The following is a 57,671-nucleotide window of genomic DNA, read 5'->3' on the forward strand; positions in this document are numbered from 1 at the left end:
CAAATGCCGCAAATGGGTCAAATGCCGCAAATGGGTCAAATGCCGCAAATGGGCCAGATGCCGCAAATGGGTCAGATGCCAAGCCAAGGTTTCATGGACTATATGAATAGGTTGGAACAAGCAACATTACAACCGATCCAACAACAGCCCGCACAGCAAATGCCTGCTGCGGATGTCCAAGAGCCAAGTATGCCGCAATTACCACAAACAGCTCCAGCAGCACAGCCAGTAATGGGTATCCAAGATAATTGTTTCCCTGTTTCTCCAGTAATGCCTGGGCCTGGAATGGGATTTGGACCAATGGGTGCACCGTTTGCGCCAAGTCCATATGGTCAAATGGGGTATTTCCCGCAAGCGGAAAGTGGTATGGAGTCCTCTGATATGTTGCCAATGCAAGGCGGAATGCCAATGCAAGGTGGAATGCCAATGCAAGGCGGAATGCCAATGCAAGGTGGAATGCCAATGCAAGGTGGAATGCCAATGCAGGGTGGAATGCCAATGCAAGGCGGAATGCCAATGCAGGGTGGAATGCCAATGCAAGGTGGAATGCCAATGCAGGGTGGAATGCCAATGCAAGGCAGAATACCGATGCAAGGTGGAATGCCAATGCAGGGTGGATACCCGATGCAAGGTGGAATGCCAATGCAGGGTGGATACCCGATGCAAGGCGGAATGCCAATGCAAGGAGGATACCCGATGCAAGGCGGAATGCCAATGCAGGGTGGAATGCCAATGCAAGGTAATCAGGATGATTGTGGATGTGGAGGACCTGAAATGCCAAATCTACAAGGTCAACAGGTTCAACAAGGCCCTGGGCAACAGCTTCCACAAAGTCAACAAAATTTCATCCCACCAACACCGCCGATCTATGCTCCACCATTCGGTCAAATGAATATGCCACAGCCTCCTTTCCTAAATCAATATGGCATGCCTGCTCAAGGTGGAAACACCTATCAAATGCCACGATATGATGACGAAAGCAGTGATTACGGCGTTTAAAAATGGAGGAGACGATAAGTATTACTTTCGTCTCCTCTCTTACTTAAAAAAACACTTTTTAGAAAGAATTATTAGATTAACACCTTTAAGAGGTGCTGTATATTACCTAGAAACACCTTCCCGTCCCATGATCTTAAAAGGATATTCTTCATATGCGAAGTTATCTCTGCAGGAAAATTTCACGGAAACATTAAAGAAAGAAGGATTTGATCATACCTATTCGTTCTTACGAGATGTTTCAGACGAACCACTTTATTTTGAGGGACTATTTTTCGGATGCATAGAATATTTTCAAGCAGATAAACGCCCCTTCCAGTTCGATTCACAAACCAACAGAAAAGCTGGGCTTAAAATCCTAAACAAATTTCACACCATCACCGCAAGCTTTGTACACAGTTATAAAGAGCTTATTCCTGTTTATAATATTGAACAAAAATGGAAAGACAGAACTTCACAATTTATTAAAAATATCCCTATGATTCAATATTTCCTTGGAAGAGAACAAATTGACGAAATCGTAAATTGGGCGGATTGGTCTCTGGAGGGGATGGAAAAGTGCAATATAGATTTTGCCGAGGAGCCTTATACGATTTTGCACGGAGATTTGGCACATCACAATTTTTTTAGAACATATGAAGGTGAATTAAAGCTGATTGACTTTGATCTGATCAGCATTGGTCCAAAAATTATTGATCATTTGCAATATGCTAATCGGATAATGCCATTTCTAAGTTGGAAAATCAATTCTCTTTTTAAATATAAGTACATGAAGGACTATGTAAACTCACATGGGTTTTTATATGCGATAGGCTATCCAACAGATTTATTGAGGGAATGGAACAGGCTGATAAGAGAAAAGAGCTATGATGACGAGCGGAAGATGAAATATACTTTAGAACTCACAGTACAGCAATTTTACTTAAGGAAGCAATTCATAAAGGATCTAAAGCGTCAAATACGTTCCTTATAAATGTTGATGGGTTGGTCTTAAATTCCTGCATGATTACCCCCATTTACCGGCAACCTAAGATTGAGCACGTTTTAGTGCTTAAACATGCAGTAAAGGGGGTAATCAGCTTGAATTATAAAAAGTATTTTGTGCCAGCATCTGCAATTTTGACACTTTGTCTTGCGGGATGTGGAGATAAAAATTCAGCCCAGGATCGATACTCTGATACGGCCCAACCGATGGGGTACTATTCCAATGAGGATCATCAAAAAAGTGGCGGAAATGCCAGAATGCTTGATGATAACGATGGTGCGATTACTGAGATGCTCGATCACTCCGCTGGAGATGAAAGTAACAATGTTCGGAACCGTGAACTAAAAGCCATGCAAAATAGAGATGAAAATGGAAATCCGATAAATCCTACAAAACCATATGCTAAGAGGGATAGGAATTTCTTTGCACACGATAATCGATATCAGGATAGTGATCTTAATTATCATGGCCATTTAAATACAGCAGGACATGCTCCAGAAACAAATCAGTATAATGCTGATCTTTCGGAACGAATAGAGAGATCTGTAGATCGTGTAGAGAATGTTGAGGATGTTCGAGCAGTTGTATATGGTGATGATGTTCTTGTTGCAGCAAAGCTTATGAATAACAACAATGAAAAAGAAACGATTCGAGCAATAAAAAAAGAAACAAGTGCGTTGGTGTCAGGTAGAAATATAAAGGTTGCAACAGATGAAAAAACATACATCCGGATCGCAACAATGGATAAGGATCTTAAAGTGAAAAATATAAAAACAACAACGAATGATCGACTGAGAAGATTGTTTCAGGAACCAGGGGATAACTGGACAGATTAAGAATGGAAGCAAAGCGGTGACCGCTTTGCTTTTTCTAATTAATAATCGCTCCTTATTCGATTTGTGAAATTTCTAAGGATTTATAAAGTAATTGTTTATGCCCTTTTCTTTTTTTATAGGATAATTTTCTATTAATCGTTAACAATATGAATGGAAAGTATTCCAATATCCAATTGTTAAAGAGGTGATCATGTATGAGAGTCCTCCCAACGAAAATGTTTTGGGCTATCCTGTTTTTGACTGTCATACTCTCTACGTTTCCAAATCACAGTCTTTTAGAGTTAAAGGTAGCTGCGGCAAAATACGATGAAACAAATAGGCAGCAACAGCCATCTGAAGCATTTCAAATAGAACTTGTCTTAGAGAGAATCTATCTTGACGGGGAAATAAGTCAAGAAACTGTTGTAGAAACGGTATACTCTATGGATGAATTCTGGGCAAAATACGATCAGTGGCAGATTATGGATATGGGAAAAGCGAAGTTTGTAATGAGAAAGTATGAAGATGATATATCTCCGTTATTGAAAACGAATGGATACTTTGGAATCACAAATGATGGAACACTATCTATTTTCAATGGGAAACCGCACGAATACAATATCATTCAATCTTTCTTCCAGATAGACATAAAAAAATTAGAAAGCAAGAAGCAATCCGAAATTTTACAGGGGATACCGATCAAAACGAAAGATAAGTATGAAGAAGTACTTGAGACTTTCAAAGTATATTCAACCTATGAATAGATGCAAAAAAGACCAGTCAATTGACTGGTCTTTTTTACTAAATTATTTTGTAGCGCCTGTTACAACATACTTACCGTCTTTTAATTCAACAGTGTATGTAAAACCGCCAGATTGTTTGATTGTTGCTTTGTTAGCATCGCCTTCAACAGTTACATCTGCTAACTTTGTTTCAAGAAGAGATGGTGTGAAGTATGGATCAGCTTTCACAATTACTTGGCCTTCAGCAGTCTTTTCGCCTGTAGCATAGTAAGTGTAGATTTGTTTTGCAACTTCTTCACTGTAGTAGTTAGATAAGAACTTAACAGCAGCAGCTTCGTCAGCAAAACTTGCAGCAAGGATTGGAGTTGTTTCGTCAGCAGCAACATCATGTGCGAAAACATCGTTTACTTTGCCTTCAGCGATACGCGCAGCGTTGTAAACTTTAGATTTCACTTGATCCGTTAATGCAGCTGTGTCTTCTTTCTTTTCTTCTTTCGGCTTGTCAGCTTTTTCTTCTTTTTCAGCTGAGCAACCAACTACTGAGAACATAAGTGTGAAAATTGCTAATAATGCTAATAATTTTTTCATTTCTCTCTACCCCCGTCAGAATATTTCAACCTTTCTTATTATAAATAAATTCTGTCTATAATTGCAACTATTTTCTTATTAATGGACAAAATTATATGATAGAATGAGGTACAGCAAAATTGAGGAGAGAACGCCTTGTTTGAATTTATTAAAGGAACGGTCGAGTTTATCGGACCAGAATATATTGTGATCGAAAATAACGACATAGGATATCAAATTGCAACTCCAAATCCTTTTGTCTTTTCAGGAAAAATTGGTTCCCGCGTTCATATTTTTACTTATCATTATGTAAGGGAAGACATCATTGCCTTATATGGTTTTGAAACAAGAGAGGAAAAGACCCTTTTTACCAAGCTATTGAATGTGTCTGGAATTGGCCCTAAAGGTGCATTGGCAATCCTTGCTTCAGGAGAACCAGAGCAGGTTGTCCAGGCAATTGAAAATGAAGACGAAGCTTTTCTTGTCAAGTTTCCGGGAGTTGGTAAAAAGACGGCCAGACAAATGATTCTTGATTTGAAAGGGAAGTTGCAAAATATTGTCCCTGACTTCTTTCCAAATCTATTCAATAACGACACTATTGAGAAAAAATCTGTTCAGGAAAATGATTTTGAAGAAGCATTGCTAGCGTTAAAAGCGCTCGGATATTCTGAAAAAGAAATCAAGAAAATCGCTCCTGACTTAAGAAAAGAAAAAATGTCGACCGATCAGTATATTAAAAAGGCCTTGCAGAGGCTTTTGAAATAAGGTGAGTATATATGGATGACCGTATTGTTTCAAAAGAAGCTGATATGAATGAAATTAGCTTTGAACAAAGCCTGCGTCCGCAAAACTTAAAACAATATATTGGACAGGATAAAGTTAAAGAGAATCTTACTATCTTTATTGAAGCGGCAAAGATGCGTCAAGAAACGCTTGATCACGTATTGCTTTATGGACCGCCTGGACTTGGAAAGACAACACTTGCAACCATTATCGCCAATGAGATGAGCGTAAACATCCGTACTACTTCAGGTCCTGCTATTGAGAGACCAGGAGACTTAGCGGCGATCTTAACAGCTCTAGAGCCCGGAGATGTGCTTTTTATTGATGAAATTCATCGTCTGCCAAGGTCAATAGAAGAAGTTCTATATCCTGCCATGGAAGATTTCTGCTTGGATATTGTAATAGGCAAGGGACCCACGGCAAGATCTGTCCGCCTTGATTTGCCTCCATTTACTTTGGTGGGAGCTACAACAAGAGCGGGTTCTTTATCTGCGCCACTCCGGGATCGATTTGGAGTTTTAAGCAGGCTCGAGTATTATAAGGAAGACCAGTTAAAAAGTATCATTGTAAGAACCGCAGAGCTTTTAGACACTGAAATTGATCTACAGGCAGCTGCCGAAATTGCTAGAAGGTCGCGAGGAACTCCGCGTATCGCCAATCGACTCTTAAGAAGGGTACGAGATTTTGCTCAAGTAAAAGGCAATGGCATCGTAGATATCGGACTTGCTCAAGAAGCATTAGAGAGGCTTCAAGTAGATAAATTAGGACTAGATCATATCGATCAAAAACTTTTATTAGGCATAATTGAAAGATTCCGAGGGGGGCCAGTGGGACTTGAAACCATTGCCGCTACCATTGGGGAAGAAGCAGAAACTATTGAAGATGTATATGAACCATATTTACTTCAAATTGGTTTTCTTCAGCGAACTCCGAGGGGAAGAATTGTCACTCCTGACGTTTATCGTCATTTTAAGATGGAAGTGCCATTTGAATCATAGTCAACTCAACTACTGCTAAATAACATAAAAGATAGGGTGTAAGTATGAAGGTAGATTTATTTGATTTTCATTTGCCTGAAGAGCTGATTGCCCAGGTTCCATTGGAGAACCGGACAGACAGCCGTCTTATGGTAATTAATAAGGAAACAGGTGAACTTGAACACGAAAACTTTAATAGTATTAAAAAGCACTTGAGAAAAGGTGATTGCCTCGTATTGAACGATACGAGAGTTTTGCCTGCAAGATTGTTTGGAATGAAAGAAGACACTGGTGCAAAAATTGAAGTCCTCTTGCTAAAGCAGCAAGAAGGAGACCAATGGGAAACTCTCATAAAACCTGCCAAGAGAGTAAAAGTCGGAACCAAGGTAATTTTTGGAGATGGTCTATTAACGGCCGTTTGTACGGATGTTTCCGATCAAGGTGGTCGAGTATTGGAATTTCAATACAATGGCATTTTCTATGAGGTTCTGGAAAAATTAGGAGAAATGCCTTTACCTCCATACATAAAGGAACAATTGGATGATAAAGATCGTTATCAAACCGTATTTGCTAGGGAAAGAGGATCTGCAGCAGCACCGACAGCCGGTCTGCATTTTACAGAGGAACTACTGGAAGAGCTAAAGGAAATGGGTGTTCATATTGCGTTCATTACACTTCATGTCGGATTGGGTACTTTCCGTCCAGTGAGTGTTGACAACGTTCTTGAGCATGATATGCATTCGGAATTCTATATGGTTTCAGAAGGTACGGCAAGATTATTGAATGAAGTACGTGGAGATGGTGGCAGAATCATCACAGTAGGTACAACGTCAACCCGCACTCTTGAAACGATTGCCACAGCTAATGACGGTACATTTGTTGCTGGAAGCGGCTGGACAAATATTTTCATCTATCCTGGATATGAATTTAAGGCTATTGATGGGATGATTACGAATTTTCATCTGCCAAGATCGACTTTGATTATGCTGGTTAGTGCATTGGCAGGAAGAGAAAACATACTGCATGCATACACGACAGCAGTAGAAGAACGTTATCGCTTTTTCAGCTTTGGAGATGCAATGCTCATAATTTAAGGCTGTTTTCGCACTGATTGTTGCTTTTCGGATGCTACTTTCATCCCGCATTCTTTATGGCTTCGGGGCTCTTTTCGAGTAGTTGCTGACCCAAGAATTCATTAAAAATAGTAAAAATCCAGAAGCCGATTTTTACTTTTGCTTGTGAAAACAACAAAGTTTACGAAAAGAGCCTAATTTAATTAATAGGACAACCATGTAAGTACGGAAGGAGAAATATGCTTTGACAGCTATTCGCTATGAATTAATTAAAACTTGTAAACAAACCGGTGCACGTTTGGGAAGGGTACACACTCCCCACGGATCATTTGAAACACCAGTATTTATGCCGGTTGGTACACTTGCTACTGTTAAGACCATGTCCCCTGAGGATCTAGTAAACATGGGTGCAGGCATCATTCTAAGTAACACTTATCATTTATGGCTTAGACCTGGACATGAAATTATCGGTGAAGCTGGCGGCTTACACAAATTCATGAATTGGGATCGCGCAATCTTAACAGATTCTGGCGGTTTCCAAGTATTTAGCTTAAGTGAGTTCCGAAGAATCGAAGAAGAGGGAGTACATTTCCGTAACCATCTGAATGGGGATAAGCTTTTCCTTTCTCCAGAGAAAGCGATGGAAATTCAAAATGCTTTGGGCTCAGACATTATGATGGCATTTGATGAGTGTCCACCTTTCCCTGCAACACATGAATATATGTTGAAGTCGGTAGAACGTACATCCAGATGGGCTGAGAGGTGTCTGGAAGGCCACAAACGTCCAAACGATCAAGGGCTATTTGGTATTGTACAAGGTGGAGAATACGAAGATTTACGTAAATTGAGTGCAAAGGATTTAGTATCAATGGATTTCCCTGGTTACGCAATCGGCGGACTTTCGGTTGGAGAACCAAAGGACATCATGAATCGAGTCCTAGAATTCACGACACCATTACTTCCATCAAATAAACCAAGATATTTGATGGGGGTTGGGTCTCCTGATTCACTAATCGATGGAGCAATCAGAGGCGTAGACATGTTTGACTGCGTATTGCCAAGCCGAATCGCACGTAACGGTACATTAATGACTAGCAATGGTCGCCTTGTAGTTAAAAATGCTAAGTATGCACGTGATTTTGGTCCGATTGATGAAAATTGTGATTGCTACACTTGCAAAAATTACAGCAGAGCATATATCCGTCACTTAATCCGTTGTGAAGAAACATTCGGTATTAGATTAACAACTTACCATAATCTTTATTTTCTGTTAAACTTAATGGAGCAAGTCCGTCAAGCGATCAGAGAAGACAGACTTGGTGATTTCAGAGAAGAATTTTTTGAGCAATATGGCTTTAACAAGCCAAATGCGAAAAATTTCTAATAGATACTTTTGAAAGGAGGGAAACAACATGGAAGGAATGTTAGGTACAGTAGGACCATTAATTTTGATGTTTGTTTTATTTTACTTCTTATTAATCCGTCCTCAACAAAAACGCCAAAAGTCTGTTCAACAAATGCAATCTGACCTAAAAAAAGGAGATAAGATTGTAACAATTGGAGGACTCCATGGATTCGTTGATGCAATTGATGAAGACAAAGTTGTCATCAAATGTGGAGATGGAAGCCGACTTACATACGACCGCGGTGCTATTCGTGAGGTAGTGGAAAGCGCGGGAGACAAGCTTGCTAAAGCTTAATCATTGCAAAAAAAAGGAAGCCGACTCGGCTTCCTTTTTTTTTATATTGATCTTAAATGGAATTTCTTGTATTAGAATTCATATTGACGCCTAGAATTCCACCCATCATACAGATTAGAATGTAGCAGACGTGATAAATGACCTGTTCAGTTGAGAAGAGCTCATCATATCCCAAATATTGAAACAGCAAAATAATAAACGAATAAGCTGTACCAGTTACTCCGCCTATCAGCCAGCCTTTATGTTTGCCTTTGCCTCCAGAGATGAATCCTCCGCCGAAAATTCCAACGAAAGATATTGCAGTTACAATGTAATGCAATGATCCTTCTTGCACTGAGGTAAACCTTAGAATTAAAGAGAATATGATACTGCTCACCATCGCAAAGAAGAAGATAGTTATTAATCCATAAAGAAGTGCTTTTCCAAATGTTTTTGATTCGATTGTTGATCTCCCCTCTCTTCTAGAGCGCTCAGGACTTTACAGAAATTTTCCCTTACGCAAAAACTTATCTTTGTACAAGCATATTCACTGTTGATAAAAATAGAATTATTTTTCGAATTATTTTATCGGCCGAAATTATCTGATGGGAAAATTTCCCTGAATGGTTCGTGTCATAAAAGCGGACATTATTACTGAATGCTAAAAAGCAGGGAGCGGGGGACTGTGGAAGAATATTTAATTATTACGATGCGTACATTATTTTTTTATGTACTGATCATTGCTATTTTCCGTCTCATGGGAAAGAGGGAAATTGGAGAGTTAAGTGTTCTAGATCTTGTCGTCTTTATCATGATTGCTGAGTTGGCGGTAGTAGGAATCGAAAATGGTGCGGAAACAAAAATTCTACATACCCTTCTTCCTATGGGAATCTTAATGCTCGTGCAAATCGTTTTGGCTCAAATATCACTGAAAAGTAAGAGATTCCGTGATTTAGTAGATGGTCAGCCGATTGTCATCATCAATCGGGGGAAGATTGATGAACATGCCATGAGGCAACAGCGATACAATTTTGATGATCTTCTTTTGCAACTAAGGGAAAAAGATATCAGAAATATTGCAGATGTGGAATTCGCGATTCTAGAGGCATCAGGAAAGCTATCCGTTTTTGAAAAAAAACATCGTGACATAGAACCCAGGGGTGATATGACGATCCCTCTTATTATCGATGGTGAAATCCAAGAGGGAAATCTTGAAAGGGTTCACAAAACGAATCTTGGACTTCGACAGGATCTCAGGGAACGAGGTTACCGGGACATCAAACAAATTTCTTTCTGCAGCTTTGAACATGGAAAGTACTTTATTGATTTGAAAGATGAAAAATAAGACACGCCAGCGCGTGTCTTTAGTTATTACCTACCTTATCGCAAGTTTTGATAATGGGCCGCCAATCCATGGAATTCTTTTGACTTCGTCCTTTTTTAACAAGCCGAATACGAATAGGAGGATTACATATGTAATCGTCATTCCAGCAATAGCTGCTAGAGCCTGGATTGCAAGATTTCCTTGTGCAGAAACGGTTTGAAAGATCCAATATCCAACATAGCCAGCTAATCCCATTACGAGAAAGCCTTTGATATATTCCATAAAATAAATTGTAAAGGTCACTTTTCGAAGGACGGTTGCAAAATGCAAAATCGTTACAAGAACGAACCCGGCGATAATGCCAAGTGCTGCACCGTGAATTCCAAATTGAGGCTGAGTCGCAAACATGAAGATGATTGCTATTTTAACAGCTGCTCCAATCAAACTGTTAATCATTGCTGCATTTGCTAGGTTGAGGGCCTGTAGTGCAGCCTGTAATGGACCTTGATAATAGTAAAAAATAAAGCATGGTGCCATGATTTTAATAAAATCGGAACCATTGGTTGAACCATACATTAAAAGCATTAATGGTTCAGCTAATACATAAAGGACGATGACGGCTAATCCACCGGTTAGAAATGAAAATCTTAGAGCTTGCTGTAAGCGGTGTTCGATAAGTCTTGAGTTGTTCATCGAGTTTGCTTCACTTATTGCCGGGACTAGGGAAGTAGCTAATGAGTAAGTGACGAATGAAGGGAGCATGAGCAAAGGTAAGGCATAACCAGTTAAAGCACCATATTGTTTTGTAGCAGCAGCAGCGGCTACTCCTGCTATGGCAAGACTATGAGAGACGACAATCGGTTCTAAGAACCAAGCGATAGAACCAATTGCTCGGCTTCCTGTCGTTGGCATCGCAACACTCATCAGTTCTTTAAAAGTTTCTTTACCAGAACTCACAAACTGAAAGAAACGGCTCCTTAGCTTGAATCGCTTTTTAATCTTAAAAGCAGTCATCAAATAAATAAGTGAGACTAATTCTCCGATTACAGATGAAAACATAGCTGCGGCAGCTGCATATTCAATACCGTATGGAAGAAACGCTTTCGTCATAACTGCGATAAGGGCAATGCGCACGACCTGCTCTAAAACCTGTGAATAAGCGGCAGGCTTCATGTTCTGACGTCCTTGAAAGTATCCTCGTAAGACGGAAGATACTGCAATGATTGGAACAACTGGAGCGATTGCCATTAATGGATAATATGTTCTTGGGTCTGTAAATAGTGTCTGCGCAAGATAAGGAGCTAAAAGTATCAGTGCTGGAGTGAATATGATGGATAATCCTATAGTCGTGGCTAATGAAACGACAAGGATTTTCTTGATTTTTCCGTAGTCCCCGGCAGCTTCAGCTTCAGCTACATTTTTAGAAATCGCAACAGGCAGACCGAGTTGAGTGATGGTGATGACTAGAATAAGGGTCGGAAATGCCATCATGAATAACCCGACGCCTTCTTCGCCAATAAACCTCGCAACAACGATTCGATTAATGAAACCTAACACTCTCGTGATCAAGCCCGCAATTAGTAATGTGACAGTTCCTTTTAAAAATTTAGACATACAACTTCCCACCTTCTCAAAATCGGCGTTATCATATACAATTAACTATATGCTTCAAGGTGGACAAAGCATGACAAGTACCGTTTCATTTTGATTCCCAATATGATTGATTCTTGGCGAGGGGGCGGCTGAATATGGAAATCGGCCATGAGTATGATGTTTTTTTTAGAGAAGTGAGACCTGCTTTATTGAGCAAGTTGGAAGAATTTCGCCTTCTTGGGTATGAAACTGTCACAGAGGTAGAACTTTGGGCATTCATGACGAAGAAGAAATGGAAAAAGAAGAATGAAGAAAAAAGTCTTCACTCAATCGTCCAAGATATTTTAGGTGTCAAAGTCAGCGACTACATAAGTTATGCAACCATCAAAGCTTTTAAAGAGACTGAATTTTCAATGGATGATAAAGAAGAATGGAAAGAACTAATGAAATAATTTGAAAAATCAGGAAGAAGTTAAATTGACAGTTTTTATATCTTCTTTCATAATGTGAATATTGTAGCAAGCATCTTAATAGAGCCTTTGAGTGGTTCTATTGGACAGGCTTAAGCCTAAGGAGGATTCATACATAATGGTTAAACGTAGCAGAATCATAGCTTTCTTCCTCATCGTCTTACTTTTAGGCGGTTTAATGGGAGGAACAACGAAGAACATCTTGAATAACTTAAAGTTGGGGCTAGATCTCCAAGGTGGTTTTGAAATCTTGTATGAGGTTAAACCAGCTAAAAAAGGTCAAGTAATCGATCAAAAAACACTAGCTAGCACAGCTAAGGCTCTCGATAGGAGGATTAACGTCCTTGGTGTCAGCGAGCCGAATATTCAAATTGAAGGAAAGAATCGTATTCGTGTTCAACTTGCTGGTGTTAAAGATCAGAACAAAGCCCGTGAGATTCTTTCAACTGAAGCTAATCTGACTTTCCGTGATGCTAATGACAAAGTTAAGATGGACGGTACCGACCTTGTCGGAGGCGGGGCAAAGCAAACCTTCGATGAAAATGGTAAACCGAGTGTTAGCATTAAGCTGAAGGATGCGGATAAATTCCGTCAAGTGTCTGAAGATATTGTGAAGATGGCACCGAACAACGTTCTTGTCATCTGGTTAGATTTTGAAGAAGGTAAAGATTCATTCAAAAAAGAATCTGGAAGTCCGGATCCTAGATTTATTTCGGCTCCAACTGTAAGAGAAATCTTTAATCAAGACACTGTCTCGATTGTAGGGAACTTTACGGTTGAAGAAGCTACAACGTTATCGTCATTACTGAATGCAGGAGCACTTCCTGTAAAACTTAAAGAAGTTTATTCAACATCCGTTGGAGCAAAATTTGGGGAACAAGCGATGCATGATACGGTAATCGCCGGTTTAATTGGTGTTGCCATCATTTTCTTGTTCATGATCTTGTACTATCGCTTCCCGGGATTCGTTGCAGTTGTTACACTTTCAATCTACATTTACCTCATCTTGCTCATTTTTGACTGGATGAATGGGGTGCTTACGCTTCCTGGAATTGCCGCTATCATCCTCGGGGTTGGTATGGCTGTAGATGCAAATATTATTACGTATGAGCGGATTCGTGAAGAAATTAAAGTTGGCCGATCTATTAAATCTGCGTTTGAAGCAGGTAATAAAAACTCGTTCATGACGATTTTCGATGCGAATATCACAACGATTTTAACTGCTGCTGTACTTTTCTTCTATGGGACAAGTTCTGTAAAAGGATTCGCAACGATGCTGATTGTCAGCATTTTAGGAAGCTTTATCACAGCTGTGTACGGATCTAGACTATTATTAGGATTATGGGTAAACAGTCAATGGCTGAACAACAAGCCTACATGGTTCGGTGTGAAGAAAGCAGATGTTAAAGACATAGCTGAAAACTACGATACTCTAGATTTACCTACGAAATTCGACCGAATCGATTTTGCGAAAAGCAGAAATAAGTTCTTTGTTCTTTCTGCCATCTTGCTTGGAGCTGGTGCGATTATCTTGCTGATTTTCCGCCTAAACCTTGCGATTGATTTTACAAGCGGAACACGTGTTGAGGTCTTGTCTGAAAAACCATTAACTTCTGAAATAGTGAAAGCCGAAATAGAAAAGACTGGTCATAAAACAGAAGATATCGTCATTTCAGGAGATAATAACGATATCGCGGCGATGAGATTAAAAGGTGTTCTTAAGAAAGATGAAATTTCTGAGCTTAAGAAGGATTTTAGAGAGGCATTTGGCAATGAGCCAAACGTAAGCACCGTGTCTCCAACCATTGGTAAAGAACTTGCTAAAAATGCCTTTATTGCCGTGGTAATAGCATCTATCGGCATCATTATTTATGTAACATTGCGCTTTGAAATGTACATGGCCATTGCTGCCATTGCTTCATTGCTCCATGATGCTATATTTATGATTGTATTCTTCAGTATTACGAGACTTGAAGTCGACTTGAATTTCATCGCGGCTGTATTAACGATAGTTGGTTATTCGATTAATGATACGATCGTTACTTTTGACAGAATGCGTGAAAACATGCAGAAGAAAAAGAAAATCAAGTCTGTTGAAGACATTGAAGACATCGTTAATGTGAGTATTCGTCAAACGATTACTCGCTCAATCAACACTGTTCTTACCGTAGTAATTACAGTTGTTGCGATGCTTATTTTCGGAAGCGAAGCCATCCGTAATTTCTCCCTTGCATTATTAGTCGGACTTATTACAGGGGTGTATTCTTCTATCTTCATTGCCGCACAATTATGGCTTGTATTCAAAAAGAAAGAACTTAAGAAAAAAGGTGTTATTAACACTGTTAAAGAAAAACGTGTCTATAGCGACGAACCACAAGTCTAACCGCAGATTTTTCTGCGGTTTTTCTTTTTGGTAGGTTTCCGCTCCAATAAACTTCATTGATTATTGTTTGCTTTCACAAAGCTTATTTAATAAGGCTGTTTTCGTAAACTTTGTTGCTATTTAATAAATTGAAGTAGTGGTTGATTTCCGCTCCAGGATGCTAGCTTTCCGTGGACGAATTATGAAAAAGCCCTAATGCCGGCTTTTTCATGGGCAAATTCTTCTCGGGGCGGGCGGTGCGCGTTCGCGCCTGCGGGGTCTCACCTGTCCCGCTTGCTCTCACAGGACATGAAATGGCTCCCTTGAATGGACCCACGCACCAAGGAATTGCGATAGCACAAGGAATTCTTCCCTGAATTTACATCGCACGATATTATGCGATAGCATAATGGAGGATTTTCGAGGAGTCTAGCACCTTTTCGCTTCAATCAATTACTAGGTTTACTTTCACAAAAATTAATTCAAAAACAACAATCTTTTAGAAAAGAGCCATTAAAAATTTCTTCCATTGAATCGCCTTTTTGACTACTGTATAATAGGGAAGTCTAAGGGGTGAAACGTATGTTAAAGTCGAAAACAAGGTGGATTGTTCGCGAATCCATCGAAGATAAAGCTGAAACGCTTATGAATGAACTGAAAATCACACCTTTTGTTGCATCCATGCTTGTAAACCGCGGATTGGATACTGTTGATACTGCAAGGTATTTTTTATTTGGACAAGACTCTTTTCATGACCCTTATTTGTTAAAAGGAATGGATGCTGCAGTCGCAAGAATTCGTAAAGCGATTGAGCTTCAAGAGCCGATCCTCGTCTTTGGTGATTATGATGCTGATGGTGTAAGCTCTACAGTAGTTTTGATGACAGCACTTCGAGATTTAGGGGCCAATGCCCAATACTATATACCGAATCGATTTACAGAAGGATATGGACCGAATGAACCTGCTTTCAGGGCAGCTGCTGATAATGGTGTTCGCCTGATTATTACTGTTGATACAGGGATTTCTGCTTTACACGAGGCAGCGATTGCAAAGGAAATTGGTGTTGACCTTATTATTACCGACCACCATGAACCAGGTCCTCAGTTACCTGAGGCATTGGCAATCATCCATCCAAAATTGGAGGATAGCATCTACCCTTTTAAAGAACTTGCAGGAGTTGGGGTGGCATTCAAATTGGCACATGCCCTTTATGGTGAACTTCCTGAGCATTTGCTGGAAATTGCCGTAATAGGGACGATTGCAGATTTGGTTTCACTTAAGGATGAAAATAGAACAATTGCTAAAAGAGGAATCGAAAAGTTAAAAGGTACACAAAATATTGGCTTAAAGGCCATCCTTAAGCGAGCTGGAGTTGATATGACAAATATCAGCGAGGAGACAATTGGATTTACGATAGGTCCAAGAATCAATGCTGTTGGCAGGCTTGAAAACGCTGATATGGCTGTCGAACTCCTTTTGACTAATGATCGCGATGAAGCTGAAGCTCTTGCAGAAGAGATGGAAAACCTCAACAAAGAAAGACAAAACATCGTTAATACGATTACTGCCGAAGCCATCGAAATGGTAGAAAGAGACTTTCCAGTAGATCAAAACAAAGTCTTGGTAATCGGTAAGGCTGGATGGAACGCAGGCGTAATTGGAATTGTGGCATCTAGATTAGTTGATCGTTTCTATCGACCTACCATTGTCTTGAGCTTTGATGAAGAAAAGGGACTGGCGAAAGGTTCCGCACGTAGTATCGAAGGCTTTGACTTGTTTAAGAATCTATCTTTAAGCAGGGATATATTACCTCATTTTGGTGGACATCCAATGGCAGCGGGAATGACTTTGGAATTAGCGAATGTTCCTGAACTTCGATCACGATTGAACGAGCTTTGTGGTGAACAGCTTACTGAAAAAGATTTTGTACCAGTAACGATGCTTGATGGAGAAATCTCTCTCAAGGATATTAATCTATCTTCTTTGGCTGAGTTGAATTTGCTTGCACCTTATGGCATGGATAATCCAAAACCTAAAATTCTTATTCGCGATGCTGATATTTCAAGCATGAGGAAAATAGGCAGTGAGCAGAATCACCTTAAGTTGGCGCTTGCTGATGAGGGGAACGTTTTAGATGGTATCGGATTTGGACTCGGACCTTTGTTAGATCAAATTTCTCAGGCTTCGAAAGTGTCGGTAATTGGAGAGTTATCCATTAATGAGTGGAATAATATCCGCAAGCCGCAGATCTTTATCAAAGATGCAAAGGTTGAAACTTGGCAGCTATTTGATTATCGAGGTGTGAAAAGACTTAAATCTGTATTGGATACAATGCCATCGCCAAGCACATTTATTTTTTTCCACAAGCAAAATGTAGAGAAGTATGCTGAATTGCTTGAAGGGGAAGTGCATCTATTGGAAAGTGAAAAGGATGCTACCGATTTGGAGATGGATGACTCGAATATCGTGCTTATGGATATGCCGCCGTCAAAAGCCTTTTTAACAAATCTATTCCTTGGGAAAAAACCTGCTAGAATATATGCTCTTTTCTTAAAAGAAGAAAGTGATTACTTTAGCACGATTCCTACTCGGGAACATTTTAGATGGTTCTATGCATTCTTGTCGAAAAATAGCCCGTTTGATTTAAAAAGTCGCGGAGATGACCTTGCAAAACATAAAGGTTGGTCCAGTGAGACAGTAAAATTTATGTCGAAGGTGTTTTTTGAATTAGATTTTGTTACAATAAAAAATGGATTAATTTCCTTGAATAAAGAAGCTTCAAAACGAGATTTAACAGATTCACCTACGTATCAACATAAACAGGAACAATATTCACTTGAAAATGACTTGCTCTATTCATCCTTTACGGATTTAAAGCAATTATTTGAACAAATCTTTCAAGTGTCGGTGGAAAATGAGGAGGCAATTGAGGAATGGATTTAAAACAGTACATCACAATCGTTGAAGATTGGCCGAAACCAGGTATTAAGTTTAAGGATATTACAACTTTAATGGATAATGGTGAAGCTTATAAATACGCAACAGATCAAATCGTTGCATATGCGCGTGAAAGACAAATCGACCTAGTCGTTGGTCCTGAAGCACGCGGCTTTATCATTGGCTGCCCAGTGGCTTATTCTTTAGGAGTAGGTTTCGCTCCTGTTCGTAAAGAAGGGAAGCTTCCTCGTGAAACAGTTAAGGTAAACTATGGTCTTGAGTACGGTTCTGACGTCTTAACGATTCATAAAGATGCAATCAAGCCAGGTCAACGTGTCCTTATTACAGATGACCTACTTGCAACTGGCGGCACAATCGATGCAACAATCAAACTTGTTGAAGAGTTGGGCGGAGTAGTAGCGGGAATTGCTTTCTTGATTGAATTAACTTACCTTGATGGCCGAGAAAAGCTTGACGGCTACGACATTCTTACATTAATGCAATACTAATTATTTGAGAGCACTCAAAAAGCTTGAGTGCTCTTTCTTTATACAATCCATTCAAAATTCGACAGTTTTCACTGTTTTCCATAAAAAATACACTCTTTCCCTTTACATCCTGCCTTTTTTTTTCGATAATAGTAACAATCATAATTAAATTTCTAAGATGAATGAACAAGAACGGCCGACTCGGCATTTTATATTTTAATAAAAAGGCCATGTTAAAGTACATTGCTGAATTTATGCACTTTGTTGATTGAAGTGGAAGGCGCTTGACTCCTGGGGGATTAGCGTTACAGGCGAGACCCCGCAGGAGCGTTAGCGACGAGGAGGCTCGGCGAACGCCCCCAAGACGAATTTGCTCTTGAAAAAGCCGGCATTAGGGCTTTTTCAAAAATTCGTACCGGAAAGCAAGCGACTGGAGCGGAAATCAATAGGCAAATTTAACAGAGCCAATAAAAAAGAGCGAAGATAGTGGTGATTTCATGGCGAACGATCAAGTGCTAACAGCCGAACAAGTCATCGACAAGACACGTGCATACTTAAACGATGAGAATGTAGAAATAGTGAAAAAAGCATATGATTTTGCTAATCATGCTCACCGTGAACAGTATAGAAAATCTGGAGAACCATATATCATCCATCCCATTCAGGTAGCTGGCATACTTGCCGACTTAGAGATGGATCCCGCAACGGTTGCGGCAGGATTTCTGCATGATGTCGTAGAGGATACAAACGTTTCATTAAAGGACATTGAGACTGCCTTTAATGAAGAAGTAGCGATGCTTGTCGATGGTGTGACTAAGTTAGGTAAAATTAAATATAAATCTCACGAAGAGCAGCAGGCTGAAAACCATCGAAAGATGTTTGTCGCAATGGCACAAGATATTCGCGTGATTCTTATTAAGCTTGCAGACCGCTTGCACAATATGAGGACGCTAAAACACTTGCCCTCTGAAAAACAACGCCGTATTTCCAATGAGACGCTGGAAATATTTGCGCCTCTTGCACATAGGCTAGGGATTTCGAAAATAAAGTGGGAACTTGAAGATACTGCATTAAGGTATTTAAATCCTCAACAGTATTATCGAATCGTGAATCTAATGAAAAAGAAGCGTGCCGAGAGAGAGCAGTATTTAGATGATGTCATTAATGAAGTGCGCGACAGGATGTCAGACGTTTCGATTAAGTCTGAAATTTCAGGACGCCCTAAGCATATTTACAGCATTTATCGAAAAATGGCCTTGCAAAACAAGCAATTCAGCGAAATATATGATTTGCTAGCAGTACGAATTGTCGTGAACAGCATTAAGGATTGCTATGCAGTCTTGGGGATTATCCACACTTGCTGGAAACCGATGCCTGGCAGATTCAAAGACTATATTGCCATGCCTAAACCAAATATGTATCAATCCCTTCATACGACAGTGATTGGACCGAAGGGTGACCCACTCGAGGTTCAAATCAGGACAATGGAAATGCACCGTATTGCTGAGTTCGGGGTCGCTGCTCACTGGGCATACAAAGAGGGTAAACCGATCAGTGACAGTACTACAGCTTCTTATGAAGATAAACTCACATGGTTCCGTGAAATCCTTGAGTTCCAAAATGACACTGCAAATGCAGAAGAATTTATGGAATCTCTCAAAATCGATTTATTCTCTGATATGGTATTCATTTTTACACCAAAAGGGGACGTAATTGAGTTGCCTGCAGGGTCTGTGCCAATTGATTTTGCCTATCGCATTCACTCTGAAATTGGCAATAAGACCATTGGGGCTAAAGTGAATGGCAAGATGGTTACTCTTGACTATAAGCTAAAAACGGGAGATATCATTGAAATCCTGACATCCAAACACTCTTATGGTCCAAGTCAGGATTGGCTGAAGCTAGCTCAAACTTCTCAAGCGAAAAATAAGATCAGACAATTTTTCAAGAAGCAACGTCGTGATGAGAATGTGGAAAAGGGCAGAGAACTTGTTGAAAAAGAAATCCGTAATATGGAATTTGATTTGAAAGAAGTTCTTACGCCTGAAAACATGCGCAGGGTTGCTGAAAAGTTTAATTTTATGCATGATGAGGACTTATTTGCGGCCGTTGGTTATAACGGGATTACTGCTTTACAAGTAGCAAACCGTTTAACAGAGAAAATGCGGAAAAAACGTGATCAGGAGCAGGAAGTAACAATTGCTCAGGCAGTTACCGATATGAAGTCATTGCCAGTTGTGAAAAAACGTGAATCCGGCGTGAGGGTATCGGGGATTGATAATCTTCTTATCCGTTTGTCTCGTTGCTGTAATCCTGTCCCAGGGGATGAAATTGTTGGCTTCATTACAAAGGGTAGAGGCGTTTCCGTTCACCGTTCGGATTGTCCTAATATCGATACTGGAGAAGCTCAGACAAGGCTAATACCTGTAGAATGGGAATCTTCGCTAAATGAACGAAAAGAATACAATGTAGATATTGAGATTAGTGGTTACGACCGCAGAGGTCTTTTGAATGAAGTCTTACAAGCGGTAAACGAGACTAAAACAAATATTTCTGCCGTTACAGGTCGTTCAGACCGAAATAAAGTAGCAACTATTATTATGAGCATTGCGATTCATAATGTAAGCCACCTTCAAAAAGTGGTAGATCGCATCAAGCAAATTCCAGATGTATATGCTGTACGAAGATTGATGAACTAAGGAGTTAAGAAATGCGAGTAGTCGTGCAAAGAAGCAAGAATGCATCTGTGACGGTTGCAGATGAAGTAGTAGGGTCAATATCCAAAGGATTGGTCCTGCTAGTGGGCATTACACATGAAGATTCGATGGATGATGTCACATTCATGGCTGAGAAAATTGTTAACCTACGAATTTTTGAGGATGAATCAGGAAAGATGAATCTCTCACTGCTAGATGTTCAGGGTGAGATTCTATCTATTTCACAATTTACATTGTACGGTGATTGTCGAAAGGGGAGACGTCCGAATTTTATGGAAGCTGCCCGTCCTGACCACGCAATAAGCCTCTATGAAGCATTTAATACTGCCCTGACCCATAAGGGTGTTCATGTGGAGACTGGTCAATTCGGGGCGATGATGGACGTTAGCCTTGTGAATGATGGTCCGGTAACATTAATCATTGATAGTAAAAATTAAACGAGCTTGGCATATGCCAAGCTCGTTTAATTTTGGGCTAGTGCGAGTCCTTGCTTATTTACCCTTAAAATATAACGCAAGTCCATTAAAGATTCCTGACGCGGCTGTTTCTTGATATTGATTGGAATTAACCGTCATTTCTTCGGTTGGGTTACTTAAATACCCGAGTTCTAATAGAGAGGCTGCCTGTTTGTTTTCCCTTAATACATGGTAATCGCCAAATCGGGTACCTCTGTTTTTCAATTTGGTTTGACTTACGATGGAAGAATTCAGCGTTTCAGCGAGTGACTTTTGATAATCATGATAGAAGTATGTTGTCATCCCGTTAACGCTTCGATCTGTGATGCTATCATAGTGGATACTAATGAATGCATCTGCACTATGGTAATGAGAAGTGCTCACTCTTCCTTGTAACGAAAGGTAAGTATCGTTACTGCGAGTGAGATAGACGTTTGCTCCTGAGGATTTAAGCTTGTCATATAAAAGTCCAGCCGTTCTAATGGTTAGATTTTTTTCAAGCGTTCCCCTTGCTCCAGTGGTCCCATTATCCCCGCCACCATGTCCTGGATCAATAATGATGGTTTTATCTTTAAGATGCATTTCTCCACCAGGTTTTTCTACTTGAGGGGCAGAACCATTAACTGTAACGATCCAGCCTGCCACAAATCCGCTCTTTCCATTTTTTAAGACAATCTCATACCAATCATTTTGCAAGCTTTTTATTGCGAAGGTGTCTCCGGTATTTGCCCTCTGAATGACTCCTGCATTTACACTTGCAGCGGAGCGGATATTGGTGCCGTTATGTATGATGGTTACTGTACTTTCTTTAATGGATTGTGAGGTAGGAGACTTATCTTGAGAAGTCGACTTTTCAAGATACCATCCTGCAATCCATCCGTAATTGCCTTGTTTATATTCAACTTTTGCCCAATTATTTTTTTCTTCGAGAATGGTAAACTTCTGCCCTTTTAATACTGTACCAATTATTTTTCCATCTAAAGCAGCCGTGTTTCTGACATTCATGCTAGTAGCTGTAACAGTTCCGAAAATGCCACTCGGTGTTGATTGAGAAGAGTTTGATTTCTTGGAATCTGACTGCAGCTCTATAAACTGAGAACTGATCCATGCACGTTGACTTGAATACTGAATTTCTGTCCATTCTGTGCTTTGGGAATATACTTGGACGTTTGTACCTTTTGGTAGCTTACCTAGGACTGTGCCGGATAGTGAAGGCTTGCTCCTGACATTTAGGGAACTTGCTTGAATGGTGCCTTCACCGATGATTTTATCTTTAGAAGTGTTATCATTGTTTTTTTTCCCGCTAGAAGAGATGTCTAGGAATTGCTTTGATACCCAGCCTTCTCCAAATCCAGAGGATATTTCAATCCAGTTTTCATTTGTTTCTAAAACTTTAACCTTGTCCCCTTTGTTTAAGTAACCAATTACTTGGAAATTGGTGCCGGGGCCTTTTCGAACTCTTAAATCGTTTGTATTTACTTCAGCATCTGAACCTGCTTGACTCTCTGAACTTCCTTTATTTTTCGTAACGAGCCAGTTGGCAACCCATCCTTTTTTGTCTCCGGACAAATTGAGTTGTATCCAGTCGGCTTCTTCTTTTATGACAGAGAAGGAGTCATTCTTATTCGCTTTTTTCACAATTGGATAACTTAATCCAGGACCTTGTCGGATATTTACCTGATCTTGATTAATTATTACCGTATCTGAAGCCTCAGGTATGATAGGTGAAATCTGAAAAAATCCCCAAAATAGTATGTTGCATAATATTATGATACTGATTTTTTTAACCATTTCTCCCTCCTTGTCTTAATATTTTAATTGAAAACTATGATAATTTCATTCCTTATTTTGAATTAATTCCATCAATTTCTTATTGAACAATATTTTTTAAGCTTTCATGAAACATTTTGCGAGAGAAAGGCAAGAATAGATATAAATAAGAATGGTGGAAGGTGAACAAAATGAGGGCAAGTGATAAGGGGAATTTTACATCTGTAGGAGAAAATCAGTTGTTTGGTGTTGATTTTCATGATTTCATCCAAAAAGAACAACAGTCAAATGCATATGAACTCGCATCCGAGTTTGGGTTATCAATCAGAGATGTCAGAAAGTTGAAGAAACATTTGGAGAGATCATAATTCACTCTTGACAATTGAAATGATGCTCCGTATTATATTAAGAATATTATACTAAATTTTATCACCGATGATGGAGCATAGTAGTTGAGTAACACATGGAAAGAGAAGAAATGCCCTGGGCTGAAAGCATTTCTGCATGAAAACTTAACGAATGAACACTCCGAAGGTTTCCCTCTGAAAACAGCGATTGCTATAGTAGGAGCGGAACGTAGACAGGCGTTAACTGTTTGAGCGGGAAGACTTTTTAGTCTTTCAACTAGGGTGGCACCACGGGATTCTATAACTCTCGTCCCTTGTTATTTTTAACAAGGGACGGGAGTTTTTTGTTTTTAGAAGAGAAAATATATAAATTTACCGGGGACAACTGTCTAGCTCCAGCACCCAGCCCCTCGGGGTTGTTTCCAGAAGCCGAAACAACCTTAATTGTTTTCTAAAGCCAAAACAATTTTGGTCATAAGCCAAATCGCTTCAGAAATCAGGACAAGGAACGCTTCGACAGCATCATCATCGCACGAAGAAAAGGCGATAGCACAAGGAAAGCTTCCATGAATTCACATCGCACGAAATGATGCGATAGCATCATGAGGATTTTCGAGGATGAACTGCGCGCTTCGTCTTATGCCTGTCGGGGCTGAACACAAAGGAAAGCTACTTGGAAAAACATCGCAGGCACAAGTGTTTTTTACTTGTGCTGAGGGTGCTGACGCTTTTCTAATTTTACACATTGTTTATTCAAAAGGAGTGGTAATTCATGTCCATCCAGATCCCAAGAGGAACACAGGACATTCTGCCAGGACAAGTAGAGAAATGGCAGTACATAGAGCAAAAGGCGAGAGAACTATGCAAAAGATATCAATATCAAGAAATCAGAACGCCAATTTTTGAACACACGGAATTGTTCTTGAGGGGCGTTGGAGATACGACTGATATCGTTCAGAAGGAAATGTATTCTTTCAAAGATCGTGGAGACAGAGATCTGACCCTACGTCCTGAAGGTACAGCTTCTACGGTAAGAGCTTATATTGAACACAAAATGTTTGGTAACGCAAATCAACCTGTAAAACTTTACTATTCAGGTCCAATGTTCAGATACGAGCGTCCTCAGGCTGGAAGGTTCCGTCAATTCGTCCAATTTGGCATTGAAGCACTAGGGAGCGATGACCCAGCAATCGATGCGGAAGTTATTTCTTTAGCGATGTCTCTTTATAAGGAACTCGGATTATCGAAATTAAAACTTGTGATTAATAGTCTAGGGGATAAAGAAAGTAGAACGGCACACCGTGAAGCGCTGGTAAATCACTTTGCCCCGCGCATTCAAGAATTTTGTGGTGATTGTCAAAACAGACTTGAGAAAAACCCATTAAGAATTCTTGACTGTAAAAAGGATAGAGATCACGAGTTAATGAAAAACGCACCATCAATAATGGATTACTTAAACGAGTATTCGAACGAGTACTTCAAAAAGGTTCAGCAATACTTAACAGCAGTGGGCGTAGAGTATGAATTAGATCCAAACCTAGTTCGTGGATTGGACTATTACAATCACACTGCATTTGAAATCATGAGTAATGCTGAAGGTTTTGGGGCAATTACGACATTATGCGGCGGTGGCCGTTACAATGGTCTTGTAGAAGAAATGGATGGTCCTGAAACACCAGGTATTGGCTTGGCTCTAAGTATCGAGCGTTTATTAGCGGCATTGAATGCTGAGAACGTTGAATTGGACATCGATGAAAGCCTTGACTGTTACTTGGTTTCATTAGGGGACGGTGCAAAAGATTATACAGTTGGACTTCTGCATCAACTCCGCGCAGCAGGATTTTCTGCAGAGCGTGACTACCAAAATCGTAAATTGAAGGCCCAGTTTAAGGCAGCCGATCGTTTAAAAGCCAAATATGTAGCTGTATTAGGTGAGGATGAGTTGAATAACAACAAAATCAACCTAAAAAATATGACGACGGGTGAACAGACCGAAATGGATTTGAGCACTTTTGTAGATGTATTTAAAGAAATTCAGGAATAGAGGGGATTTAGGATGTTTGGGAGATCTTATTTTTGTGGCGAAGTGATAGAAACGGCAATTGGTGAAAAAGTAACTTTAAAGGGTTGGGTACAAAAACGCAGGGACTTAGGTGGTTTAATCTTTATTGACCTCCGTGACCGTACGGGTCTTGTTCAAGTTGTTTTTAATCCTGATTTTTCTCAGGATGCGCTCAGCATCGCTGAAAAGATTCGTAGTGAATTCGTACTTGATATTACAGGCACAGTAGTAGCTCGTGAAGCCGGGACTATTAATGAAAATATGAAAACAGGTAAAATCGAAATCCACGCTGAAGCGGTTACAATTATAAATGAAGCAAAAACGCCTCCTTTCACTATTGCTGATAAGACGGAAGTTTCCGAAGACTTGAGATTGAAGTATCGCTACCTAGACTTCCGACGTCCGGTAATGTTCGAAACGTTCAAGATGCGTCACCAAGTAACTAAAGTAATCAGAGATTACCTCGATGCAGAAGGATTCCTAGATATCGAAACGCCAATGTTAACAAAAAGTACTCCTGAAGGTGCGCGTGATTACCTTGTACCTAGCCGTGTGCATCCAGGTGAATTTTATGCACTTCCTCAATCACCGCAAATTTTCAAGCAATTATTAATGGTTGGCGGGATTGAAAGGTATTACCAAATTGCTCGTTGCTTCCGTGATGAAGACTTACGTGCAGACAGACAGCCTGAATTTACCCAAATCGATATCGAAACAAGTTTCCTAAGTCAAGATGACATTATTTCTTTAATGGAAAAAATGATGGGCAAAGTAATGAAGGAAGTGAAAGGAATTGATGTTCCTGAAACATTCCCGCGTATGGCGTATGACGAAGCTATGGCACGTTACGGTTCTGACAAACCAGATACAAGATTTGGTTTGGAATTAGTAGACTTAAGTGAAATCGTTGCAGAATCAGGGTTCAAAGTATTTTCTGCTGCGGTGGCTGCAGGCGGCCAAGTTAAGGCAATTAACGTTAAAGGTTTTGCTGACAAATATTCCCGTAAGGACATTGATGCCCTTACTGAATTTGTAAGCCGTTATGGTGCGAAAGGTCTTGCTTGGTTAAAAGTTGACGAAGAAGGACTTAAAGGGCCGATTGCTAAATTCTTTGCTGATACAGAAGAAGGCAATTCAATCAAGGCGACTCTTGAAGCAGAAGCAGGGGACTTATTGCTTTTTGTTGCCGACAAAAAATCAGTAGTTGCAGATTCTTTAGGCGCATTGCGTAACAAACTAGGAAAAGATCTTGAGCTGATCGATCAATCTAAATTCAATTTCCTTTGGGTAACGGATTGGCCGCTATTGGAGTATGCTGAGGAAGAAGGGCGTTACTATGCAGCTCATCATCCATTCACAATGCCAGTAAGAGAAGATCTTCCAATACTTGATAGCGAGCCAGGAAAAGTACGCGCACAAGCGTATGACCTTGTCCTAAATGGTTATGAATTAGGTGGAGGTTCTTTACGAATATTTGAAAGAGACATTCAAGAAAAAATGTTTGGGGTACTTGGTTTCAGTAAAGAAGAGGCAAATGAGCAATTCGGATTCCTATTAGAAGCATTTGAGTACGGTACTCCTCCACATGGTGGAATTGCGCTCGGCTTAGACCGTATGATCATGCTTCTTGCTGGCAGAAGCAATTTAAGAGACACGATTGCCTTCCCTAAAACGGCTAGCGCAAGTTGCTTACTGACAGAAGCACCAGGTGCAGTAGATCAAGCCCAACTTAATGAGTTGAACTTGGCGTTAAACATTCATAAAAGTGAATAATTACCTATTAGTGATTTCTTGAAAGCCGAAGAAATCTATGATATGATAAAACCAAGTTAAAAGAGAGTCCTGAAATGTTCGTTTTATTACCTGAAGTTTTGACCAACATTATTTCTTCGGGAGTCTGCGTTTTTCGATGACGTACACGCCTCCATTTTATGGGGGACTTACAGAAATTGAAAACAGGACACCCACCTGCTGAGTGCGGGATCAAAACGAAGGAACCCTATAGACGGCATCATTGGGACTCTTTCTCTCTTGCTAATTCAAGCCTTTGCTACATGCAAAGGCTTTTTGTTTGATTAAATAAATATTATTCCTATGGATATACTTGCTTTTAATGAGAAGTATGATATATTTTTTTACGGGTAAATTCTTAATAAAATAAATAATTGAATGAATGATAATCAAATGGAGTTGAGAATATATGTTGCATCAGTTTTCAAGAAATGAATTGGCCATCGGAAAAGAAGGTCTTGATAAAATGAAAGGCAGTACAGTGGCTGTTCTGGGTATTGGCGGTGTAGGTTCATTTGCCGCTGAAGCATTGGCTCGATCAGGTGTAGGTAGATTAATCCTTATCGATAAAGATGATGTTGATATTACAAATGTAAACCGTCAAGTCATTGCTCTTCTTTCTACAGTGGGACGCCCGAAAGCGGAATTGATGAAGGAGAGAATAGCCGATATCAATCCTGATTGTGAAGTTATTGCCTTGAAGATGTTCTATACAGAAGAGACCTATGAGGAAATCTTTGGATATAATCTTGATTTTGTCGTTGATGCTTCAGATACGATTTCTTATAAAATCCATTTGATGAAGCAATGTCTTGAAAGAAAAATTCCGATTATCTCCAGTATGGGTGCTGCCAATAAGATGGACCCTACAAGATTTCAAATTGCCGATATTTCTAAGACGCATATGGATCCTATTGCCAAAGTTATCCGTACAAGATTGCGAAAAGAAGGCATTCATAAAGGAATTCCGGTGGTCTTCTCTGATGAAAGTCCGATTGTCATTCGAGAAGATGTTCGAAAAGAAGTTGGTAAAGAAAATGCTCCAATCCGTAAAGCAAAGATGCCTCCTTCATCTAACGCATTCGTCCCATCTGTTGCGGGATTGATCATGGCAAGTTATGTTGTTAGAGAATTGTTAAAAGATATTGAAATAGAGCGCGTAAATAGCGGTAAATAATTGTAAGTCCCCCAGATTTGGGGGATTTTTTTTTATCAAGAATGGATTATCAGTTAGCCATTAACTTTGGATGACTAAGGGGATTTTTATTAAAAAGAAAGATTTTCCATTCTATTTGAGATAAAATGAATTTAATAGATTTACCATGTTTTGAAAGGGTGAAAAAATGGAGATTGTTGTTGATATACAAAATGTAACGAAAAAGATTAAAGGGAAAACCATTATTGATGATCTTAGCTTTGAAGTAAAAAAAGGTGAAGTGTTCGGTTTTCTAGGTCCAAATGGTGCGGGGAAAACGACGACCATTCGAATGATTGTGGGACTGATGGGGATTACATCGGGTGATATCAAGATTGCTGGATTTAGCATACAGACTCAATTTGAATCAGCTGTCAATCATATAGGGGCGATTGTAGAAAACCCTGAAATGTATAAATTTATGAGTGGATATGATAATCTTCGCCATTACGCAAGGATGACCAATAAAGTTTCCAATGAGAAACTTGAGGAAGTGATTGAACTAGTCGGGCTAAAAGATAGAATTAACGACAAGGTTAAGACATACTCGCTTGGGATGAGGCAAAGACTTGGTTTGGCTCAAAGCTTATTACATGATCCACAAGTACTCATTCTTGATGAGCCTACAAACGGATTGGACCCTGCAGGTATAAGAGAAATACGTGACCATATAAGAATGCTGGCAAGAGAAAAAGGAATGGCTGTCATTGTTTCAAGTCACCTTTTGTCTGAAATGGAAATGATGTGTGACCGTATTGGAATCATCCAAAATGGTCGTCTCATCGATGTTCAGCAGGTTCATGATTTCGTAGAAGGAAATGGTGTCGTCTATGAATTTGAAGTCGGTCAAAAGGAAAGTGCTCACGAGATTACCAAAATCCATTTGCCAGAGGCTGCTCTTTCTTTTTCCAATAAGGGGATTCTCATTTCTGTTTCTAAAGATCAAATTCCATTGTTGGTGAAAAGAATGGTACAAGAAGGTATCGATATTTATGGTGTAAATCAGGTAACGAAAACACTTGAAGATCGTTTCCTTGAAGTGACAAAAGGGAAGGGTGGGATCTAACATGTTTAGTCTAATACAAAATGAATTAATAAAGATTTTCAAAAGGCCAGGTACATATGTAATGATTGCCCTTCTTATTTTATTGACAGTCATTACAGCGGCTTTTATCAAATATCAACAAGATGGCAGTGAAGTAGAAGAGGATAAGAATTGGAAACAAATTTTGGTGGCTGAGAATGAGGCGCTGAAACAACAGGTGAAAAACAGTGGTGCACAGATGGAACAAGATTATTTGAATCGAGAGATCGCCATCAATGACTATCGCATCAAACATGACTTATCACCAAGCGAAGAATACAATATGTGGAGTTTTGTTACGAGTGCATCCGAATTGATTCAATTAGCAGGATTATTTACCATTATCATAGCAGCGGGTATTGTTGCTAGTGAATTTAGTTGGGGAACGATTAAGCTTCTTTTGATTCGACCCATCACACGTGCGAAAATTCTTCTGTCAAAATATTTAACCGTCTTGATTTATGCCTTAGTTATGGTATCTATATTATTTGTTCTGTCTACTATTATTGGCGCTATTTTGTTTGGGGTTCCCGAACAAGCTTCTCCCTATTTGAATTATTATAATGGGGTTGTCACAGAACAAAACATCATTGTGCATCTGATTGTTTTTTATGTGTTGAAGTCGATCGATATGATTATGCTTGCCACTATGGCTTTCATGATTTCAGCTGTTTTCCGAAATAGCTCACTAGCAATCGGTTTATCCTTATTCCTTATGTTTATGGGTGGCCAGGTTACCTTCTTGATTGCCATGAAATACTCATGGGCCAAATACCTTCTATTTGCCAACACAGACCTTATGCAATATTTCGAAGGAAGCCCGGTTGTAGAAGGGATGACTTTGCCTTTTTCCGTTTCAATGCTAATCATCTATTTCCTCATTTTTATTGGTTTGGCTTTGTATGTTTTCAAGAAAAGAGACGTGGCAGCCTAACGATAAAAGAAGCTGGTCGATTAATCGACCAGCTTCTTTTACTTTCTAAATATCTTTTCATAAACGGCTCCAAGGGCCTGTTCGAATTTGCCTGTTTTCTTAGGCTTATAATACTGCTTGTTTTTTAGTTTATTCGGCAGATACTGTTGAGCCACCCAACCACTTTCATAATTGTGGGGATATAAATAATCGATTCCTCTGCCAAGTTCGCTTGCCCCTTTGTAATGGGCATCTTTAAGATGTGCTGGTACTTCGCCAATGTTCCCTTTTCGTATATCCTGCAGTGCTTCATCTATTGCTAGAATGGCGGAATTCGATTTAGGAGATAAACATAATTCAATCACAGCATTAGCTAAAGGAATTCGGGCTTCAGGGAATCCGACTCTTTCTGCTGTTTCGATGGCGGCCAATGTTCTGGCGCCAGCTTGAGGGTTGGCAAGAGCAATATCTTCGTACGCGATCACAAGTAACCGTCTACTGATGCTGATAAGGTCGCCGGCTTCAATAAGTCGGGCCAAATAGTGCAAGGCAGCATTTACATCGCTGCCTCTTATCGATTTTTGGAAAGCTGATAAAACATCGTAATGAGCATCCCCATCTTTATCGTGGGCGAAGCTCTTTTTTTGCAAGCATTCCTCAGCAATTTTCAAATCTATATGAATGACACCATTTTCATCCTTCTTTGTTGATAAGATTGCAAGTTCAAGAGCATTCAAGCTGCTTCTTACATCCCCATTCGAAGCTAAGGCAAAATGTTCCAATGCGTCGGGTGTTATTTCAATCGCTAGCTCCCCGTAGCCACGTTCTTCATCTTTTATCGCTCTCATAAGTGCTTGTTGAATATCCTCTACTGATAAGGGTAGCAATTCGAATATTTGACAGCGGCTTCGAATGGCCGGGTTAATTGCATGATATGGATTACTTGTTGTTGCCCCAATTAGAGTAATCATGCCATTTTCAAGATACGGCAAGAGAAAGTCTTGTTTCCCTTTATCAAGGCGATGGACCTCGTCTAATAGCAGAATAACTTTGCCGGACATTTTGGCTTCGGCGGCAACTGCTTCCATATCTTTCTTGTTATTCGTAACAGCGTTCAATGTACGAAAGGCATAACGAGTACTACCCGCAATTGCACTTGCGATCGAAGTTTTTCCGATGCCGGGAGGACCGTATAAGATCATGGATGCCAGTTGTCCTGCTTTCACCATTCGAGAGATTATTTTGTCTTCACCTACAAGATGTTGTTGACCAATAATTTCATCTATCGACCTTGGTCTCATCCGAAATGCAAGCGGTTTTAGTTTCATTTAACATCAACTCTCCAATAAGAATAACCATTTAAAATTATAACTTTACCATAACATTTAATCTTTTAATTTGCATATATTAGGGGGTATTTGTGCTATAATTTCTAATGCCTATCCATTTACTATGAATTTTTTCTTCACGTCTTTTAAGTATGGTCAAAGAAAGAGCAGGTGGTGAAATGGTTAAGAAGAGACAAGGGCAAGTGGCTCAGAGATTTCTTATTTATTTTTCAGGTCTGCTTATCATGGCACTAGGGATTGTCCTGTTAATCAAGGCAGATTTAGGAGCTACGCCTTGGGATGTCTTTCATGTCGGGTTGTATCAGCAATTTGGCCTTACGATTGGTAGCTGGTCGGTAATTGTAGGAATCGTCATCTTGTCAGTTGCTGCAGTAATCTCAAAAGAATTTCCGCAGTTTGGAGCTTTTTTGAATATGATCCTTGTCGGGGTCTTTATTGATATGTATTTAATGATTCCTTTCCTCTCAACTCCACAGGGAATAGCAGGGAAAATCCTGATGTTCTCTCTTGGTGTAGTGTTAATGGGATATGGAATTGGACTTTATATTTCAGCTAGTTTTGGTACGGGTCCACGTGATAGCCTTATGATGGCTCTTACGACCAAAATGAATTGGAAAATCAGAAACGTTCGTGGAGGCATGGAATTGGGTGTCCTTTTGGTAGGGTGGCAGCTCGGTGGTCCTATCTCTTGGGGGACTTTTGTTTTTACCTTCATTATTGGACCGGTTGTCGGATTTGCAATGCCACAGTGTTTTCAATTTGCAGATGCCTTCTTAGATAAAATGGACCATAAGAAAAGTTTAATCATGCCTTTAAATGGCGAAGATTCGAATAGAGGAGCAGATTTATGAAAATATCTACTAAAGGAAGATATGGATTAACAATTATGATAGAACTGGCCAAAAAACATGGTGAAGGTCCAGTATCTCTTAAAACAATCGCACAGACGAATGATTTGTCTGAGCATTATCTAGAGCAGTTGATTGCTCCATTAAGAAATGCCGGACTTGTTAAAAGCATTCGCGGAGCATATGGGGGTTACTTGCTAGGGGATCTTCCATCTAAAATTTCGGCTGGAGATATCATTAGAGTCCTAGAAGGACCAATTAGTCCTGTTGAAGGAATCGAGGATGAAGAACCTGCGAAGAGAGAACTCTGGATTCGCATTAGAGATGCGGTAAAAGATGTACTAGATAATACAACAATCGAGGATTTGGCAAACCACAGTGATGACGGTGAGTCAGATGCTTACATGTTCTATATTTAAGAAAAAATCTTGAAGAAGGTGAATTACTTGGAAAGGATTTATTTGGATCACGCAGCAACTTCTCCTATGCACCCTTCTGTCATTGATACATTAGTGGAAACAATGAATCAACAGTTTGGAAATCCCTCAAGCATCCATTTTTTTGGTCGAGAAGCTCGACACATTGTTGACGAATCGCGTCATGTAATGGCAAGAAGCATAAATGCTAAACATAGTGAGATTATTTTTACCAGCGGGGGAACCGAAGCAGATAATTTGGCCATCATTGGTATTGCAGACGCTTATCAAGGTGCGGGTAAGCATATCATCACAAGTTCAATTGAACACCATGCTGTTTTGCATGCCTGTCACGAGCTTGATAAAAAAGGATTTGAAGTTACCTATCTGCCTGTGGATGAAACGGGGATGATTTCCCTCCATGACCTTAAAGAAGCTCTTCGTCCTGATACAATCTTAGTCAGTGTAATGTTTGGGAACAATGAAGTCGGAACATTACAGCCTATTTCTGAGATTGGAATTCTTTTAGAAGAACATCAGGCGTTTCTTCATACGGATGCTGTACAAGCATATGGAATCGAAAAGATTGATGTCAAAGAAAGTAAAATAGATTTGATGTCAGTTTCTGCACATAAGTTAAACGGGCCAAAAGGAATTGGTTTTCTGTACGCGCGCGAAGGAATTAAACTTTCCCCCCGTCAATTTGGCGGAGAACAAGAGAAGAAGCGTCGGGCTGGAACAGAAAATGTCACGTCTATTGCCGGTTTTAAAAAAGCCATTGAGATTTCACATCAAGAACTAGAAGTGAAACGAGAAAGGTACATCCGCTTCAAGGAATTATTTATGAAGAGGCTTCGTAATAACGAAGTTGTTTTTCAACAAAACGGAAATGTTGAAAATTCACTGCCACATGTATTAAACTTGAGCTTTCCTGGTACAAATGTCGAATCACTGCTTGTCAACATGGACTTAGCAGGACTAGCGGTTTCAAGTGGTTCAGCATGTACGGCAGGTTCCATTGATCCGTCCCATGTACTTGTCGCCATGTTTGGTAAGGAATCTGACCGTATTACAAACTCGGTTCGTTTTAGCTTTGGAATCTTCAATACGGAAGAACAGATTGAAAAAGCGGCCGAAGAAACGTCTAAGATTATCCGGCGTTTAGCGAAATAAATCTTCAGGTGGTCTAACCTGAAAATATATAGTAAAAGTGAAGTGAGATAGATGGAAAGAAAAGATCCAAAAGATACCCGTGTAGTTATCGGAATGTCTGGTGGGGTAGATTCCTCGGTTGCAGCATTATTGTTAAAGCAACAAGGATACGACGTTATTGGCATTTTCATGAAGAATTGGGACGATACCGATGAAAATGGAGTATGTACAGCAACGGAAGATTATGATGATGTAATCCGTGTGTGTAACCAAATCGGCATTCCGTATTATGCGGTTAATTTTGAAAAGCAATATTGGGACAAGGTGTTTACCTACTTCCTTGATGAATATAAGGCGGGCAGAACGCCAAATCCAGATGTAATGTGTAATAAGGAAATTAAGTTCAAAGCTTTCTTGGAGCATGCGATGATGCTTGGAGCTGATTATTTAGCAACTGGACACTATGCACAAGTAGAGTATCGTGATGGGGAGTATAAAATGTTGCGTGGTCTTGATGAAAACAAGGATCAAACATACTTCCTGAACCAATTGACTCAAGAACAATTGAGTAAGGTAATGTTCCCAATAGGCAATCTTGCAAAACCTCGTGTACGTGAGTTGGCAAAAGAAGCCGAACTTGCGACAGCCACAAAGAAGGACAGTACTGGAATTTGTTTCATTGGTGAAAGAAACTTCAAAGATTTCTTAGGCCAATACTTACCTGCTCAGCCAGGTAACATGGAGACAATGGAAGGTGAAGTTAAAGGGAAACATGATGGATTGATGTACTACACCATTGGTCAGCGTCACGGACTTGGAATCGGTGGTTCTGGAGAAGCTTGGTTTGCTATCGGTAAGGACTTGGAACGTAATGTTCTGTATGTCGGTCAAGGATTCGACAACGAAAAACTTTATTCCGATAGAATTACCGCTGTAAATATGAGCTGGGTTTCAGATCATCCAAAGCCATCAGAATTCGAATGCACAGCAAAATTCCGCTATCGTCAGGAAGACAATAAAGTAACGGTAAAAATTCTTGATGATAACAAAGTAGAAGTTATCTTTGCTGAGCCAATCAGAGCCATCACTCCTGGACAAGCTGCCGTGTTCTATCATGGCGACGAATGTCTCGGTGGCGGTACCATTGATGAAGTATTCAAAGATGGACAGCGCCTTACGTATGTAGGGTAAAATAAAGCCTCGATTTCAATTTGAAATCGAGGCTTTATGCTGAAGCTTTAGAGTAGGATAACTGAAAAATATGCTATAATTTCAACTGAATAGGAGTGATTGTAGATGGATAAAAACCAATTAGGTATTCAATATATGCAAGAAGGAAAATGGGAAGAAGCAGCAAAGGTATTCAACGAAGCGATTGAGGAGAACAATACAGATCCAGTAGCTTATATTAACTTTGGTAATGTTCTTGCTGCTGTTGGTGATGAAGAAAAAGCGATGAGATTCTACGAAAAAGCAATGCAGCTTGAGGGAGATACGGCTGCTGCATATTACAGCGCTGGAAATCTTTTTTACAATAAAGAGAAGTTTCAAGAAGCCTCTCAAATGTTTGAAACGGCTATGAAAAAAGGGCTGCAATCTAGCGACAATTATTTCATGTTAGCCATGTCCCTTATCCAATTGGAGCAATACCGCCTTGCTTTGCCATATATGCAAAGAAGCGTTGAACTTGATGAGAATGATTCAGAAGCACGTTTCCAATATGGGATGTGTCTAGCACATCAAGAATTGATCGAAGATTCGATTGTTCAATTTGAAAAATGTATCTCATTGGACCCAGAACATGCAGATTCTTATTATAATCTGGGTGTTGCGTATGGTCTTCAAGATCGTGATGCAGAGGCATTAGCTATGTTTAAAAAAGCGATTGAGGTTCAACCTGATCATGCACTAGCAGGCTACGTTGTAAAGATGTTTGAAGGAAATGAAATAAATTAATTCAGAGAATAGAACTTGAGGGGAGGGAAGCTGATGGAACAACAGGACAAAATGGATTTGTTTTCTGAGCAGGCCAAGTTCGTGAAGGGAAAGCATTTGGTTACCATTTTTCACAATGAACAAAATCTATATACGGTACTTAGGGTTCGTATTGAAGAAACGAACGAAGACTACGACGATAAAGAAGCGGTTGTTACGGGATATTTGCCTAAAATTCACGAACAGGAAACGTATATTTTTTACGGTGAATTTAAGGAACATCCGAAGTTTGGCGTTCAATTTATTGCGAGCCATTTTCGTAAGGATATGCCGCAAACGAAACAAGGGGTAGTGGCTTACCTTTCAAGCGACCTTTTTAAAGGCATTGGAAAGAAGACTGCGGAAAGTATTGTTGACACTCTTGGAGAAGATGCGATTTCAAAAATACTAAATCAGCCATCATTACTTGATACTGTTCCAAAGCTTCCTCCTGAAAAAGCGAAATCATTATATGATTCACTGATGGAACACCAGGGACTCGAACAAGTCTTAGTTGCCCTTAATCAATACGGTTTTGGTCCGCAACTATCGATGAAGATTTATCAAGCTTATAAAGACCAAACCCTTGAAGTGATTCAAAAGAACCCCTATCAGCTCGTTGAATCAGTGGAAGGTATAGGTTTTGGAAGAGCGGATGAACTTGGTTTTCAATTGGGGATTACCGGTAACCATCCAGATCGAATCAAGGCAGCATGCTTATTCGTTTTAGAAAATGAAAGTATGCAAGTAGGACATGTGTACTTACAGGCTAAGGAATTTCTTGAAAAAGTGCAGGCGCTTTTGGAAGAGAATAAACGTGATCAAATCGAGTTTACCGATATTTCAAATGAAATGGTGAAACTTGTTGAAGAAGGAAAACTGATCATTGAAGAGAAGAGGATTTATTCCCCTTCCCTTTATTTTTCCGAAAAGGGGATCATTACGCACATTAAGAGGATTCTTGGTCAAACGCAATATAAAGACCAGTTTCCTGAATCAGAGTTTTTACTTGCCCTTGGAGAGCTGGAAGAAAGGCTCGGGGTACAATATGCGCCTACTCAAAAAGAGGCGATTCAAACGGCATTGATGTCTCCGATGCTGATTTTGACTGGTGGACCCGGAACAGGTAAAACGACTGTAATCAAAGGAATAGTGGAACTTTATGCAGAGCTACATGGTTGCTCCCTAGATGTAAAGGAATATCGAAAAAAAGATGAGCCATTTCCTTTTCTCCTGGCAGCTCCAACAGGCCGTGCGGCAAAGAGGATGACAGAATCCACAGGTCTTCCTGCTGTAACGATACATAGACTGCTTGGTTTCAATGGTGCTGAAGGCTTTGACCACGATGATTCCAAGCCTCTTGAAGGGAAGATTCTCATTGTTGATGAAACGTCGATGGTAGATGTGTGGTTGGCAAATCAGTTATTCAAATCATTGCCCGATGATATTCAAGTCATTTTTGTAGGTGATGAAGATCAGTTGCCTTCTGTTGGTCCAGGCCAGGTTCTAAAAGACTTATTGCAGTCGGAAAGAGTTCCGACGGTTAGACTTACCGATATTTATCGCCAAGCAGAGGGATCGTCGATCATTGAACTTGCTCATGAAATCAAAGAGGGCAAGCTTCCCGATAATATTGGGGTTCAGCAAGCGGATCGTTCCTTTATTAAATGCAATTCGAGTCAGCTTTCTACGGTGATTGAAAAAGTAGCGCTTAATGCAAAGAACAAAGGATATTCCGCACGGGATATTCAAGTGCTTGCACCCATGTATAGAGGACCTGCTGGAATAGACCGTCTAAATGTGCTTCTCCAAGAGATATTTAATCCAAATCCTGAGGGTTCCAGAAAAGAAATTGCTTTTGGCGATGTTAAATATCGCATTGGTGACAAAGTATTGCAATTAGTGAACCAACCTGAAAGCAATGTTTTTAACGGGGACATTGGGGAAATCGTTTCGATTTTTTACGCAAAGGAAAACGTTGAAAAACAGGACATGGTTCTCGTTTCTTTTGACGGAATTGAAGTTACGTACACAAAACAGGATTTGAACCAAATCACACATGCGTATTGTACCTCAGTCCATAAATCACAAGGTAGTGAATTCCCTATCGTAATCCTTCCGCTTGTTAGAAGTTATTACAGAATGCTGAGAAGGAATTTGATTTATACTGCGATCACGAGAAGTAAGCAATTTCTAATCTTGTGCGGTGAAGAAGATGCTTTCAGAATGGGTGTCGAGCGCGCTGATGAACAAGGTAGGCAAACAACGCTATCCATTAAGTTAAAGGAGTCGCTTGCGATTCAGCCTCAAACAGATCAAGTTAATGTGATTGCTGAGGGTAAAGAAGAATCTTATCAAGATATCTATAAGAACGCTGACCCTATGATTGGAATGGAAAACGTTTCACCTTATGATTTCATGCCTCTAAGCTAAAACTATGATTGTTCGGAAAGGTGGGACTTGCTTTGCGGACAATGTCGATGCTAAAGGGAATGCCGGTATTCGATATGAAAACTGGGGTAATCATTGGTGAAGTATGTGACCTAGCCATATCAAGTGACGGAAATGTGGATGGGTTATTGGTGAAAAAAGGGGGATTCTTTAAGCATTCTTGTCTTCTTGATGTCCATGACATAGCTTCATTTGGTTCGGACGGGGTCATGATTGAAGATGCTGAAAAATTGAAATCAATTAAAACACCACCTGAGTATACGTTCTTTCATCATCAATCGTTGAGCGGTAAGATGCTTTACTCTCGACAAGGAGAATCGTTGGGCATGTTGAAAGATGTATATTTTATGGAAGAATTGGGCACAATCGTAGGGTACGAGATAACAGATGGATTCTTTTCGGACATCTCCGAAGGAAAGAGAGTCATCAAATCCATGCAACCCGCGACGATCGGAAAGGATGCCATCATTGTTAATGTAAATACAACGTGAGGTGTTTCTTTCCATGTTCAAGTGTCCAAATTGCCAAAGTAAAGATATTGGAAAAATTGGAATCAACCAGTATTATTGCTGGAGCTGTTTTATAGAGTTATCAGTTTCTAAAGGCATGATCAATACGCACCAGGTTGAAGAAGATGGATCATTAAGTTCTTTGGACGATTTGTTTGAGGAAGAAGAACGTCGTTACACCCTTTAATACAAAGGCTCTTTTCGTAAACATTGTTGTTATTGGAACAAGAAAAAGCCGGCAGTAGGGCTTTTTCTATACCGAAACCATATGGAATTTGCGTTTAGATTTTTTAATACACGAAAAGAGCACAAAATAAGAATCTTTACGTATTATTTCAAATTCCGTATAAGCAACAATAAATGCGAAAACAGACAATACAAACAAGAGGTGACGGACATGAATAAGATGATGACTTCGATTGTTGCTTTTGGTGTTGGTATGGTTGCGTACAACTACGCTCAAAAAAATAACATGATGTCCGGTCGACAAATGAAAAAGTTACAAAAGAAAATTACAAGAGCAATGTTTTAAGCTTGCTCATTTATTAAATAAACCCTCTCTTTTTGAGAGGGTTTGTTTTTTAGGAATAAATTACCTATGTGTCACTCACAATATGAAAGACAGGGGGGATCAGATTTGGATATTCGAATGAAGTGGTTTTACATGCTTGGTTATCTGTTGCTCTTATTTATTGTGGTTTTTATCTTTTTGAAACTTAGCTTTTTTTGGTTGCCAATAATAAATGTCCTATTAAAATTGCTTACGCCTTTTTTTATTGCAGCCTTTATCACTTATTTGCTGCATCCTGTCATCGAACGCCTTCATGAACGAGGACTACATCGTGGCGTGGCCATTTTCTTAATCTACTCCCTCTTTTTCGGCGGAATAGGGTTTGCTTTCTACAAAGGGATTCCTGTTTTTATTAGTCAGATCAAAGATTTGTCCGAAAATTCTCCGGCTTTTGCAAATCAATACAAAAGCTTGTTGAGAGATTTACAAGAAAAAACAGAATACTTACCAATAGGGTTTCAAAATGGCATCAATGATGGCATCAATGGTTTAGAGAAAAAACTAGAGAATTTGCTTGAAGCGGTCATGCTCGGATTAATGAATTTGCTTAATTCTGCATTATTGATTGCGATTATCCCTTTCATTGCCTTTTATATGCTAAAGGACTTCAATCTCATGAAAAGAGCTGTATGGTATATGACGCCTAAAAGATGGAGGCGAGAAGGCATTCATTTTTTGAAAGATGTGAATGTTTCGCTCGGCGGTTATATTCGTGGACAGCTTCTGGTATGTACCATCATTGGGACTATATCGGCCATCTCATTCTGGTTTATAGATTTAAAGTATCCTTTAGTGCTCGGCTTGATTATTGGCTTAACAGATATCATTCCATATTTTGGGCCTATCCTAGGTGCAATACCGGCAGTCATAATCGCAGCCACTTATTCACCAAAGATGATTTTGATTACATTGATCATCATTTTTGCACTGCAATTTTTGGAAGGCAACATTCTTTCACCATACATTGTCGGGAAAAGCTTGCATTTGCACCCGCTATTAATCATGTTTGCCTTACTTGCAGGTGGAGAAATTGGTGGGATATTAGGAATGATTCTTGCAGTTCCTGTGCTTTCCGTAACAAAAGTGGCCATCATGCATGCAAAAGACCATTTTTCTAAAAATAAAATGGACCATCCAACCGTGTAACCATTGGAAATATTGACAAACTTTTCTGCTGTCGATATAATTCGGCTATAGATTATTTGCAAAGACAATTTAACATGAAAAATGTAGAAGGATCGAGTACGTTATAGACCATCTGACACAAGTTTTGTGCAAGAGAGAAGTTCCCATGGCTGGAAGGAACTTTAGATGAAGGATAACGGAAGGCTAATCCTGAGTGCAGCTAATCACTGCCGTTTGCCGCGTTAAGGTGTAATTGAGGGATGGATACGCAATTTGTATTCATAAATCAGGGTGGTACCGCGAGCAAGCTCTCGTCCCTGTTTGGGATAGGGCTTTTTTTGTTGTCTTTTTTTACATATTTAAGGAGGTAGGAACAAACATGAAATATTTAACTGGTTCCCAAATACGTCAATTGTTTTTGGATTTCTTCAAAGAAAAAGGTCATAGCATTGAGCCAAGTGCTTCACTTGTCCCACATGATGATCCGTCATTGCTTTGGATCAACAGCGGTGTCGCAACATTAAAAAAATACTTTGATGGCCGCGTGATTCCTGATAATCCAAGAATCACAAATGCACAAAAATCGATCCGTACAAATGATATTGAAAATGTAGGAAAAACAGCTCGTCACCACACATTCTTTGAAATGCTAGGGAATTTTTCAATAGGGGAATACTTCAAAGTCGAAGCTATTGAGTGGGCATGGGAATTCTTGACGGATGATAAATGGGTAGGATTTGATCCAGAGAAGCTATCTGTAACGATTCATCCTGAAGATACTGAAGCATTCGATATTTGGAGTACAAAAATTGGTGTCCCTGCTGAACGAATCATTCGTTTAGAAGGGAACTTCTGGGATATCGGGGAAGGCCCAAGTGGTCCGAATACGGAAATCTTCTACGATAGAGGTCCTGAATACGGTGATGACCCATCTGATCCAGAATTATATCCTGGTGGAGAAAACGAACGTTACTTAGAAGTATGGAACCTTGTTTTTTCTCAGTTTAATCACAATCCTGATGGAACATATACACCACTTCCAAAGAAAAACATTGATACAGGAATGGGACTTGAAAGGATGACATCTGTCGTTCAAAACGTTCCAACAAACTTTGATACCGATTTATTTATGCCTATTATCCGCGCAACTGAAGAAATTTCAGGGGATAAATATCGCGTTGATAAAGAAAAAGATGTTGCTTTCAAGGTGGTTGCTGACCATATTCGTACAGTTGCATTCGCCATTGGAGATGGAGCGCTTCCTTCGAATGAGGGTCGTGGATATGTTTTAAGAAGACTACTTCGTAGAGCTGTCAGATACGCAAAACAAATTGGTATTAACAAACCATTCATGTATGGCTTGGTTCCAGTTGTTGGTGAAATCATGGCTGATTTCTATCCAGAAGTAAAAGAAAAAACCGAATTCATTCAAAAAGTAATCAAGAACGAAGAAGAGCGTTTCCATGAAACACTTCACGAAGGACTTTCCATCTTGGCAAGCGTCATTAAGAAGGAAAAAGAAAAGGGCAGCGATACCATTTCCGGCGTTGATACTTTCCGTCTATATGATACTTATGGGTTCCCGGTTGAGCTTACAGAGGAGTATGCGGAAGAAGAAGGCATGAAGGTAGATCATGCTGGATTCGAACAAGAGATGGAAGCGCAACGTGAGCGTGCTAGAGCAGCTCGTCAAGATGTTGATTCCATGCAGGTGCAAGGTGGCGTACTTGGTGAAATCAAGGTTGCAAGTAAGTTTGTCGGATACGATCAGTTTTCCGTTAATGCAACTGTTGTAGCTCTTGTCCAAAATGGTCAACTTGTAGAAGCAGTATCCAAAGGGGAGGAAGTTCAAATTATCCTTGATGAAACTCCTTTTTATGCAGAGAGCGGTGGTCAGGTTGCAGACCGTGGTACGCTCGGAGCTAACGGCTTAAAAGTAGTGATCAAGGACGTTCAAAAAGCTCCAAATGGTCAACACTTACACAAAGCAATGGTTGAAGAAGGAATGCTGAAGGTAAACGATATGGTTAAAGCATCAATTAATGAGGCATCACGTGTGAAATTGATTAAAAACCATACGGCTACCCACTTACTTCACCAAGCATTAAAAGATGTACTTGGTACTCATGTTAACCAAGCTGGTTCTCAAGTTGGACCTGATCGCTTGCGCTTTGACTTCTCTCATTTCGGTGGAATCAAACCGGAAGAATTAGAACAAATCGAAACGATTGTAAACGAGAAGATTGGGCAAAATATCCAGGTTCAAATAGATTTAAAACCAATCGCTGAAGCAAAAGAAATGGGTGCAATGGCCCTATTTGGAGAAAAATACGGAGAAATTGTACGTGTTGTCCAAGTCGGAGATTACAGCCTGGAACTTTGTGGAGGGTGTCACGTTCCTAATACGTCTGTTATCGGATTATTTAAGATTGTTTCCGAAAGCGGGATTGGCGCTGGTACTCGTCGTATTGAAGCTGTAACAGGAGAAGCAGCTTACCAATTATTAAACGAACAAGTAGGTATGCTGAAAGAGGCTGCTGAGAAACTTAAAGCTAATCCAAAAGACCTTTCAAGCCGAATTGACGGTTTAATGGCTGAAGTGAAACAACTTCAACGTGAAAATGAATCATTAGCGGCAAAATTGGGTAACATTGAAGCTGGAAACCTTGTTTCACAAGTGAAAGAGGTAAACGGGGTAAAAGTATTAGCTTCAAAAGTACAGGCAGCTGATATGAATAACTTGCGCAATATGGCTGATGACTTAAAGCAGAAGTTGCAATCTGCCGTTATCGTACTTGGAAGTGCACACGAAGGCAAAGTCAATTTGATCGCAGCTGTTACTAGCGATTTAATTGAAAAAGGCTACCATTCTGGAAAGCTTATTAAGGAAGTTGCGGGTCGTTGCGGTGGAAGCGGTGGCGGACGTCCGGATATGGCTCAAGCTGGTGGAAAAGACCCAGAAAAATTGGATGAAGCTCTACAATATGCGGAAGAATGGGTTAAATCCGTTTGATAATAGGACAAAGTAGTGTAGAATGTAATTAATGAGGAACTGCTTCTGTCCCGTTACTTATAAAGTGAGGTGTACGCAATGAGCTCCCTTGACAAAACGATGAGGTTTAACTTTCCTGAAGAACCGTTTGAACATGATGTAAAAGAAGTTCTTTTTCAAGTGTACGACGCACTGCAGGATAAAGGATACAATCCGATCAATCAAATTGTTGGGTACCTTCTCTCAGGAGACCCCGCTTATATCCCGCGCCATCGGGATGCTCGTAATATCATCCGTAAACTTGAGCGTGATGAGATGATTGAAGAACTAGTAAAATCATATTTAAAACAGCAGCGAGAGGGTTAACGTATGCGTATTATGGGGTTGGATGTCGGCTCCAAAACAGTTGGGATTGCAATTAGTGATGAGCTGGGCTGGACTGCTCAAGGCTTGAAGACGCTGAAAATCAATGAAGACAGAAACGTGTTTGGTTTTGACGAAATTGGTGAAATAATAAAAGAGTATGGTGTAGAGAGTGTCGTGGTCGGTTATCCGAAAAATATGAACGGTTCCATTGGACCACGCGGAGAAGCTAGCAAAAGGTTTGCCTCCGAACTTGAAGAACGATTTCAAGTGCCTGCTATACTCTGGGACGAGCGTCTTACCACTATGGCAGCTGAACGTGTGTTACTGGAAGCTGACGTGAGCAGGGCTAAAAGAAAAAAAGTCATCGATAAGATGGCTGCGGTATTTATTTTACAAGGCTACCTAGATAGCAAAAACTAATGAGGTGAAAAACATGAACCACGGTGAAAACAATATTACTGTAGTAGATGAAAACGGCAACGAGCAATTATGTGAGGTTTTGTTTACATTTGATTCTGATGAATTCGGAAAATCTTATGTACTTTATTACCCTATCGGAGCTGACGAAGGTGACGATGAAGAAATCGAAATCCACGCTTCAGCTTTCATTCCTAGTGAAGACAATGTAGATGGAGAACTTTCTCCAATCGAAACGGATGAAGAATGGGAAATGATCGAAGAAATGCTTAACACTTTCTTGGATGAGCAAGAAGGCGAAGAATAATAAATATGTGTGTAGAAAAATGACCGTCTAAAGACGGTCATTTTTTTTGTCTTTTTTCCTTTAATCCGCCCGTAATTGACATTTTTCAACGTCTATGCTGAAATTATTGTGACGTTAGTCTTGCTTTTTTTACATTATGTCTTATTTAAATAAGAAAATAATGTATAATATTGGGTAAGAGATAATCAGATTTTCTAAGGGGTTGCCCTTCAGAAAGGGGAGGGGAATGAAAATGTCATCCGATAAGAATAAATCTAAAAAAGAAATTATTCGCGAAAAAATGATGGAACACCAAGGTGAAGCTAAGATTGTTAGAAGAATCGTCCTCATTGTGTCGCTGGCCATCATTATAGGCGCTTTGGCTATAGGCGGAGGTGGTTACTTATACATCAAATCAGCATTAGAGCCGCTGGATCCAGGTAACAAAAAAATTAAGATGGTTAACATCCCGATTGGGTCTTCTGTAACCGGAATTGCTAATTCACTTGAAGAAAAGGGAATTATTAAGGATGCAAAAGTATTCAAATACTATGTAAAATTTAAGAACGAATCAGGATTTATGGCAGGCGAATATCAAATGACTCCGTCCATGACCATTCCTCAAATCATTACAAGTTTAAAAACAGGGAAGGTCATGCAGGAAGTAGCGATGAAAGTGACGATTCCTGAGGGTAAGCAGTTAAAGGAGATTGCGCAAATCATGGCTGAAGCTACTGGACTTACTGCCGATGAAGTATTTGCGAAGTTGAATGATAAAGAATTTATAAAAATGCTGATGGGAAAATACCCTGATTTGTTGACAGAAGAAATCATAAGTCCAAAGGTTATGTATCCTCTTGAAGGATACTTATTCCCGGCTACTTATCCGTTCTATACAAAAGAACCAACCGTTGAAATGATGGTAACAACGATGCTTGATAAGACTCAATCCATATTGGATGCCTACAAAAAAGAAGCCTTAATTAAGGAATTTACTTCGCATCAGCTTCTGACAATGGCGTCATTGATTGAGGAAGAAGCTACAGCAAAAGCGGATCGAAAAACGATCGCAAGTGTTTTTTATAATCGTATTGAGGAAGGCATGATGTTACAAACGGATCCAACGGTCCTATACGCAAAAGGAAAGCATAAGGAAAGAGTTTTGTATGAAGATTTGGAAGTGGAGTCGCCTTTCAATACTTATAAAAATCTTGGACTCCCACCAGGACCCATTGCAAATGCCGGAGTTATGTCGATTGAAGCTGCGTTAGAGCCTTCTGAAACAGATTTTCTATATTTCCTGGCTACAGGAGAAGGTAAGGTCATCTTTACAAAAACACTTGAAGAACACAATCGTGAAAAAGACAAGTACATCACAAATAAAAAATAATAAAACAAAAGGGGAAAGTTCGCATTTCCCCTCTTTTTATGTTAAAATGGTTCAAGTGTTTTTAATGTCGAAATCTGTTAGCTTTGGTGTCGTTAGGACCAAGCTTTTCTTGATAGCGTAACAAACAGAAAAAGTGTGTGTCTTGCAAGTTGTTTAGACCCGTTATTCTGTGAAACGCTATTTTTTCATGTCTAAAAGAAAAAACTTAAAGAAAAACTTCTTTTTAAGGATAGAGGTGGGGCAGCTTGATTAACGAAAAGCTGCAAGCTTATTTAGAGAATCTAGTTCCTGAACGCAACAGTTTGCTTCTAGAAATGGAAGAGTATGCGCAACAACATGCCGTACCAATTATGGAACGGACAGGAATTGAAATATTGTTGCAATTACTTAGAATACAAGACGCAAAAAATATATTGGAAGTAGGTACTGCGATCGGTTACTCTGCGCTTAGAATGGCAACTGCGCTACAAGAAGCAAAAATCGTAAGTATCGAAAGAGATGATGAGCGTTTTCAGCTTGCTGAAGCTTTTATTGCTAGATCGGAAATCGGAAATCGCATTAAATTGATTCATGCAGATGCTCTTGAAGCTGAAGCAGAGATTAGTACAACCGCACCATACGATGTTATTTTTATTGATGCAGCAAAGGGACAGTATAAAAAATTCTTTGAACTTTACTCGAAATATTTGAATGAAGATGGCGTCATCATTACGGATAATGTCCTATTCAAAGGATTGGTATGTGAAGAGGAAATCGAGAGCAAACGGATACGAAGTTTGGTTCGTAAGATAGATGCATACAATCAATGGTTAAGCACTCATCCTGAATATGACACGGTCATTTTACCTGTTGGCGATGGAGTTGCCATTACACGAAAAAAACATATGCAAGAAGAGGTGACAGATAATGAATAAGCCAGAGTTGCTAGTAACTCCTATTCATATAGATGATATTCCCGCTTTGATTGAGGCAGGTGCAGATGCTTTCGTAATCGGTGAGCAGAGATACGGATTGAGGCTTGCAGGCGAATTCAATAGGGATGATGTCAGAAAAACCATTGAACTCTCCCATGCTAAAGGAGTAAAAGTTTATGTAGCTATGAATGCAATTTTTCATAATGACAAGATTGAAGAATTGAAGGGCTATATTGAATTTCTTTCCGAAGTAAAAGCTGATGCTATCATTTTCGGAGATCCTGCTGTATTAATGACTGTAAAAGAAGTTGCACCTCACATGCAGTTGCACTGGAATACTGAAACTACGGCAACGAATTGGTATACATGCAATTATTGGGGACGTAAAGGGGCTAAAAGGGCTGTCCTTGCAAGAGAAATTAACATGGATGCTATCTTGGAAATGAAAGAAAATGCTGAAGTAGAGATTGAGGTTCAAGTACATGGCATGACATGCATGTTCCAATCAAAACGTTCCTTGCTGGGCAACTATTTCGAATATCAAGGAAAAGCTCTGGAAGTAGGAAATCGTCAAAAACAAACAGATATGTTCCTGCACGATAAGGAACGTTCTAACAAGTATCCTATTTTTGAAGATGAGAATGGGACGCATATTATGAGCCCAAACGATATTTGCATCATCGACGAACTTCAGGAAATGCTTGAAGCGGGCATTGATTCTTTTAAAATCGATGGCATTTTAAAGACATCTGAATACATTATCACGGTAACAAAAGCTTATCGTAAAGCGATCGATGCTTTTATGGAAGACCCTGAGCTTTACGAAGAGAAAAAAGAAGATTTATTAAACGAAATCGAAGAAATTCAGCCTGAAAACAGACCATTGGATACAGGATTCTTCTTTAAAGAGACTGTTTACTAAATAACCGTAAAGGAGGTTCGAAGTCATGAATGTCATGCATGATAAAATATCAGAAATCATCGATGGTAAACGCGTAATTGTAAAAAAGCCTGAACTGCTTGCACCTGCTGGAAACCTTGAAAAGCTCAAGATTGCTGTCCAATATGGAGCTGATGCAGTATTTATCGGTGGACAAGAGTACGGTTTACGTTCAAATGCCGGTAACTTTACATTTGAAGAAATGAAAGAAGGCGTTGAGTTCGCCCAAAAGTATGGTGCGAAAATTTACGTTACAACTAATATTTTTGCTCATAATGAAAATATTGATGGTTTGGAAGAGTACTTGTTTGGGCTCCAGGAAGCAGGGGTAGCGGGAATTATCGTAGCGGATCCATTAATCATTGAAACTTGTCGCCGTGTTGCACCAAACGTTGAAGTACACTTGAGTACCCAGCAATCACTGTCCAACTGGAAAGCTGTTCAGTATTGGAAGGAAGAAGGGTTGGAGCGTGTCGTTTTGGCTCGAGAAACCGGAGCTGAAGAGATTCGCGAAATGAAGGAAAAGGTAGATATCGAAATCGAGGCTTTCATTCATGGAGCAATGTGTATAGCTTATTCTGGACGCTGTACGCTAAGTAATCATATGACGGCAAGGGATTCTAATAGAGGCGGTTGTTGTCAGTCATGTCGATGGGACTATGATTTATATAAATTAGAAGGCGATAACGAAACAGCCCTTTTCAACGATGAAGATGCTGCCTTCGCAATGAGTCCGAAAGATCTTAACTTAATTCAATCCATTCCAAAGATGATTGAGCTTGGAATTGATAGCTTGAAAATTGAAGGAAGAATGAAGTCCATCCATTATGTTGCAACGGTTGTTAGTGTGTATCGAAAAGTTATCGACGCTTACTGTGCGGATCCAGAGAACTTTACAATCAAGCAAGAATGGTTGGATGAATTAGACAAATGTGCTAATCGCGAGACTGCATCTGCCTTTTTCGAAGGTATACCTGGGTATAAAGAGCAAATGTTTGGTAATCATAGCAAGAAGACGACCTTTGACTTTGCTGGCTTAGTGCTTGATTATGATGCCGAAACCCAAATGGTAACCCTCGAACAACGTAATTACTTTAAACCTGGTCAAGAAGTTGAATTCTTCGGACCGGAAATCGAAAATTTCACGCATGTTATTGATAAAATTTGGGATGAAGATGGCAATGAACTTGATGCAGCAAGACACCCACTTCAGATTGTCCGTTTTAAAATGGACAAACCTGTTTACCGTAACAACATGATGCGAAAGGAGAACTAACATGAAACGCAAACCAGTTGTTATAGGAGTAACCGGTGGGTCTGGTTCAGGAAAAACAAGTGTAACGAAAGCTATTTATGAGAGTTTTAAGGGACACTCTATTTTAATGCTAGAGCAAGACTACTACTATAAAGATCAAAGTGATTTGCCGATGGAAGAAAGATTGAAAACCAATTACGACCATCCGCTTGCCTTTGATAATGACCTTCTCATTGAACATATTGAAAAGCTATTAAAGTTTGAAGCGATTGAAAAGCCTGTTTATGATTATGCCATTCATACTCGTTCAAATGAAATCATACCTGTGGAGCCTAAGGATGTTATCATTCTTGAGGGGATACTTGTTCTTGAAGACGAGAGATTACGCGATTTAATGGATATTAAGCTTTTTGTCGACACAGATGCTGATCTACGCATCATTAGACGTATGCTTCGTGACATTAAAGAACGTGGACGCACAATTGATTCCGTTATCGATCAATATGTAAATGTGGTACGTCCAATGCACAATCAATTTATCGAACCATCAAAGCGTTATGCAGATATTATTATTCCAGAAGGCGGCCATAATCACGTTGCAATCGATTTAATGGTCACAAAAATTCAAACAATTCTTGAACAAAAATCAATTTTGTGAAACAATAGGATAGATATTTTATAATTAACAGTCTATTTAGACTGAAGTAAAGTGCGCGCCCTTTCTAAGGACGCGCTCCTATGCATTTGTGACCTCGCTGAGACATAATGCACTACATACCTATTACACAACCTGTTGGGGGATTGTGAAGACTAGAAGGAGTGAGTTTTTTGGCTGCAGAGAAAGTATTTCCTATGACACAAGCAGGAAAAGAAAAATTAGAGCAAGAAATCGAATACTTGAAATCGGTTAAACGTAAAGAAGTGGTAGAGCGTATAAAAATTGCTCGAAGCTTTGGAGATCTTTCCGAGAACTCTGAGTACGATTCTGCTAAAGAAGAGCAAGCGTTTGTTGAAGGTAGAATTACAACTTTAGAAAACATGATTCGCAATGCTAAGATCATCGAAGAAGCTGAGTCAACTGCTGATGCAGTTATGTTAGGACGTTCTGTTACTTTCATTGAATTGCCAAACGGTGACGAAGAAAGCTATACGATTGTAGGAAGTGCTGAAGCAGATCCGTTTGAAGGAAAGATTTCAAATGATTCACCAATTGCAAAAAGCCTAATGGGTAAAAAAGTTGGCGATGAAGTATCTGTTCAAACCCCAGGTGGAGAAATGCACGTTCGTATCACATCAATTAAATAATAGAATTTCGAATCATATTGTGAGCGCTTTATTCCAATAAAATGTTTGAAATTCATAAACCTCGTCAAAACTTTTGACGAGGTGTTTTTATGTGGAGAAAAAGAGCATTGGGCATGGTAATCTTTTGTCTCATCGGATTTTCGTTACTATTAGCGAGATTGGCTGAAATTCAGCTTATCTCGACAGAGAGCTTTTCTAAGCATAATGTGAATTTATTAGAAGCAAGTGTAAGACAAAGGTCTCAAGAAATGGTAATCGATAATGGGCGAGGGAATTTTTTAGACCGTAATGGAGAATCACTTACACATACAAAAATCCCTGTACTTATTCTTTTTCCTTTTTTATCCCGGATGGAATGGGATGTAGAAAAAGTTGCCGAAATTACTGGCGTTCATAAAGAAGATTTGATTGATAGTATTAAGAATGCAAAAGATCCCTTTGCTTTTGGGGATCCCGAACCGGTAAAGTTGACTACTTCGCAAATGGAAAAGATAAATGCCCTAAGAATTCCGGGAGTTTTTGCAGTTGAAAGAAAGTATGAGAAGGAAAGATTTCTTGCAGAACAATTAATAGGGTTAGTAAGAGAAAATCCTAAAGAATTATTGAAGCGTTATCCAGACAAGGAATTGGCACCTGAAACGTTAATTGGCGTTTCAGGCATGGAGTCTAGTTTTGATGAGTTTCTTCTTCCAGAGGGAAAATCAAAATTAGTCTTTCATGTGGATGGAGACGGTGCTCCGCTATTTGGCATCAATGTAAAATATGTTGACCCAGCTAATCCTTTTTATCCAGTAAATATTAGGACGACGATTGATAGGGAACTGCAGGATAACTCAGAAAAACTAGTCGATCAGTATGGAATTAAACGGGGCGGGTTGGTATTGTTAGATATTGAATCTAACTCCATATTAGCGATGGTTTCAAAGCCTTCTGTGAACAAGAATAATCCTTTTGATGGTGCAGGTCTTACTAATATGATGTTGAAACAGCAAATAGCTGGTTCTGTTTTTAAGACGGTTGTTGCCGCAGCTGCCATTGATTATAACCTTGACGATCCTGGACGTACCTTCGATTGCAGTCGAAAATTGAACGGGAAGCCAGATTTGAAATATAATCATGGAATGCTGAATTTTGAAGACAGCTTTGCAAGAAGTTGCAACCAAACATTTGGGCAATTGGCTAAAGACCTAAAAGATATTGATCCTGACATTCTCGAAAATTATGCTAAGAAGTTGGGCGTAATTGGTCGTGTCGGGTGGGAAGGTCCGGTCTTTCATACAAGCAATTTCAAACAGCTTCCTGAAGAAGATGTAGGCCGAGTTTTTTTATCGGATGACGCAAAACGGGATGATAATTTTGTGGCACTTTCAGGAATTGGGCAGCATGAAGTTCGCGTTACACCTCTAGCCGTTGCAAATATGATGGCGACGATAGCAAGGGGAGGTAAGAAAGAGTCTGTAAGGGCTTCTTCTAAGATTGAATATAAAAACGGAACAACCATGATAGATTTTGATAAAACAATCATAAAAGGTGATTCTATCGCTCCCTATACCGCTATGAATCTGCAAAGATTACTTCGTGAAGTGGTATTGAATGAAAAAGGTACGGGAAGATGGTTCAAAGACCTTCCCTTAGAAGTAGCCGGAAAATCCGGTACTGCAGAAACGGGTGTTTTCGTAGATAAAAAACAGTTGCATAACAAATGGTTTGCAGGCTACTTTCCCTATCAAAATCCAAAATATGCTCTCGTGACAGTCAATTTAGATGTTTTTGAAGATGAGGGTGGAGTGAATCCGTTGTTTGCTGATATGGTCAAAATGATTGCTGAAAATGATATGAATAAATAATGTATCAGAACCCGTTTGCAATGCTGGGATAACGGGTTTTTATCGTGTTTAAATTATTCTGTTTATGTACTTTTTGTGAAACTTATTGAATGTTCCGGAAAATTGGATGGATTTTTATCTGAATTGGACAAATGTATGCGGAATTTTGATTAATCTTTTCTATTCAGGCAGCTCATGATATGTTACATGAATGGTATGTAAAGTGGCAAAAGTGAAAATCCTTCATGTTTTGCGCAAGTCATGTTAGAATGTTCACATCCTTAATGCTTGGGAGGTTTATAGATTGAATCATGAGAATTCTAGGACTGGTTTTCGGTCAAAAAGAAAGAAAACGAACCTAATTTTGAATAGCCTTATTGGATTGGTTATTCTTTTAATCATTATCGTTTCCGCAGTTATCTTCATGGGTGATGATGAAAATGCTAATCAAGAGAAAGCAAAGACAAACAATGTGGCATCTGAAAAAGCTGCAAAAAATAAAAAAGATGAGAATGAATCTGCAGTTGTAACCGATGAAGAAGATTCGGAAGTGGTGAATGAAGAATCTGAGGGCGCAGAAGAATCTGAGGACTCTGAAACAGCTCTTGAACCTGAAACGGATAATGTTGTAACGAGTGGCGGAAGTGACTCAAATGTAGAAGAAACGATTGAAAACCCAGGCTGGAAGTCTGTTGGCACTACTCAATCCGGTGATCATGCAACTGTCTATGATGAGAGTTCTGCTGACTGGCAGGAAATGCTGGCAGCTATGTCATATGCTACTGGAATTGATCAAAGCAATATGACGGTCTGGTACCTTGGAAACAATAACGGTAATCCAAATTCTTCAATCGGTACTGTTTCAACGAAGGATAAGCAGCAAACTTATCGAGTTTATCTTGATTGGGTAGATGGTCAAGGCTGGAAACCTGCGAAGGTTGAAAAATTGGTTGAAAACGATAAAGACTAACAATTGGTAGTGAAGGTGGCAGACACCTTCACTTTTTTTGTCCACAAAACTACATTAAAATTCTGGCTAATAAAAAATTGCTGACTTCAGCTCTTTTTTGCCTTAAAGTGAACGACAGCCGTAAAATAAGGTTTTCCTGTTTCTTCAATGTGCATTTGGTGGGAAACAGAGTGTACTGTTAGAAGAATCGTCTTATTGATTTCAATTTGATTATTTATTTTTCTTTCCAACGTTCTTAAGTCCCCAGCGTCAAAAAATTCAACTTTATCTTCAATTAAATCAAACTGAAAATTCATTATATCTTTCCTCCTCTTTCATAAAAACAATTGTAGTGTTAGAAGGCATAACTCGCAACTCTTTGGTTGAATATCTACAAACAATATGCTAAATTGGGAACAAGAATTATTTTAAATCATACTATACTGATAGGAATTATAAGTATATAATAGGGGTGGCAATGATGGGGAGAGAATTCTTAGAACTATTTGAGCAATGGGCAGATTCTTATGATGAAACAGTGGTCGGACATGATTTGGAATACAAAGAAGTTTTCAAGCACTATGAACAGATTCTTGAAGAAGTTGCTGAAAGATCCTTCGGACATGTCATTGAATTTGGAGTGGGTACAGGAAACCTTACAAACAAACTATTAGAGAAGGGTTTAGAGGTTACTGGTATTGAGCCTTCGCCTTCCATGAGAAAAATTGCACAGGAGAAATTAGGAGAACGTGTAACCATTCTTGATGGTGATTTTCTAAACTTTCCATTCCTTGAAAAAGTAGATACATTAGTAAGCACATATGCATTTCATCACCTAACCGATAATGAAAAAGCGGAAGCGATAGCCACCTATGGAAAGCTGTTGCCCCAAGGTGGTAAAATAGTATTTGCGGATACAATGTATGAATCTGAAGCAGAGTATAAAAAAGCCATTTCAGATAGCATCCAAAAAGGTTTCCTTAATCTTGCAACGGATTTGCAAACAGAGTACTACACAACAATGCCGATTTTGAGGGGAATCCTTGAAAGTAATGGATTCGTTGTTAAGTTTTCAAAGTGCAATGATTTTGTTTGGTTAATGGAGGCTGAAAAACAATAGAGAAAGAGGAATGAAAAATGAAAATAGCAATCATCGGAGCAATGGAAGAAGAAGTGACCCTACTACGCGAAAATATTCAAGATGCATCTCAGGAAACAGTTGCAGGATGCGAATTCACTTTTGGTAAGATGCATGGCAAGGATGTCATTTTGTTACGCTCAGGAATCGGCAAAGTGAATGCAGCAATGTCAACAACGATTCTTTTAGAAAAATATAAGCCGGATTACATTATCAACACAGGATCAGCTGGTGGTTTCAATCCTGACCTAAACGTTGGTGACGCGGTCATTTCTACAGAAGTTCGTCATCATGATGTGGATGTAACGGCTTTTGGATATGAATACGGTCAAGTACCACAATTACCTGCTGCTTTTTTAGCAAATGAAGGCCTTGTCAAACTTGCTGAAACTTCTGCAAAGGAAATTGAGGGAATCCAGACTGTTAAAGGTCTTATCGCTACAGGAGATTCATTTATGCATGACCCTGTAAGAGTCGAAGATGTTCGCGGTAAGTTTACTGATCTTCAGGCTGTAGAAATGGAAGCAGCAGCGATCGCACAAGTTGCCCACCAATTCGGAACACCTTTTGTTATCATTCGTTCACTTTCTGATATCGCTGGGAAGGAATCCAATGTTTCTTTCGATCAATACCTAGAAAAAGCAGCATTGCATTCTGCGAATCTTGTTATGAAAATGGTAGCAGGTTTAAACGAAAATTAAGCTGTAAAGGCAGGGGGACATCTTGAAAGTCTATAAAAATGTTCATGAGTTAATCGGTCACACACCTGTAGTAGAGATAACTCAGTTTGAACTACCTGCAGGAGTAAGAGTATTTGCCAAATTAGAACTCATGAATCCTGGTGGTAGCGTAAAAGACCGTCTCGGTCAGGAATTGCTCAATGAAGCCATTCAAAGTGGTAAGCTTGACGAAGGTGGAACGGTAATTGAACCAACGGCAGGCAATACGGGTATTGGATTGGCATTGGCGGCCATAAACAAAGGAATTAATGTCATCTTCTGTGTTCCGGAAAAGTTCAGCATTGAAAAGCAAGAATTAATGAAGGCCCTCGGAGCAACCATCGTACATACTCCGACTTCGGAAGGTATGAAAGGGGCTATTGAGAAAGCAAAACAATTGCTTGTAGAAATCCCGAATTCCTATTGTCCTCAACAATTTGGAAATCCAGCAAACCCAGAAACTTATTACAAGACTCTTGGGCCTGAATTATGGGAGCAATTGGATGGGCAGCTAAATGTCTTCGTAGCAGGTGCAGGTACTGGTGGTACATTCATGGGAACTGCACGATACTTAAAGGAAAAGAATGCAAATATCAAGACTGTTATCGTTGAGCCCGAGGGATCCATTCTTAATGGCGGTGAGTCTGGTCCACACAAAACCGAAGGCATTGGAATGGAGTTTCTTCCGGACTACATGGATCAAAAGTACTTCGATGCCATTCATACGGTTTCTGACGACGATGCTTTTAAACTAGTCAAGGAATTGGCTCGAAAAGAAGGGCTCCTAGTGGGAAGTTCATCTGGGGCAGCTTTTCATGCCGCATTACTTGAAGCAAAGAAAGCGGCACCTGGCACAAATATTGTTGTTATTTTTCCAGACGGCAGTGAGCGTTATTTAAGTAAGAAAATATATGAAGGGGGTATATAAGTGAGAAAGAAAACCAAACTTATTCATGGTGGAATTAGTAGCGATCCATACACAGGCGCAGTTTCAATACCTATTTATCAAGTAAGTACGTACAAGCAAGATGGTGTTGGTGGTCATAAAGGCTTTGAGTACTCCCGCACAGGTAATCCAACACGCCATGCATTAGAAGAGCTGATTAAGGATTTAGAAGGCGGAGAAGCTGGTTTTGCTTTTGGATCAGGGATGGCAGCAATCACGGCTGTCATGATGCTATTCAACAGTGGAGATCATATCGTTATGACAGACGATGTCTATGGTGGTACTTTCCGTGTCATGACGAAGGTATTAAACCGCTTTGGAATTGAAGCGACGTTCGTTGATACGAGCAATCTTGATAACATCAAGAATGAGATTCGTCCTAACACAAAAGCGGTCTATTTAGAAACGCCAACAAACCCATTATTGAAAATTACTGATATCGCTGGCGCTGCTAAAATCGCTAAAGAAAATAACCTTCTTACCATCGTTGATAACACGTTCTCTACACCATATTGGCAAACGCCAATTGAATACGGTGCCGATATCGTTCTTCACAGTGCAACGAAATATATTGGAGGTCACAGCGACGTTGTAGCAGGTCTAGTGGTTGTGAATAGCGAAAAGCTTGCTGAAGATCTTCATTTCGTCCAAAACTCTACAGGTGGTGTATTAGGACCACAGGATTCTTGGTTATTGATTAGAGGAATCAAGACCCTTGGTATCCGTATGGAGGAAACTGAAGAGAATACAAGAGCAATTGTTAAATTCCTTCAAGATCACCCAAGTGTTGAGAAAGTATATTATCCTGGAATTGAGTCCCATCCAAATCATGACATCGCAAAGAAACAAGCCAAAGGTTTTGGTGGCATGATTTCATTTGATGTTGGCAGTGGGGAGAAAGCGGATGAGTTGTTGGCGAAAGTTAAATATTTTACGCTTGCAGAGAGCTTAGGTGCGGTAGAAAGTTTGATTTCTGTTCCTTCACGTATGACTCACGCATCCATTCCAAAAGAGCGTCGTGATGAATTAGGGATTACTGAAGGTTTAGTAAGACTTTCTGTCGGCCTAGAGGATGTAGAAGATTTAATCGAGGATTTAGAACAGGCTTTGAAATAATGTGTTTGTTTGAAAAGGGTGGAGTTTAAACTTCCACCCTTTTTGGTTTTTTTACTAAAATTTACATGCTCTTAATCTGTAAAAAATATGGTAAAGTGGTATTGTAGATTATAGTAAAGTGCAGGTGGTTATGATGAATTTTGAAGCAAAAATCCTTTCTGAAAAAATGGCAGACTATAAAAGATTCGCTATTGTCTTACTATCTGTCGGGGTATTCTTTTACCTAGGTATTATTCTTCCGTCTGTCACAAATAGTACAAGCGATATTAACATCATGATGGGAACATCGGTTGTTTCGCTTACGTTATCTATTTTCTTTTTCTTCCGTTCAAAGCATTATAAAAATCTCCTGCAGAAATTGGGAGAAACGGATTAATATACTCTTAGAAAATAAGAATCAATCTTTGATTCTTATTTTTTTTGAGATTTTTTACATTTTATGTTTACAAATATGGTAAAAGTGGATATAATTACCATTGTAGTCAAAAATACTAAAGGAGGTCGAATAATATGATTATGATTGCAGTAGTAAATTCAGTAACTTCATATGTAACATTACCACATTCGACCGCATTGGTACGGACTGCTTAA

At 39.6% G+C, this 57,671-nt stretch carries 54 protein-coding genes, 1 other RNA gene, 1 pseudogene and 1 other annotated feature; of the genes and pseudogenes, 50 read left to right on the forward strand and 6 right to left on the reverse strand.

Annotated features, from left to right (window positions below):
* The 4 genes and pseudogenes from BMZ31_RS20250 to BMZ31_RS06635 form a co-directional block, all read left to right on the forward strand.
* A pseudogene (locus tag BMZ31_RS20250) lies at positions 1-999 on the forward strand (hypothetical protein); the annotation flags it as partial.
* Positions 968-1,969 (forward strand): hypothetical protein, encoded by a 1,002-nt coding sequence (locus BMZ31_RS06625; RefSeq protein WP_090970870.1) that lies wholly within the window; start codon positions 968-970, stop codon positions 1,967-1,969. The pseudogene BMZ31_RS20250 and the gene BMZ31_RS06625, both read left to right, overlap by 32 nt.
* Before the next feature lie 107 nt (positions 1,970-2,076).
* Positions 2,077-2,817 (forward strand): YhcN/YlaJ family sporulation lipoprotein, encoded by a 741-nt coding sequence (locus BMZ31_RS06630; protein ID WP_175478019.1) that lies wholly within the window; start codon positions 2,077-2,079, stop codon positions 2,815-2,817.
* Between the two features lie 215 nt (positions 2,818-3,032).
* Complete coding sequence (locus tag BMZ31_RS06635) at positions 3,033-3,560, forward strand: BofC C-terminal domain-containing protein (protein ID WP_090831383.1); 528 nt, start codon at positions 3,033-3,035, stop codon at positions 3,558-3,560.
* A gap of 42 nt (positions 3,561-3,602) precedes the next feature.
* Here BMZ31_RS06635 and BMZ31_RS06640 read toward each other — a convergent pair whose 3' ends face one another.
* Positions 3,603-4,127 carry an endonuclease gene (locus BMZ31_RS06640; RefSeq protein ID WP_090830941.1) on the reverse strand — a complete coding sequence of 175 codons (525 nt, stop codon included), beginning with the start codon at positions 4,125-4,127 and terminating at the stop codon, positions 3,603-3,605.
* 135 nt (positions 4,128-4,262) lie between these two features.
* Here BMZ31_RS06640 and ruvA point away from each other — a divergent pair, with 135 nt between their 5' ends.
* The 5 genes from ruvA (at position 4,263) to yajC (ending at position 8,639) form a co-directional block, all read left to right on the forward strand.
* Positions 4,263-4,871: a Holliday junction branch migration protein RuvA gene (gene ruvA / locus BMZ31_RS06645; RefSeq protein WP_090830942.1), complete on the forward strand. Its 609-nt coding sequence runs from the start codon at positions 4,263-4,265 to the stop codon at positions 4,869-4,871.
* An 11-nt stretch (positions 4,872-4,882) separates the two neighbouring features.
* A complete protein-coding gene (ruvB, locus tag BMZ31_RS06650; protein WP_090830943.1) occupies positions 4,883-5,887 on the forward strand; it encodes a Holliday junction branch migration DNA helicase RuvB in 1,005 nt (334 codons plus the stop codon).
* Between the two features lie 44 nt (positions 5,888-5,931).
* Complete coding sequence (gene queA, locus BMZ31_RS06655; protein WP_090830944.1) at positions 5,932-6,960, forward strand: tRNA preQ1(34) S-adenosylmethionine ribosyltransferase-isomerase QueA; 1,029 nt, start codon at positions 5,932-5,934, stop codon at positions 6,958-6,960.
* A gap of 223 nt (positions 6,961-7,183) precedes the next feature.
* Positions 7,184-8,323 carry a tRNA guanosine(34) transglycosylase Tgt gene (gene tgt / locus BMZ31_RS06660; protein WP_090830945.1) on the forward strand — a complete coding sequence of 380 codons (1,140 nt, stop codon included), beginning with the start codon at positions 7,184-7,186 and terminating at the stop codon, positions 8,321-8,323.
* A gap of 28 nt (positions 8,324-8,351) precedes the next feature.
* Positions 8,352-8,639: a preprotein translocase subunit YajC gene (yajC, locus tag BMZ31_RS06665; RefSeq protein WP_090830946.1), complete on the forward strand. Its 288-nt coding sequence runs from the start codon at positions 8,352-8,354 to the stop codon at positions 8,637-8,639.
* 52 nt (positions 8,640-8,691) lie between these two features.
* Here the strand turns inward: yajC and BMZ31_RS06670 are convergent, their stop codons facing one another.
* Entirely contained in the window at positions 8,692-9,081 is a 390-nt protein-coding gene (locus tag BMZ31_RS06670; protein ID WP_090830947.1) for a TIGR04086 family membrane protein, read from the reverse strand.
* Between the two features lie 222 nt (positions 9,082-9,303).
* Here BMZ31_RS06670 and BMZ31_RS06675 point away from each other — a divergent pair, with 222 nt between their 5' ends.
* A complete protein-coding gene (locus BMZ31_RS06675) occupies positions 9,304-9,963 on the forward strand; it encodes a DUF421 domain-containing protein (protein WP_090830948.1) in 660 nt (219 codons plus the stop codon).
* Between the two features lie 30 nt (positions 9,964-9,993).
* On the opposite strand, the gene spoVB is transcribed toward BMZ31_RS06675, so the two are convergent.
* Positions 9,994-11,556 carry a stage V sporulation protein B gene (spoVB, locus tag BMZ31_RS06680; protein WP_090830949.1) on the reverse strand — a complete coding sequence of 521 codons (1,563 nt, stop codon included), beginning with the start codon at positions 11,554-11,556 and terminating at the stop codon, positions 9,994-9,996.
* Between the two features lie 134 nt (positions 11,557-11,690).
* On the opposite strand from spoVB, the gene BMZ31_RS06685 reads away from it, so the two are divergent.
* The 6 genes from BMZ31_RS06685 to dtd all read left to right on the forward strand — a co-directional run bounded on the left by BMZ31_RS06685 (position 11,691) and on the right by dtd (position 20,946).
* Positions 11,691-11,987, forward strand: coding sequence for a post-transcriptional regulator (locus BMZ31_RS06685; RefSeq protein ID WP_090830950.1), 297 nt, complete (start codon positions 11,691-11,693; stop codon positions 11,985-11,987).
* Positions 11,988-12,123: 136 nt separating this feature from the next.
* Complete coding sequence (gene secDF, locus BMZ31_RS06690; protein ID WP_090830951.1) at positions 12,124-14,388, forward strand: protein translocase subunit SecDF; 2,265 nt, start codon at positions 12,124-12,126, stop codon at positions 14,386-14,388.
* A gap of 561 nt (positions 14,389-14,949) precedes the next feature.
* Entirely contained in the window at positions 14,950-17,310 is a 2,361-nt protein-coding gene (gene recJ / locus BMZ31_RS06695) for a single-stranded-DNA-specific exonuclease RecJ (protein ID WP_090830952.1), read from the forward strand.
* Positions 17,301-17,813 (forward strand): adenine phosphoribosyltransferase, encoded by a 513-nt coding sequence (locus BMZ31_RS06700; protein ID WP_090830953.1) that lies wholly within the window; start codon positions 17,301-17,303, stop codon positions 17,811-17,813. The genes recJ and BMZ31_RS06700 overlap by 10 nt, the downstream gene beginning before the upstream one ends.
* A gap of 476 nt (positions 17,814-18,289) precedes the next feature.
* Positions 18,290-20,491, forward strand: a complete 2,202-nt coding sequence (locus tag BMZ31_RS06705; RefSeq protein WP_090830954.1) for a RelA/SpoT family protein — start codon at positions 18,290-18,292, stop codon at positions 20,489-20,491.
* An 11-nt stretch (positions 20,492-20,502) separates the two neighbouring features.
* Positions 20,503-20,946, forward strand: coding sequence for a D-aminoacyl-tRNA deacylase (dtd, locus tag BMZ31_RS06710; protein WP_090830955.1), 444 nt, complete (start codon positions 20,503-20,505; stop codon positions 20,944-20,946).
* A gap of 54 nt (positions 20,947-21,000) precedes the next feature.
* Here dtd and BMZ31_RS06715 read toward each other — a convergent pair whose 3' ends face one another.
* Positions 21,001-22,755, reverse strand: coding sequence for an N-acetylmuramoyl-L-alanine amidase family protein (locus tag BMZ31_RS06715; RefSeq protein WP_090830956.1), 1,755 nt, complete (start codon positions 22,753-22,755; stop codon positions 21,001-21,003).
* Between the two features lie 161 nt (positions 22,756-22,916).
* Here BMZ31_RS06715 and BMZ31_RS20255 point away from each other — a divergent pair, with 161 nt between their 5' ends.
* From BMZ31_RS20255 to BMZ31_RS06745, 7 genes are all read left to right on the forward strand, one after another.
* The gene (locus BMZ31_RS20255; RefSeq protein WP_139206613.1) at positions 22,917-23,102 is read left to right on the forward strand and encodes a hypothetical protein; all 186 of its coding nucleotides are present in this window, start codon (positions 22,917-22,919) and stop codon (positions 23,100-23,102) included.
* Between the two features lie 58 nt (positions 23,103-23,160).
* Positions 23,161-23,399, forward strand: a binding site (T-box leader).
* A gap of 454 nt (positions 23,400-23,853) precedes the next feature.
* A complete protein-coding gene (hisS, locus tag BMZ31_RS06720) occupies positions 23,854-25,125 on the forward strand; it encodes a histidine--tRNA ligase (RefSeq protein WP_090830957.1) in 1,272 nt (423 codons plus the stop codon).
* 12 nt (positions 25,126-25,137) lie between these two features.
* Complete coding sequence (gene aspS / locus BMZ31_RS06725; protein WP_090830958.1) at positions 25,138-26,916, forward strand: aspartate--tRNA ligase; 1,779 nt, start codon at positions 25,138-25,140, stop codon at positions 26,914-26,916.
* A gap of 63 nt (positions 26,917-26,979) precedes the next feature.
* Positions 26,980-27,168: non-coding RNA, 6S RNA (ssrS, locus tag BMZ31_RS06730), on the forward strand.
* A gap of 175 nt (positions 27,169-27,343) precedes the next feature.
* On the forward strand, positions 27,344-28,111 hold the full coding sequence (locus BMZ31_RS06735) for a tRNA threonylcarbamoyladenosine dehydratase (protein ID WP_090830959.1): 768 nt from the start codon (positions 27,344-27,346) through the stop codon (positions 28,109-28,111).
* Positions 28,112-28,277: 166 nt separating this feature from the next.
* Positions 28,278-29,195, forward strand: coding sequence for an ABC transporter ATP-binding protein (locus BMZ31_RS06740; protein ID WP_090830960.1), 918 nt, complete (start codon positions 28,278-28,280; stop codon positions 29,193-29,195).
* A 1-nt stretch (position 29,196) separates the two neighbouring features.
* Entirely contained in the window at positions 29,197-30,147 is a 951-nt protein-coding gene (locus BMZ31_RS06745) for an ABC transporter permease (protein ID WP_090830961.1), read from the forward strand.
* A gap of 38 nt (positions 30,148-30,185) precedes the next feature.
* Here BMZ31_RS06745 and BMZ31_RS06750 read toward each other — a convergent pair whose 3' ends face one another.
* Positions 30,186-31,454 (reverse strand): replication-associated recombination protein A, encoded by a 1,269-nt coding sequence (locus tag BMZ31_RS06750; RefSeq protein ID WP_090830962.1) that lies wholly within the window; start codon positions 31,452-31,454, stop codon positions 30,186-30,188.
* Positions 31,455-31,633: 179 nt separating this feature from the next.
* Between BMZ31_RS06750 and BMZ31_RS06755 the strand changes: the two genes are divergently transcribed.
* The 22 genes from BMZ31_RS06755 to BMZ31_RS06860 all read left to right on the forward strand — a co-directional run bounded on the left by BMZ31_RS06755 (position 31,634) and on the right by BMZ31_RS06860 (position 53,182).
* Complete coding sequence (locus tag BMZ31_RS06755) at positions 31,634-32,326, forward strand: YczE/YyaS/YitT family protein (RefSeq protein ID WP_090830963.1); 693 nt, start codon at positions 31,634-31,636, stop codon at positions 32,324-32,326.
* Positions 32,323-32,742, forward strand: coding sequence for a cysteine metabolism transcriptional regulator CymR (locus tag BMZ31_RS06760; protein ID WP_090830964.1), 420 nt, complete (start codon positions 32,323-32,325; stop codon positions 32,740-32,742). The genes BMZ31_RS06755 and BMZ31_RS06760 overlap by 4 nt, the downstream gene beginning before the upstream one ends.
* A gap of 27 nt (positions 32,743-32,769) precedes the next feature.
* Positions 32,770-33,912 carry a cysteine desulfurase family protein gene (locus tag BMZ31_RS06765; RefSeq protein ID WP_090830965.1) on the forward strand — a complete coding sequence of 381 codons (1,143 nt, stop codon included), beginning with the start codon at positions 32,770-32,772 and terminating at the stop codon, positions 33,910-33,912.
* Between the two features lie 51 nt (positions 33,913-33,963).
* Positions 33,964-35,082, forward strand: a complete 1,119-nt coding sequence (gene mnmA, locus BMZ31_RS06770) for a tRNA 2-thiouridine(34) synthase MnmA (RefSeq protein WP_090830966.1) — start codon at positions 33,964-33,966, stop codon at positions 35,080-35,082.
* Positions 35,083-35,187: 105 nt separating this feature from the next.
* On the forward strand, positions 35,188-35,847 hold the full coding sequence (locus BMZ31_RS06775) for a tetratricopeptide repeat protein (RefSeq protein ID WP_090830967.1): 660 nt from the start codon (positions 35,188-35,190) through the stop codon (positions 35,845-35,847).
* Between the two features lie 33 nt (positions 35,848-35,880).
* Complete coding sequence (locus tag BMZ31_RS06780; RefSeq protein WP_090830968.1) at positions 35,881-38,298, forward strand: SF1B family DNA helicase RecD2; 2,418 nt, start codon at positions 35,881-35,883, stop codon at positions 38,296-38,298.
* A gap of 41 nt (positions 38,299-38,339) precedes the next feature.
* On the forward strand, positions 38,340-38,807 hold the full coding sequence (locus BMZ31_RS06785; RefSeq protein WP_368086631.1) for a PRC-barrel domain-containing protein: 468 nt from the start codon (positions 38,340-38,342) through the stop codon (positions 38,805-38,807).
* 13 nt (positions 38,808-38,820) lie between these two features.
* The gene (locus BMZ31_RS06790) at positions 38,821-39,012 is read left to right on the forward strand and encodes a hypothetical protein (RefSeq protein WP_090830970.1); all 192 of its coding nucleotides are present in this window, start codon (positions 38,821-38,823) and stop codon (positions 39,010-39,012) included.
* Positions 39,013-39,222: 210 nt separating this feature from the next.
* Complete coding sequence (locus tag BMZ31_RS06795; protein WP_090830971.1) at positions 39,223-39,357, forward strand: YrzQ family protein; 135 nt, start codon at positions 39,223-39,225, stop codon at positions 39,355-39,357.
* A 105-nt stretch (positions 39,358-39,462) separates the two neighbouring features.
* Positions 39,463-40,542: an AI-2E family transporter gene (locus tag BMZ31_RS06800; RefSeq protein WP_090830972.1), complete on the forward strand. Its 1,080-nt coding sequence runs from the start codon at positions 39,463-39,465 to the stop codon at positions 40,540-40,542.
* A 358-nt stretch (positions 40,543-40,900) separates the two neighbouring features.
* The gene (gene alaS, locus BMZ31_RS06805; RefSeq protein ID WP_090830973.1) at positions 40,901-43,534 is read left to right on the forward strand and encodes an alanine--tRNA ligase; all 2,634 of its coding nucleotides are present in this window, start codon (positions 40,901-40,903) and stop codon (positions 43,532-43,534) included.
* 78 nt (positions 43,535-43,612) lie between these two features.
* Positions 43,613-43,879 (forward strand): IreB family regulatory phosphoprotein, encoded by a 267-nt coding sequence (locus BMZ31_RS06810; protein WP_090830974.1) that lies wholly within the window; start codon positions 43,613-43,615, stop codon positions 43,877-43,879.
* 3 nt (positions 43,880-43,882) lie between these two features.
* Positions 43,883-44,299, forward strand: coding sequence for a Holliday junction resolvase RuvX (ruvX, locus tag BMZ31_RS06815; RefSeq protein ID WP_090830975.1), 417 nt, complete (start codon positions 43,883-43,885; stop codon positions 44,297-44,299).
* A 13-nt stretch (positions 44,300-44,312) separates the two neighbouring features.
* Positions 44,313-44,603, forward strand: coding sequence for a DUF1292 domain-containing protein (locus BMZ31_RS06820; RefSeq protein ID WP_090830976.1), 291 nt, complete (start codon positions 44,313-44,315; stop codon positions 44,601-44,603).
* Positions 44,604-44,835: 232 nt separating this feature from the next.
* Complete coding sequence (gene mltG, locus BMZ31_RS06825; RefSeq protein WP_090830977.1) at positions 44,836-45,972, forward strand: endolytic transglycosylase MltG; 1,137 nt, start codon at positions 44,836-44,838, stop codon at positions 45,970-45,972.
* 245 nt (positions 45,973-46,217) lie between these two features.
* Positions 46,218-46,886 (forward strand): O-methyltransferase, encoded by a 669-nt coding sequence (locus BMZ31_RS06830; protein WP_090830978.1) that lies wholly within the window; start codon positions 46,218-46,220, stop codon positions 46,884-46,886.
* Complete coding sequence (locus BMZ31_RS06835) at positions 46,879-47,808, forward strand: peptidase U32 family protein (protein WP_090830979.1); 930 nt, start codon at positions 46,879-46,881, stop codon at positions 47,806-47,808. The genes BMZ31_RS06830 and BMZ31_RS06835 overlap by 8 nt, the downstream gene beginning before the upstream one ends.
* A gap of 25 nt (positions 47,809-47,833) precedes the next feature.
* Entirely contained in the window at positions 47,834-49,102 is a 1,269-nt protein-coding gene (locus BMZ31_RS06840; protein ID WP_090830980.1) for a peptidase U32 family protein, read from the forward strand.
* Between the two features lies 1 nt (position 49,103).
* On the forward strand, positions 49,104-49,739 hold the full coding sequence (gene udk, locus BMZ31_RS06845; protein ID WP_090830981.1) for a uridine kinase: 636 nt from the start codon (positions 49,104-49,106) through the stop codon (positions 49,737-49,739).
* A gap of 170 nt (positions 49,740-49,909) precedes the next feature.
* Positions 49,910-50,386 carry a transcription elongation factor GreA gene (gene greA, locus BMZ31_RS06850; RefSeq protein WP_090830982.1) on the forward strand — a complete coding sequence of 159 codons (477 nt, stop codon included), beginning with the start codon at positions 49,910-49,912 and terminating at the stop codon, positions 50,384-50,386.
* An 89-nt stretch (positions 50,387-50,475) separates the two neighbouring features.
* Positions 50,476-52,233, forward strand: a complete 1,758-nt coding sequence (locus tag BMZ31_RS06855; protein ID WP_090830983.1) for a peptidoglycan D,D-transpeptidase FtsI family protein — start codon at positions 50,476-50,478, stop codon at positions 52,231-52,233.
* 283 nt (positions 52,234-52,516) lie between these two features.
* Positions 52,517-53,182, forward strand: a complete 666-nt coding sequence (locus BMZ31_RS06860) for a YrrS family protein (protein ID WP_090830984.1) — start codon at positions 52,517-52,519, stop codon at positions 53,180-53,182.
* A gap of 86 nt (positions 53,183-53,268) precedes the next feature.
* Here the strand turns inward: BMZ31_RS06860 and BMZ31_RS06865 are convergent, their stop codons facing one another.
* Complete coding sequence (locus BMZ31_RS06865; protein WP_090830985.1) at positions 53,269-53,478, reverse strand: YrzA family protein; 210 nt, start codon at positions 53,476-53,478, stop codon at positions 53,269-53,271.
* Positions 53,479-53,642: 164 nt separating this feature from the next.
* On the opposite strand from BMZ31_RS06865, the gene BMZ31_RS06870 reads away from it, so the two are divergent.
* From BMZ31_RS06870 to BMZ31_RS06890, 5 genes are all read left to right on the forward strand, one after another.
* Positions 53,643-54,281: a class I SAM-dependent DNA methyltransferase gene (locus BMZ31_RS06870; RefSeq protein WP_090830986.1), complete on the forward strand. Its 639-nt coding sequence runs from the start codon at positions 53,643-53,645 to the stop codon at positions 54,279-54,281.
* Between the two features lie 17 nt (positions 54,282-54,298).
* Positions 54,299-55,000, forward strand: a complete 702-nt coding sequence (mtnN, locus tag BMZ31_RS06875; RefSeq protein WP_090830987.1) for a 5'-methylthioadenosine/S-adenosylhomocysteine nucleosidase — start codon at positions 54,299-54,301, stop codon at positions 54,998-55,000.
* A 22-nt stretch (positions 55,001-55,022) separates the two neighbouring features.
* Complete coding sequence (cysK, locus tag BMZ31_RS06880) at positions 55,023-55,946, forward strand: cysteine synthase A (protein WP_090830988.1); 924 nt, start codon at positions 55,023-55,025, stop codon at positions 55,944-55,946.
* The gene (locus tag BMZ31_RS06885; RefSeq protein WP_090830989.1) at positions 55,947-57,080 is read left to right on the forward strand and encodes a bifunctional cystathionine gamma-lyase/homocysteine desulfhydrase; all 1,134 of its coding nucleotides are present in this window, start codon (positions 55,947-55,949) and stop codon (positions 57,078-57,080) included.
* 130 nt (positions 57,081-57,210) lie between these two features.
* Positions 57,211-57,456, forward strand: coding sequence for a YrhC family protein (locus BMZ31_RS06890; RefSeq protein ID WP_254778647.1), 246 nt, complete (start codon positions 57,211-57,213; stop codon positions 57,454-57,456).
* Positions 57,457-57,671: the final 215 nt, after the last annotated feature.

The organism is Bacillus sp. cl95, from assembly GCF_900115925.1.
Classification (GTDB): domain Bacteria; phylum Bacillota; class Bacilli; order Bacillales; family Cytobacillaceae; genus Neobacillus_A.

Coding starts and splice junctions, on each gene's coding strand:
- BMZ31_RS06625 (WP_090970870.1), top strand. CDS start 968: ATGATGACGAAAGCAGTGATTACGGCGTTTAAAAATGGAGGAGACGAT.
- BMZ31_RS06635 (WP_090831383.1), top strand. CDS start 3,033: ATGTTTTGGGCTATCCTGTTTTTGACTGTCATACTCTCTACGTTTCCA.
- BMZ31_RS06640 (WP_090830941.1), bottom strand. CDS start 4,127: ATGAAAAAATTATTAGCATTATTAGCAATTTTCACACTTATGTTCTCA.
- ruvB (WP_090830943.1), top strand. CDS start 4,883: ATGGATGACCGTATTGTTTCAAAAGAAGCTGATATGAATGAAATTAGC.
- queA (WP_090830944.1), top strand. CDS start 5,932: ATGAAGGTAGATTTATTTGATTTTCATTTGCCTGAAGAGCTGATTGCC.
- yajC (WP_090830946.1), top strand. CDS start 8,352: ATGGAAGGAATGTTAGGTACAGTAGGACCATTAATTTTGATGTTTGTT.
- spoVB (WP_090830949.1), bottom strand. CDS start 11,556: ATGTCTAAATTTTTAAAAGGAACTGTCACATTACTAATTGCGGGCTTG.
- BMZ31_RS06685 (WP_090830950.1), top strand. CDS start 11,691: ATGGAAATCGGCCATGAGTATGATGTTTTTTTTAGAGAAGTGAGACCT.
- secDF (WP_090830951.1), top strand. CDS start 12,124: ATGGTTAAACGTAGCAGAATCATAGCTTTCTTCCTCATCGTCTTACTT.
- recJ (WP_090830952.1), top strand. CDS start 14,950: ATGTTAAAGTCGAAAACAAGGTGGATTGTTCGCGAATCCATCGAAGAT.
- BMZ31_RS06700 (WP_090830953.1), top strand. CDS start 17,301: ATGGATTTAAAACAGTACATCACAATCGTTGAAGATTGGCCGAAACCA.
- BMZ31_RS06705 (WP_090830954.1), top strand. CDS start 18,290: ATGGCGAACGATCAAGTGCTAACAGCCGAACAAGTCATCGACAAGACA.
- dtd (WP_090830955.1), top strand. CDS start 20,503: ATGCGAGTAGTCGTGCAAAGAAGCAAGAATGCATCTGTGACGGTTGCA.
- BMZ31_RS06715 (WP_090830956.1), bottom strand. CDS start 22,755: ATGGTTAAAAAAATCAGTATCATAATATTATGCAACATACTATTTTGG.
- hisS (WP_090830957.1), top strand. CDS start 23,854: ATGTCCATCCAGATCCCAAGAGGAACACAGGACATTCTGCCAGGACAA.
- aspS (WP_090830958.1), top strand. CDS start 25,138: ATGTTTGGGAGATCTTATTTTTGTGGCGAAGTGATAGAAACGGCAATT.
- BMZ31_RS06735 (WP_090830959.1), top strand. CDS start 27,344: ATGTTGCATCAGTTTTCAAGAAATGAATTGGCCATCGGAAAAGAAGGT.
- BMZ31_RS06740 (WP_090830960.1), top strand. CDS start 28,278: ATGGAGATTGTTGTTGATATACAAAATGTAACGAAAAAGATTAAAGGG.
- BMZ31_RS06745 (WP_090830961.1), top strand. CDS start 29,197: ATGTTTAGTCTAATACAAAATGAATTAATAAAGATTTTCAAAAGGCCA.
- BMZ31_RS06750 (WP_090830962.1), bottom strand. CDS start 31,454: ATGAAACTAAAACCGCTTGCATTTCGGATGAGACCAAGGTCGATAGAT.
- BMZ31_RS06755 (WP_090830963.1), top strand. CDS start 31,634: ATGGTTAAGAAGAGACAAGGGCAAGTGGCTCAGAGATTTCTTATTTAT.
- BMZ31_RS06760 (WP_090830964.1), top strand. CDS start 32,323: ATGAAAATATCTACTAAAGGAAGATATGGATTAACAATTATGATAGAA.
- mnmA (WP_090830966.1), top strand. CDS start 33,964: ATGGAAAGAAAAGATCCAAAAGATACCCGTGTAGTTATCGGAATGTCT.
- BMZ31_RS06775 (WP_090830967.1), top strand. CDS start 35,188: ATGGATAAAAACCAATTAGGTATTCAATATATGCAAGAAGGAAAATGG.
- BMZ31_RS06780 (WP_090830968.1), top strand. CDS start 35,881: ATGGAACAACAGGACAAAATGGATTTGTTTTCTGAGCAGGCCAAGTTC.
- BMZ31_RS06785 (WP_368086631.1), top strand. CDS start 38,340: ATGTCGATGCTAAAGGGAATGCCGGTATTCGATATGAAAACTGGGGTA.
- BMZ31_RS06790 (WP_090830970.1), top strand. CDS start 38,821: ATGTTCAAGTGTCCAAATTGCCAAAGTAAAGATATTGGAAAAATTGGA.
- BMZ31_RS06795 (WP_090830971.1), top strand. CDS start 39,223: ATGAATAAGATGATGACTTCGATTGTTGCTTTTGGTGTTGGTATGGTT.
- alaS (WP_090830973.1), top strand. CDS start 40,901: ATGAAATATTTAACTGGTTCCCAAATACGTCAATTGTTTTTGGATTTC.
- BMZ31_RS06810 (WP_090830974.1), top strand. CDS start 43,613: ATGAGCTCCCTTGACAAAACGATGAGGTTTAACTTTCCTGAAGAACCG.
- ruvX (WP_090830975.1), top strand. CDS start 43,883: ATGCGTATTATGGGGTTGGATGTCGGCTCCAAAACAGTTGGGATTGCA.
- BMZ31_RS06820 (WP_090830976.1), top strand. CDS start 44,313: ATGAACCACGGTGAAAACAATATTACTGTAGTAGATGAAAACGGCAAC.
- mltG (WP_090830977.1), top strand. CDS start 44,836: ATGTCATCCGATAAGAATAAATCTAAAAAAGAAATTATTCGCGAAAAA.
- BMZ31_RS06835 (WP_090830979.1), top strand. CDS start 46,879: ATGAATAAGCCAGAGTTGCTAGTAACTCCTATTCATATAGATGATATT.
- BMZ31_RS06840 (WP_090830980.1), top strand. CDS start 47,834: ATGAATGTCATGCATGATAAAATATCAGAAATCATCGATGGTAAACGC.
- udk (WP_090830981.1), top strand. CDS start 49,104: ATGAAACGCAAACCAGTTGTTATAGGAGTAACCGGTGGGTCTGGTTCA.
- BMZ31_RS06855 (WP_090830983.1), top strand. CDS start 50,476: ATGTGGAGAAAAAGAGCATTGGGCATGGTAATCTTTTGTCTCATCGGA.
- BMZ31_RS06865 (WP_090830985.1), bottom strand. CDS start 53,478: ATGAATTTTCAGTTTGATTTAATTGAAGATAAAGTTGAATTTTTTGAC.
- BMZ31_RS06870 (WP_090830986.1), top strand. CDS start 53,643: ATGGGGAGAGAATTCTTAGAACTATTTGAGCAATGGGCAGATTCTTAT.
- mtnN (WP_090830987.1), top strand. CDS start 54,299: ATGAAAATAGCAATCATCGGAGCAATGGAAGAAGAAGTGACCCTACTA.
- BMZ31_RS06890 (WP_254778647.1), top strand. CDS start 57,211: ATGATGAATTTTGAAGCAAAAATCCTTTCTGAAAAAATGGCAGACTAT.